General features: G+C 66.1%; 46 protein-coding genes (2 of these 46 only partly in view). 34 read left to right on the top strand and 12 right to left on the bottom strand.

The genetic code is table 11. The annotated features are described in order from the left end of the window. Both ASPHE3_RS13610 and ASPHE3_RS13605 read right to left on the bottom strand, forming a co-directional pair. A protein-coding gene (locus ASPHE3_RS13610) for a glycosyltransferase family 39 protein (protein WP_148258106.1) crosses the window boundary here: on the bottom strand, window positions 1-959 show its 5' portion. 754 nt of this gene lie to the left of the window's left edge; only the first 959 of its 1,713 coding nucleotides appear in the window; it begins with the start codon at window positions 957-959; its stop codon lies beyond the left edge, outside the window. Window positions 960-1,168: 209 nt separating this feature from the next. Next, window positions 1,169-2,407, bottom strand: coding sequence for a bifunctional glycosyltransferase family 2/GtrA family protein (locus ASPHE3_RS13605; RefSeq protein WP_013601786.1), 1,239 nt, complete (start codon window positions 2,405-2,407; stop codon window positions 1,169-1,171). Window positions 2,408-2,496: 89 nt separating this feature from the next. Here ASPHE3_RS13605 and ASPHE3_RS13600 point away from each other — a divergent pair, with 89 nt between their 5' ends. After that, complete coding sequence (locus ASPHE3_RS13600) at window positions 2,497-4,443, top strand: DUF6541 family protein (protein WP_013601785.1); 1,947 nt, start codon at window positions 2,497-2,499, stop codon at window positions 4,441-4,443. A gap of 63 nt (window positions 4,444-4,506) precedes the next feature. After that, a complete protein-coding gene (glmM, locus tag ASPHE3_RS13595) occupies window positions 4,507-5,868 on the top strand; it encodes a phosphoglucosamine mutase (RefSeq protein WP_041652202.1) in 1,362 nt (453 codons plus the stop codon). A gap of 66 nt (window positions 5,869-5,934) precedes the next feature. On the opposite strand, the gene mscL is transcribed toward glmM, so the two are convergent. From mscL to coaA, 3 genes are read right to left on the bottom strand one after another with little or no spacing between them, the layout of a single operon-like run. Next, window positions 5,935-6,339, bottom strand: coding sequence for a large conductance mechanosensitive channel protein MscL (mscL, locus tag ASPHE3_RS13590; protein ID WP_041652200.1), 405 nt, complete (start codon window positions 6,337-6,339; stop codon window positions 5,935-5,937). Window positions 6,340-6,362: 23 nt separating this feature from the next. Further along, complete coding sequence (locus ASPHE3_RS13585) at window positions 6,363-7,259, bottom strand: M15 family metallopeptidase (protein ID WP_013601782.1); 897 nt, start codon at window positions 7,257-7,259, stop codon at window positions 6,363-6,365. 5 nt (window positions 7,260-7,264) lie between these two features. Beyond that, window positions 7,265-8,260, bottom strand: coding sequence for a type I pantothenate kinase (coaA, locus tag ASPHE3_RS13580; RefSeq protein WP_174266599.1), 996 nt, complete (start codon window positions 8,258-8,260; stop codon window positions 7,265-7,267). 104 nt (window positions 8,261-8,364) lie between these two features. On the opposite strand from coaA, the gene glmS reads away from it, so the two are divergent. The 8 genes from glmS to ASPHE3_RS13540 all read left to right on the top strand — a co-directional run bounded on the left by glmS (window position 8,365) and on the right by ASPHE3_RS13540 (window position 21,213). Beyond that, window positions 8,365-10,251, top strand: coding sequence for a glutamine--fructose-6-phosphate transaminase (isomerizing) (gene glmS / locus ASPHE3_RS13575; protein ID WP_041652197.1), 1,887 nt, complete (start codon window positions 8,365-8,367; stop codon window positions 10,249-10,251). Window positions 10,252-10,456: 205 nt separating this feature from the next. Next, window positions 10,457-10,804 (top strand): holo-ACP synthase, encoded by a 348-nt coding sequence (locus ASPHE3_RS13570; RefSeq protein ID WP_013601780.1) that lies wholly within the window; start codon window positions 10,457-10,459, stop codon window positions 10,802-10,804. Window positions 10,805-10,827: 23 nt separating this feature from the next. Then, window positions 10,828-12,420, top strand: coding sequence for a bifunctional ADP-dependent NAD(P)H-hydrate dehydratase/NAD(P)H-hydrate epimerase (locus ASPHE3_RS13565; RefSeq protein WP_013601779.1), 1,593 nt, complete (start codon window positions 10,828-10,830; stop codon window positions 12,418-12,420). Between the two features lie 69 nt (window positions 12,421-12,489). Continuing rightward, window positions 12,490-14,730 carry a glycogen debranching protein GlgX gene (gene glgX, locus ASPHE3_RS13560; protein ID WP_013601778.1) on the top strand — a complete coding sequence of 747 codons (2,241 nt, stop codon included), beginning with the start codon at window positions 12,490-12,492 and terminating at the stop codon, window positions 14,728-14,730. Beyond that, window positions 14,727-17,054 (top strand): malto-oligosyltrehalose synthase, encoded by a 2,328-nt coding sequence (treY, locus tag ASPHE3_RS13555; protein WP_013601777.1) that lies wholly within the window; start codon window positions 14,727-14,729, stop codon window positions 17,052-17,054. The genes glgX and treY overlap by 4 nt, the downstream gene beginning before the upstream one ends. After that, window positions 17,051-18,820 (top strand): malto-oligosyltrehalose trehalohydrolase, encoded by a 1,770-nt coding sequence (treZ, locus tag ASPHE3_RS13550; RefSeq protein WP_013601776.1) that lies wholly within the window; start codon window positions 17,051-17,053, stop codon window positions 18,818-18,820. Before treY ends, treZ begins: the two co-directional genes overlap by 4 nt. Before the next feature lie 103 nt (window positions 18,821-18,923). After that, on the top strand, window positions 18,924-19,964 hold the full coding sequence (gene mgrA, locus ASPHE3_RS13545; protein WP_013601775.1) for an L-glyceraldehyde 3-phosphate reductase: 1,041 nt from the start codon (window positions 18,924-18,926) through the stop codon (window positions 19,962-19,964). A gap of 163 nt (window positions 19,965-20,127) precedes the next feature. Further along, complete coding sequence (locus ASPHE3_RS13540; RefSeq protein ID WP_013601774.1) at window positions 20,128-21,213, top strand: inositol-3-phosphate synthase; 1,086 nt, start codon at window positions 20,128-20,130, stop codon at window positions 21,211-21,213. 283 nt (window positions 21,214-21,496) lie between these two features. Here ASPHE3_RS13540 and ASPHE3_RS13535 read toward each other — a convergent pair whose 3' ends face one another. The 3 genes from ASPHE3_RS13535 to ASPHE3_RS13525 all read right to left on the bottom strand — a co-directional run bounded on the left by ASPHE3_RS13535 (window position 21,497) and on the right by ASPHE3_RS13525 (window position 25,971). Next, window positions 21,497-23,173 carry a formate--tetrahydrofolate ligase gene (locus tag ASPHE3_RS13535; RefSeq protein WP_013601773.1) on the bottom strand — a complete coding sequence of 559 codons (1,677 nt, stop codon included), beginning with the start codon at window positions 23,171-23,173 and terminating at the stop codon, window positions 21,497-21,499. Window positions 23,174-23,223: 50 nt separating this feature from the next. After that, a complete protein-coding gene (gene mshA / locus ASPHE3_RS13530; RefSeq protein WP_013601772.1) occupies window positions 23,224-24,489 on the bottom strand; it encodes a D-inositol-3-phosphate glycosyltransferase in 1,266 nt (421 codons plus the stop codon). A 75-nt stretch (window positions 24,490-24,564) separates the two neighbouring features. Beyond that, window positions 24,565-25,971, bottom strand: coding sequence for a family 4 glycosyl hydrolase (locus ASPHE3_RS13525; RefSeq protein ID WP_013601771.1), 1,407 nt, complete (start codon window positions 25,969-25,971; stop codon window positions 24,565-24,567). 69 nt (window positions 25,972-26,040) lie between these two features. Between ASPHE3_RS13525 and ASPHE3_RS13520 the strand changes: the two genes are divergently transcribed. The 6 genes from ASPHE3_RS13520 to tsaD are packed head-to-tail and all read left to right on the top strand — an operon-like array spanning window position 26,041 to window position 31,282. Then, window positions 26,041-27,132: a carbohydrate kinase family protein gene (locus tag ASPHE3_RS13520; protein ID WP_013601770.1), complete on the top strand. Its 1,092-nt coding sequence runs from the start codon at window positions 26,041-26,043 to the stop codon at window positions 27,130-27,132. 41 nt (window positions 27,133-27,173) lie between these two features. Continuing rightward, window positions 27,174-28,391, top strand: a complete 1,218-nt coding sequence (gene alr, locus ASPHE3_RS13515; RefSeq protein WP_013601769.1) for an alanine racemase — start codon at window positions 27,174-27,176, stop codon at window positions 28,389-28,391. Further along, window positions 28,388-28,966: a tRNA (adenosine(37)-N6)-threonylcarbamoyltransferase complex ATPase subunit type 1 TsaE gene (gene tsaE / locus ASPHE3_RS13510; RefSeq protein ID WP_013601768.1), complete on the top strand. Its 579-nt coding sequence runs from the start codon at window positions 28,388-28,390 to the stop codon at window positions 28,964-28,966. Before alr ends, tsaE begins: the two co-directional genes overlap by 4 nt. Next, window positions 28,966-29,637 carry a tRNA (adenosine(37)-N6)-threonylcarbamoyltransferase complex dimerization subunit type 1 TsaB gene (gene tsaB / locus ASPHE3_RS13505; protein WP_013601767.1) on the top strand — a complete coding sequence of 224 codons (672 nt, stop codon included), beginning with the start codon at window positions 28,966-28,968 and terminating at the stop codon, window positions 29,635-29,637. The genes tsaE and tsaB overlap by 1 nt, the downstream gene beginning before the upstream one ends. Before the next feature lie 44 nt (window positions 29,638-29,681). Then, window positions 29,682-30,182: a ribosomal protein S18-alanine N-acetyltransferase gene (gene rimI / locus ASPHE3_RS13500; RefSeq protein ID WP_049786138.1), complete on the top strand. Its 501-nt coding sequence runs from the start codon at window positions 29,682-29,684 to the stop codon at window positions 30,180-30,182. After that, complete coding sequence (gene tsaD, locus ASPHE3_RS13495; RefSeq protein ID WP_013601765.1) at window positions 30,179-31,282, top strand: tRNA (adenosine(37)-N6)-threonylcarbamoyltransferase complex transferase subunit TsaD; 1,104 nt, start codon at window positions 30,179-30,181, stop codon at window positions 31,280-31,282. Before rimI ends, tsaD begins: the two co-directional genes overlap by 4 nt. A gap of 109 nt (window positions 31,283-31,391) precedes the next feature. Here the strand turns inward: tsaD and ASPHE3_RS13490 are convergent, their stop codons facing one another. Beyond that, window positions 31,392-32,543, bottom strand: a complete 1,152-nt coding sequence (locus tag ASPHE3_RS13490; RefSeq protein ID WP_013601764.1) for a glutamate--cysteine ligase — start codon at window positions 32,541-32,543, stop codon at window positions 31,392-31,394. Window positions 32,544-32,920: 377 nt separating this feature from the next. Here ASPHE3_RS13490 and ASPHE3_RS13480 point away from each other — a divergent pair, with 377 nt between their 5' ends. Together ASPHE3_RS13480 and ASPHE3_RS13475 are read left to right on the top strand one after the other, a co-directional pair. Then, window positions 32,921-34,363, top strand: coding sequence for a glycoside hydrolase family 3 N-terminal domain-containing protein (locus tag ASPHE3_RS13480; protein WP_041652196.1), 1,443 nt, complete (start codon window positions 32,921-32,923; stop codon window positions 34,361-34,363). 79 nt (window positions 34,364-34,442) lie between these two features. Further along, a complete protein-coding gene (locus ASPHE3_RS13475) occupies window positions 34,443-35,261 on the top strand; it encodes a shikimate 5-dehydrogenase (RefSeq protein ID WP_281282162.1) in 819 nt (272 codons plus the stop codon). A gap of 6 nt (window positions 35,262-35,267) precedes the next feature. Here the strand turns inward: ASPHE3_RS13475 and ASPHE3_RS13470 are convergent, their stop codons facing one another. Continuing rightward, window positions 35,268-36,509, bottom strand: a complete 1,242-nt coding sequence (locus ASPHE3_RS13470) for a class I SAM-dependent methyltransferase (RefSeq protein WP_013601760.1) — start codon at window positions 36,507-36,509, stop codon at window positions 35,268-35,270. Window positions 36,510-36,563: 54 nt separating this feature from the next. Between ASPHE3_RS13470 and ASPHE3_RS13465 the strand changes: the two genes are divergently transcribed. After that, complete coding sequence (locus ASPHE3_RS13465) at window positions 36,564-36,941, top strand: hypothetical protein (RefSeq protein ID WP_013601759.1); 378 nt, start codon at window positions 36,564-36,566, stop codon at window positions 36,939-36,941. Here the strand turns inward: ASPHE3_RS13465 and ASPHE3_RS13460 are convergent. Next, window positions 36,869-37,801: a DMT family transporter gene (locus ASPHE3_RS13460; protein WP_013601758.1), complete on the bottom strand. Its 933-nt coding sequence runs from the start codon at window positions 37,799-37,801 to the stop codon at window positions 36,869-36,871. The genes ASPHE3_RS13465 and ASPHE3_RS13460 overlap by 73 nt on opposite strands. Before the next feature lie 225 nt (window positions 37,802-38,026). Here ASPHE3_RS13460 and groES point away from each other — a divergent pair, with 225 nt between their 5' ends. Then, window positions 38,027-38,320 carry a co-chaperone GroES gene (gene groES, locus ASPHE3_RS13455; protein ID WP_003805290.1) on the top strand — a complete coding sequence of 98 codons (294 nt, stop codon included), beginning with the start codon at window positions 38,027-38,029 and terminating at the stop codon, window positions 38,318-38,320. A gap of 77 nt (window positions 38,321-38,397) precedes the next feature. Beyond that, window positions 38,398-40,008 (top strand): chaperonin GroEL, encoded by a 1,611-nt coding sequence (groL, locus tag ASPHE3_RS13450; protein ID WP_013601757.1) that lies wholly within the window; start codon window positions 38,398-38,400, stop codon window positions 40,006-40,008. Between the two features lie 129 nt (window positions 40,009-40,137). Here the strand turns inward: groL and ASPHE3_RS13445 are convergent, their stop codons facing one another. Further along, entirely contained in the window at window positions 40,138-40,740 is a 603-nt protein-coding gene (locus tag ASPHE3_RS13445; protein ID WP_013601756.1) for a dihydrofolate reductase family protein, read from the bottom strand. Between the two features lie 63 nt (window positions 40,741-40,803). Between ASPHE3_RS13445 and ASPHE3_RS13440 the strand changes: the two genes are divergently transcribed. The 13 genes from ASPHE3_RS13440 to guaA all read left to right on the top strand — a co-directional run. Then, the gene (locus ASPHE3_RS13440) at window positions 40,804-42,327 is read left to right on the top strand and encodes an ATP-dependent DNA ligase (RefSeq protein ID WP_013601755.1); all 1,524 of its coding nucleotides are present in this window, start codon (window positions 40,804-40,806) and stop codon (window positions 42,325-42,327) included. 128 nt (window positions 42,328-42,455) lie between these two features. Beyond that, the gene (locus ASPHE3_RS13435; protein WP_013601754.1) at window positions 42,456-44,093 is read left to right on the top strand and encodes a helix-turn-helix transcriptional regulator; all 1,638 of its coding nucleotides are present in this window, start codon (window positions 42,456-42,458) and stop codon (window positions 44,091-44,093) included. Window positions 44,094-44,188: 95 nt separating this feature from the next. After that, window positions 44,189-44,518, top strand: a complete 330-nt coding sequence (locus ASPHE3_RS13430) for a hypothetical protein (RefSeq protein WP_013601753.1) — start codon at window positions 44,189-44,191, stop codon at window positions 44,516-44,518. Window positions 44,519-44,532: 14 nt separating this feature from the next. Further along, window positions 44,533-45,639, top strand: coding sequence for a flavin-containing monooxygenase (locus ASPHE3_RS13425; protein WP_013601752.1), 1,107 nt, complete (start codon window positions 44,533-44,535; stop codon window positions 45,637-45,639). Between the two features lie 9 nt (window positions 45,640-45,648). Next, window positions 45,649-47,727, top strand: coding sequence for an acyltransferase family protein (locus ASPHE3_RS13420; protein WP_041652192.1), 2,079 nt, complete (start codon window positions 45,649-45,651; stop codon window positions 47,725-47,727). A 224-nt stretch (window positions 47,728-47,951) separates the two neighbouring features. Beyond that, a complete protein-coding gene (guaB, locus tag ASPHE3_RS13415) occupies window positions 47,952-49,463 on the top strand; it encodes an IMP dehydrogenase (RefSeq protein ID WP_013601750.1) in 1,512 nt (503 codons plus the stop codon). Between the two features lie 82 nt (window positions 49,464-49,545). Further along, window positions 49,546-51,399 carry an ABC transporter ATP-binding protein gene (locus tag ASPHE3_RS13410; RefSeq protein WP_013601749.1) on the top strand — a complete coding sequence of 618 codons (1,854 nt, stop codon included), beginning with the start codon at window positions 49,546-49,548 and terminating at the stop codon, window positions 51,397-51,399. 49 nt (window positions 51,400-51,448) lie between these two features. Next, window positions 51,449-52,585 carry a GuaB3 family IMP dehydrogenase-related protein gene (locus ASPHE3_RS13405; protein WP_013601748.1) on the top strand — a complete coding sequence of 379 codons (1,137 nt, stop codon included), beginning with the start codon at window positions 51,449-51,451 and terminating at the stop codon, window positions 52,583-52,585. A 106-nt stretch (window positions 52,586-52,691) separates the two neighbouring features. Then, on the top strand, window positions 52,692-54,431 hold the full coding sequence (locus ASPHE3_RS13400) for a glycerol-3-phosphate dehydrogenase/oxidase (RefSeq protein WP_013601747.1): 1,740 nt from the start codon (window positions 52,692-52,694) through the stop codon (window positions 54,429-54,431). Between the two features lie 39 nt (window positions 54,432-54,470). Beyond that, window positions 54,471-54,959 carry a PTS sugar transporter subunit IIA gene (locus tag ASPHE3_RS13395; protein WP_013601746.1) on the top strand — a complete coding sequence of 163 codons (489 nt, stop codon included), beginning with the start codon at window positions 54,471-54,473 and terminating at the stop codon, window positions 54,957-54,959. An 89-nt stretch (window positions 54,960-55,048) separates the two neighbouring features. Further along, on the top strand, window positions 55,049-55,921 hold the full coding sequence (locus ASPHE3_RS13390) for an SURF1 family protein (RefSeq protein WP_013601745.1): 873 nt from the start codon (window positions 55,049-55,051) through the stop codon (window positions 55,919-55,921). Then, window positions 55,918-56,421, top strand: a complete 504-nt coding sequence (locus ASPHE3_RS13385) for a DUF3817 domain-containing protein (RefSeq protein ID WP_013601744.1) — start codon at window positions 55,918-55,920, stop codon at window positions 56,419-56,421. Before ASPHE3_RS13390 ends, ASPHE3_RS13385 begins: the two co-directional genes overlap by 4 nt. Window positions 56,422-56,530: 109 nt before the next feature. Next, on the top strand, window positions 56,531-57,671 hold the 5' portion of the coding sequence (gene guaA, locus ASPHE3_RS13380; protein WP_041652190.1) for a glutamine-hydrolyzing GMP synthase. Its footprint extends 449 nt past the window's final position; the window shows 1,141 of its 1,590 coding nt (coding positions 1-1,141); its start codon is at window positions 56,531-56,533; its stop codon lies beyond the right edge, outside the window.

The raw sequence follows: 57,671 nt of genomic DNA, 5'->3' as shown, positions 1-57,671 counted from the left end.
CAACTCAATGGAGGGACAAGGGTCAACGAATAGTAGGGGTGGACGATCCCGGACATGAACGCCAAGACCGTGGCCGAACAAAGAAACCAGACAGAGCAAAGAACCAGGAGTGCCCGGTATTGGGTGCTACCGCTGCGCCGCTTGATGTGCACTATTGCGAGGCACAGGCCAGCGATGGCTAGGGGCAGGAACCACCCGAATTGCCCGGAAAACTGAGGCTGAAGGAAACGCTGAAACCCCGGATCGAGTTTTTCCGCGAGGTTGACTGCAGCCGGGGACATAGTGCGGCTGGCGTCTTCACCGGTGAGCCGATCCAGGCCGTTGTACCCCAACGTCAGCTCAACGGCGCTGTTGAAACGGGACCCTCCTACAAAGGGCCGGCTGGAAGCGGGGGTCATCTGTACCAGCACGAACCACCAGCCGCCTGTGAGGCCGGCCGCCAAGAGGGCGACCACGAGGTGAAGCAAACGCTTTAGAAGCGGGGCATTGGCAAACAAAAGGTAGGTGATGGCAACAGCAGGCAGAATAAGTGCAACCTGAAGTTGCTTGGTTAGCAGAGCTGCTCCTGTGAGCGCCCCGGCCAAGATAAGCCACCACACACTGCTTCGCCGGATTGATTCAAAGGTGGCGTACGCGACTCCGATCATTAGCAAAGTAAGCAGTGCATCGGGGTTGTTGTAGCGGAACATAACCGTCGCTACGGGAGTCACGGCCAGGGCGGTGGCAGCAAGGAGGCCAGCACTTGCGCTGATATTTGTATAAAGCATGCGATAAAGCAGATAAACGCTTGCCACTCCCATTAGCGCCTGTGGAACCAAAATGCTCCACGGATTCAATCCGAACGCCCATACGGACGCCGACATCACCCAAAGACTGAGCGGAGGCTTGTCCACGCTGATGGCGTTGCCGGGATCCGACGAGGAAAAAAAGAACGCGGTCCAATCTTGCGAGCCTGCCATGGCGGCAGCCGAGTAGTACGAATTGGCCCAACCGTTGCGGTCCAACCCCCAGAGGTATAAGAGGCTTGTCAGCGCTAGGAGAACCCAGAGGGCCCAGCCCTCCCTCGCCCGAAGGCCGGCAGGGTGGAGCGACCGTGCCGTAGCCCTCAAGATAGAGAGTACTTTTCCTGAAACTTCAGATGCCCCAGTAGGGCTATCAGTCGTAGCCTTCAAGCGGCCGGTGCAACTTTGACGCTCGAAGAGATGGGCTGGGAAGCATCTTCCAGGCTGCGAACTCGGAATACCCAGATACGCAGCAGAACGAAGCGCATAAGAGTGGCAAGGACATTTGCTCCGGTCAGGGTCACGAGTTCCATCGTAGATGAAGCGTCCGGCGAAATGACATGCAGCGCCATCAGCGACGATGACGTTAAGGACCAGGCCAAAGAAAATACAACAAGTCCCTGAAACTGCTGTGTGAAGAGCTTTTCCGGGCCGTTGATACCAAAAGTAAATCGTCGGTTAGCCGCCGTGTTGCCTATCGCCGTCAGGAGGAGGGCCAGGAAATTGGCCTGCTGAGCCCCAAGCGGACCTTGAAACAGCAGAAATAACAGCGCGAAGGCAACAGTGGACACGCCTCCAACCATGCCGAATCGAATTACCTGGCCAAAGAAACTTGGTCGAGACTGAGGAACGATTGGGCGCCGCCCTAGCTCAGCGTAGATGGCTTGAACGGGAATCGAGCCCCTTACCAAGGATCCTGCAACACGAACAAGTCCGCGAATGTCGTCGATCGCCGTCTGTTTAATATCCACCCTGCTGTCTGGATCATCGACCCAATCAACGGGGATTTCGTGAATTCGCAAACCTGACCGTTCAGCAATGATCAGCAGCTCGGTGTCAAAGAACCAGCCATTGTCCTGAACGTGGGGGAGGAGAGCCTTGGCAACGTCAGCGCGGACGGCTTTGAAGCCGCACTGGGCATCCGAGAAACGCACCTGCATGGTGCGTTTCAGCAGCAGGTTATAGGAGCGTGAAATGAATTCCCGCTTAGGGCCACGGATGACACGGGAACTTTGACCGAGTCTTGTGCCTATGGAGATATCTGAATGTCCGGACAACAGGGGCGCCACCAGCGGCGGCAGGGCCGCCAGATCGGTGGAGAGGTCTACGTCCACATATGCCAAGACCTCGGCCGTGGACGCGCTCCATGCATCACGAAGGGCACGTCCGCGCCCCTTCGCGTCCAGACGCCGATAGACGACATTGGGCATAACCTCAGCCAAGCGATTGGCAATAAGTGGAGTGCGGTCCGTGCTGGCGTTGTCGGCAATGGTAATCTGCCAACTTACCGGCATCTCCACTTTCAGATAATTTGCAAGCTCGATGATGCTCTTTTCGAGTACTGATTCCTCATTGAAAACCGGTACAACAATTTCAAGCGCCAGGCCCCCGTGGCTATGTTTCATGCTGTGTATGCTATAGACGCCGGTGGGGGACCCGCTAGCGCAGAGTGGGGTCTTGGGCTTTAACTGATGGAAAACTTGGGGAATCCTTGATGGAGTGGGTTTTAGCTTTGCCGGGCCTTGCAGGAGCGGCCGCTGTGCTCTTATGTCCAGGTCTGCTTCTGGGTTGGGCACTGGGACTTCGGCATGTATGGATGATTTCACTTGCACCGGTCCTGACCGCATCACTTGTAGCGGTATCCACGCTCGCCGCTTGGTGGCTGCATATCGGATGGAATGTGGGCGTCTTCGCCGTTACCGCCGTGTTCTTCGCGGGAGCGGTCCTTGTCATGGTTCGTCTAATAAGCAAACGCTGGCCGGACAGCTTTGCTTGGTGGCCAGCTGGCGACACCGCTGGGGCTGCATACTGGATTGCTCTGTTGATAGGCGGCTTCTTCCTGGCGGTCCGCTACGTCCAGATTGTTGAGCGGCCTGGCAACATCAATCAAGGCATCGATACGCCGTTTCACCTGAATCTTGTACAGCAGATCCTTAATTCGGGGGATGGCTCGCCTTTCTCCGTACGGGCTTTGATGGGGGAGCCGGCCGGTTTTTATCCCCAAATTTGGCACGCTCTGGTGGCGTTGACGGCGCAGGTGACGCGGCTGCCAGTGGTTGAAGCCGCCAACGTCCTCAACTTCGCGATAGTCGCTGTCTCCTGGCCGCTTGGCGTGCTTCTTCTTGTCTACTTGGTTGTGGGGCCTAAAACTGTTGCCTTGGTGTGCGCTGGAGTTGCCACCGCGGGCTTCTTCGCTTTCCCGTTCACCGTGATGCAGAGCCAGAAGAGTGACTTTGGGCCGCTTTTTCCCTACATGCTTGCTGTGACTTTCCTGCCGCCGCTCATTGCGGTTTTGGCGACGGCATTGAAGTTCGGCAACAGAACGCCGATGCCGTGGCCATTGGCCGCAGCAACGCTCGCGCTAGGGCTTCCGGGGCTGGTCAACACGCACATGTCGGGCCTCGTAGCCCTCGTTGGGCTTTCAACAACCTTCGCGGTGGTGGCAGCTTTGAGGTCATTCCGCGAGCTCAAGCAACGGCGGTCGGATCTTTACGGTTATCTGAAGTGGACGGCGTTATGGATTACGGCGTTTTCCGCGGGCCTCATAGTATGGGCGGTCGTACGCCCTTGGACCACTACTTGGGATCCAATTGATACCTTCCCAGCCGCGGCCGGGAGCGTACTTCTCACCGCACCTACCCACGGCGATGTGGCCTGGGCCCTCGCGGCTCTGACTTTGATTGGAACCGCACAGCTAGTTCGGCAACCAACGGCGCGTTGGTTTCTGGCGTCGTACGGGGGCGCGGTGGCACTTTATTTGGTGGCGGCCGCTGTTCCGGCATCGGCCCCCCTGGTCCGGGAGCTTATCATCGGCGCGTGGTACGGAGACCCACCTCGCCTTGCTGCACTCCTTCCGATGTTCTGGGCCGTATTTGCCGGCGCAGCCGGTGCCTGGATCTTCGAAAGCTTGAAGCGATACAGGGTCCGATGGGTCGTTCCTGTTGGCATCGCAGCATTGTCCGTGTCCATCGTTATTTGGCCAACGAACTCCGAAACTGCTCCCGGCCGGGAGCGAACCTACGCTTTAGCTGACGCCTCTCCTTTGCTGAGTCCTAATGAACTTGAGTTGCTCAGCCGGTTAGGTACTCATGTACCAAGAGATGCCGTTATTGCGAATAACCCTTGGGACGGCAGCTCAACGGCTTACGCCATCGCAGATCGCCGAGTGCTCTTTGCGCACGCGTACGCAGGTTCCAATCCCGACCGCCTGCTAGCGGCGGAACGGCTTAACCGAGCCGATCCTGAATCTGACGTCTGCGAGGCCGTGAAAAGGGAGAACATTCAGTTCCTCTTGGATTTTGGTGGGCATTACGTCGATCCAAAACGCAAGGAAGTCAATGAGTTCCCGGGAATAGAGGTCCCGGATAATTCTTCGGCCTTCGTCAAGGTAGACCAGGAAGGGGACGCAGCCTTGTACAGGTTTGTAGGCTGCGAGTCCTAGCCGCCGTGCATGCACTGGACTGCCGTTTCAAGCCGAACCATCCCCATCCTCTACACTTGACCGGTGTCTAGATTATTTGGAACTGATGGTGTCCGGGGGCTCGCGAACGGTCTGTTGACTGCGGAGCTGGCCATGCAGCTGGCCCAGGCGGCCGCCGTCGTGCTCGGTCACGACCGCAACTCCAACGAGAGCAGGCCCCGTGCCGTGGTGGCCCGCGACCCGCGCGCGAGCGGCGAATTCATTGCGGCGGCGGTGGAGGCCGGGCTCTCCAGCTCCGGCGTCGACGTCTACGACGCCGGCGTCCTCCCCACCCCGGCGGCCGCCTACCTGGTCGCTGACCTGGACGCGGATTTCGGCGTCATGATCTCCGCCTCCCACAACCCCGCGCCGGACAACGGCATCAAGTTCTTCGCCCGGGGCGGCCAGAAGCTCCCTGACGACGTCGAGGACGCCATCGAGGCGCAGATGTCTAAGGAAGCCGTCCGGCCCACAGGTGCCGACGTCGGGCGCATCCAACGGTTCTCTGACGCCGAGGACCGTTACATTGTCCACCTCCTGCGCACCCTGCCCCACAACCTCGAGGGCCTCAAAGTGGTTCTGGACTGTGCCCACGGCGCCGCCAGCGGCTGCTCTCCGCAGGTTTTCAAGGACGCCGGCGCGGACGTCGTCGTCATCGGTGCTGACCCGGACGGGCACAACATCAACGACGGCGTGGGCTCCACGCATCTGGATTCCCTCAAGGAAGCGGTGGTCAAGTACCACGCTGACCTTGGCATCGCCCACGACGGAGACGCCGACCGCTGCCTCGCCGTGGACCACGAAGGCAACGAAGTGGACGGCGACCAGATCATGGCCATCCTTGCCGTCGCGCTGAAGAAGTCAGGCAAACTCAAGGACGACGTCCTGGTGGCAACGGTCATGAGTAACCTCGGCCTCAAGATCGCCCTGCGGGACGCCGGCATCACCATCCGAGAAACGGCGGTGGGGGACCGCTACGTCCTGGAGGAAATGCGCGACGGCGGCTTCAACCTGGGCGGCGAACAGTCCGGTCACGTCATCTTCTCCGATTACGCCACCACCGGCGACGGCGTCCTCACCGGGCTGCAGCTGGCCGCGCAGATCGCCCTGACCGGAAAACCGCTCAAGGACCTGGCCACCGTGATGACCAAGCTTCCCCAGGTCCTCATCAACGTCAAGGGAGTGGACCGTACCGGAGTCAAAAGCAACGAAGTCCTCGCTCAGGCCGTCGCAGCAGCGGAAGCCGCCCTGGGTGACACCGGCCGCGTCCTGCTCCGCCCGTCCGGCACCGAGCCTGTGGTGCGCGTGATGGTGGAAGCCGCGGACGAAGAGACTGCGCATTCCATCGCGGAGCACTTGGCCCAGGTGGTGCGGTCCGAACTGGCTCTCGAACTCGTCAGCGAGTAAGCACTCCTCTCAACGAGCAATGGCCCGCCTCCTGCAGGAGGCGGGCCATTCCCGTCGAATCAGCGGTTACTGGGAGCGTGTGGTCAACGCATCCCTGATCTCGGTCAGCAGCGCGATCTGGGGGTCCTCTGCCGACTCTTCCTTGACGTCCTGGCCAATGCCAAGCCTCCGGTTACGGCGTTCGATCATCAGATTCATCGGCATGACCACAACGAAGTAAATGGCCGCCGCGATCAGGAGGAAGTTGACGATCGCCGTCAGCAGGACACCAAATTCGATGAAGTTTCCGTTGAAATCGATCCGGGCAAAACTGTCGAAGTTGGGCGAGCCTGTCAGTCCGGCAATGAACGGCATGAGCACTTTGTTCACAAGCGCCGTGACTACCGCGCCGAAGGCAGTACCGATCACGACGGCCACGGCAAGGTCAACAACATTGCCCTTCATAATGAAGTTCTTGAATCCAGTCAGCATGGACACCAAACTAGTACATCGGCCTACGGATACCCCGGAGCCGGCTCGACGCCGAAGTACTCCTCGAGGGTGAAAATGCCCCGGTTCACCATGTCCGTGGCAGCCTCCACCCCGATATACCGCAAGTGCCACGGCTCGTAGTAGTACCCCGTGATCGGATGGAACATCCACGGATACCGCACCACGAACCCGAACCGGTGCCCGTTCGCCTTCGCCCACACGGCGGACGGCTGGTTCGCGAAGCACGGCTGGAAGCCGCAGGCTCCGTTGCCGTCGCTGATGTCGAACGCCCAGCCCGTCTGGTGTTCGGAGTACCCCGGCCGCGCACTGGCCGTGTCGGCGTCGGCCTGTCCCCGCGCGGCAACGTAGCTGTTGTACGTGGCCACCTGCGTTGTGTAGGAGCGGTACCCGCTGGCCAAAACCATCGCCACGCCGTCCCGCGCCGCGGCTGCGAACATCGCCTCGGCCGCCGCCGCCGTCGTCCTGTTCAGCAGGGCGGCCTCGCCTGAAGCGGTCATGGTGACCGCCGGCTGCACCAGGTCGGCGGGGACGTACGCTGCTGGCACCAGCGGCCGGTGCTTGTTCACCACCAGCCAGGGGCTGGCCGGGTCCGTGAGGGAGAACTGACGGGGCAGCGCCGAGGAGGGCGACGGCGTGGGGGACGGCGCCGCAGGTGCCGCAACTTCCGTGGTGGGCGCCGCCGTCGTGCCCTCAGCAGTAGGTTTTGGCGTAACGGACGTAGAAGGGGGAGCGGATGCGGAAGCCGACGACGGCGGCACCGCCTTTGGTGCCTCCGGCGTGCAGGCTGCCAGGACAGTCAGCCCGGCGCCCGCTGCGAGGAAGCGGGTAAAGCTTCGCCGGCTGGTTGGCGCCGCTGCTGCGGAGGGGTCGGCGGCGCGCGGGGAACAGTCGTAGCACACCTGTGCTACACCTTCCGGAGCAGCATGCGGCGGATCGAATGGTCCGCTTCCTTTGTCAGCACCAGCTGCGCACGCCCGCGCGTCGGAAGGACGTTCTCCTCCAGGTTGGGCTCGTTGATGCGCTTCCAGATGTCCCGTGCGGTGCTCTCGGCTTCCTCGTCGGACAAAGTGGCATAGCGGTGGAAGTAGGACTCCGGCTGGGCGAACGCGGTACTCCGCAGCTTGCGGAACCGGTCCACGTACCATTCCTCGATGTAGGAGGTCTTGGCGTCCACGTAGATGGAAAAGTCGAAGAAATCGCTCAGCGCCAGGCCCTGCCTGCCATCGTGCCGCGGCCGCGCCGGGGCCAGCACGTTCAGCCCCTCCACGATCAGGACATCGGGCCGGCGGACCACCACTTCCTTGCCCGGAACGATGTCGTACGTTACATGGGAGTACCACGGGGCACGGACTTCCTCGGCGCCGCTCTTGATTTCGCTCACAAACCGCAGCAGCGCACGCCGGTCGTAGGACTCCGGAAAGCCCTTGCGCTCCAGCAGCTGTCTGCGCTTGAGTTCGGCAAGCGGATACAGGAAACCGTCCGTGGTGATGAGTTCCACATTGGGGGTGCCCGGCCAGCGCCGCAGCATCTCGCGGAGCACACGGGCAATGGTGGACTTGCCCACGGCGACCGACCCCGCCACGCCGATCACGAACGGCGTGCGCTGGGTGTGCTCACCCAGGAACGTGGTGGTGGCGGCGTGCAGCTGTCCGGCGGCCTCAACATACAGGTGCAGCAGCCGCGAAAGGGGAAGGTAGACCTCCCGGACTTCCTTCAGGTCCAGCGGGTCTCCAAGGCCCCGGAGACGGAGAATGTCCTCTTCGTTCAGAGGCTGTTCCATCTCATCTGCGAGCCGGGACCAGGTCTGCCGGTCCAGCTCGACGAACGGGGAGACACCCTCCCCGTTCGCCTCATTGCGTTGCAAAGTCACGTTAGAGATTCTGCCCCTCGCCCGGCACATAGCGAAATGGACCCCCATTTTGAGCGCGCCGGGACGCGCAACAGTGCGCCTGCCGAGCAGGGGCAAGTTTAGAACTTCCCGCCCCTGCCGATAGTCTTAAGCCTATGTGTGGAATCGTGGGATATGTAGGCCGTTCTGTTAACGGTGGTAGTCACAGTGCGTTGGATGTGGTCCTTGAGGGGCTGCGCCGGCTGGAGTACCGGGGCTATGACTCGGCCGGGGTGGCTGTGGTGTCCCAGGGCGCGATCGAGTCGCGGAAGAAGTCCGGGAAGCTGAGCAACCTCATTGCGGAGCTGGAGGCCCGGCCGCTGCCGGAGACGGTGACCGGGATCGGGCACACCCGCTGGGCCACCCATGGCGGCCCGACGGACCGTAACGCGCACCCGCACCTGGCCGATGGCGGCAAGCTCGCCGTGATCCACAACGGCATCATCGAAAACTTTGCCGAGCTCAAGCTCGAGCTGCTGGACAAGGGTGTGGAGTTCCTGTCCGAGACGGACACGGAGGTGGCCGCCGCGCTGCTGGGGGACATTTTCCGGAACAAGCTGGGCGGGGACGCATCCAACGGCGGCCTGACCCGTGCCATGGAGCTGGCCTGCCAGCGCCTGGAGGGTGCGTTCACGCTGCTGGCGGTCCACGCGGACCAGCCTGACGTGGTGGTCGCTGCCCGCCGCAACTCGCCGCTGGTGGTGGGCCTGGGCGAGGGCGAGAACTTCCTGGGCTCGGACGTGTCCGGGTTCATCGACTACACCCGCCGCGCGGTGGAGCTGGGCCAGGACCAGATCGTCACGATCACCGCTGACACGGTGGAGATCACCGATTTCTTCGGCAACCCGGCAGCGGGCAAGGAATACCACGTGGACTGGGACCCGGCTTCCGCGGAGAAGGGCGGTTTCTCCTCGTTCATGGAGAAGGAAATCCATGACCAGCCCGACGCCGTGGCGCAGACCCTGCTGGGCCGCTCGGACCTGGACGGGAAGCTGACCCTGGACGAGATCCGGATTGACCCGGAGCTGCTCAAGCAGGTCAACAAGATCATCGTGCTCGCGTGCGGCACGGCAGCGTATGCCGGCACCGTGGCCAAGTACGCCATCGAGAACTGGTGCCGGATCCCCACCGAGGTGGAGCTCGCGCACGAGTTCCGCTACCGGGACCCGATCCTGGACGAGAACACCCTGGTGGTCTCCATCTCCCAGTCCGGCGAGACGATGGACACCCTGATGGCCGTGCGGTACGCCCGGGAACAGGGTGCGAAGACCATCTCGATCTGCAACACCAACGGCTCCACCATCCCGCGTGAGTCCGACGCCGTGCTGTACACGCACGCCGGCCCGGAAATCGCGGTGGCCTCCACGAAGGCGTTCCTGGCCCAGATCACCGCCGCGTACCTGCTGGGCATGTACCTGGCGCAGCTGCGCGGGAACATCTTCTCCGGCCAGATCAAGGACGTCCTCGCGGACCTGAACAAGATTCCCGCGAAGATCCAGACCATCCTGGACAACGCCGGGCCCTTGCGTGAACTGGCCCGGAGCATGGCCAACGAGAAGTCGGTCCTGTTCCTGGGCCGCCACGTGGGCTACCCGGTGGCGCTCGAGGGTGCTTTGAAGCTGAAGGAGATCGCGTACATCCATGCCGAGGGCTTCGCCGCCGGTGAGCTCAAGCACGGCCCGATCGCCCTGATCGATGAAGGCCAGCCGGTCTTCGTGATCGTCCCGTCCCCGCGCGGCCGCGAATCGCTGCACGCCAAGGTCATCAGCAACATCCAGGAAGTCCGTGCCCGCGGCGCCCGCACCCTGGTCATCGCCGAGGAAGGCGACGAAGCCGTGAAGGCCTACGCCGAGCACGTTTTCTACGTCCCCGAAACCCCCACCCTGCTCATGCCCCTGCTGACCACCGTCCCGCTGCAGATCTTCGCCGCGGAACTCGCAGCCGCCAAAGGTTACGACGTGGACCAGCCCCGCAACCTCGCCAAGAGCGTCACGGTCGAGTAACTGTTTGAACAACTGAAGCCCCGGGCCATGGATGTGGCCCGGGGTTTCCGCGTTTCCGGAGCCTGTTTGCGTGACTTTTGCCGGCCACCAGCTGCGGAGCGCCGATAATGCAGGGCCCTCCTTAAGCTGCGGGCCCAAAAATCGCGCATTCCTGTCCGGCCGGGCAGAGGCGGGAGCCAAGGGGCGTCCCCGTAGAATAAGCCGCATGATTGTTGGCATTGGCGTAGACGTTGTAGACATCGAGCGGTTCGGCCGCCAGCTTGAGCGCACCCCGGGCCTGCGGGACCGGCTGTTTGTTCCAGCCGAGCGTGAACTGAATACCCGGTCACTGGCTGCGCGGTTCGCCGCGAAGGAAGCCGTTGCCAAGGTCCTCGGTGCGCCGGCCGGCATGAACTGGCAGGACTGCTGGATCGGGCTGGACCACAACGGCCCCACCGTCCAGGTCAAGGGCACGGTGCTGGCGGTGGCCGAGGCCAAGGGTGTGAAGCGCTGGCACCTCTCCATCAGCCACGATGGCGGCATCGCCACGGCCACAGTCCTGGCCGAAGGCTGAGCACGCCTTTCAGGGCTGACGCCGTGATCAGCGCCTACACCGGAACCCAGATCCGGCAGGCAGAGGAACCGCTCCTCGCCTCCGGGCTGGGGGACGTCCTCATGCAACGCGCCGCCCACGGCCTGGCCAACGCCGTCATCGCCGAGCTCAGGAACCGGGGTCAACGCACCTACGGCGCCAGCCTTTCCGTGCTGGCGGGCAAGGGCAACAACGGCGGGGACGGCCTGTACGCCGCCTCGTTCCTCGCCGCCAGGGGGATGCGAACGACGGCGGTGCTCACCGGCGATGCGGCCCATGCCAAGGCGCTGGCTGCCTTCGAACGCGCAGGCGGGACGGTCCTGCGCACCTCCGCGGCGGCACCCGCCGAACTTGCCGCAGAAGCGGCGCGTGCCGACGTCGTGATTGATGCCGTGCTGGGGACGGGCGCGAAAGGCGGGCTACGCGGGAATGCCGCAGAGCTGGTCAGTGCCGTTCGCAAGGAACTGGGAGGCCGCGGAGGGAACTTTGTGGTTGCCTGCGACCTGCCCAGCGGCGTCGATGCCGATACCGGGGAAGCCTTCCAGCCGGTGCTCCCAGCCGACGTGACCGTTACTTTCGGTGCTGCCAAAGCCGGGCTGCTGGCGGACCCTGGGGCGGACTACGCCGGCCGGCTGCACGTAGTTCCGATCGGAATCGAAGAACACCTGCCGGAGCCCTCGCTGCAGAGGTTCAACAGTGAGGACCTCGCACGGCTGCTGCCACACCCTGCCCGCCGCGCCCACAAGTATTCCCGGGGAGTACTGGGGGTAGTGGCCGGCTCGTCGGACTACCCCGGTGCCGCGGTCCTGGCATGCCGCGGCGCCCTTGCCGCAGGAGTGGGGATGATCCGGTACCTCGGCCCACCCGACGTGGCCGACCTGGTGCGGCAATCCTGCCCCGAAGTCGTCTGCAGCACCGGCACCGTGGCAGGCAACCGCGTGCAGGCGTGGCTGGTGGGTTCAGGAATGGGACCTGAGGACCACGACCAGCTCCGGCACGCACGGGATGCCGTGGGCTCCGGCCTGCCCGTCGTGGCCGACGCCGGCGCCCTGCCGGCCCTTCCCGATACTCTGGCCCCGAACGTGGTCCTGACCCCGCATGCGGGAGAACTGGCTGCCCTGCTGACCCGGCTGGGAAGCCAGACGGACCGGGCCGGCGTGGAAGCCGGCACCCTGGCTGCGGTCCGCCTGGCTTCGGAGCGGACCGGAGCCACCGTGCTCCTCAAAGGCGCCACCACGCTCGTCGCATCACGCACCGGCCGCGTCTACAGCCAGGCAGACGGCACGCCCTGGCTGGCAACCGCCGGCAGCGGCGATGTCCTGGCGGGCGTCATCGGTGCGCTGCTCGCCCAGGCGGGTGACGACGTCGGACCCTTGCGTGAGCGTGGCGCCGCGGAGGAGGTGCGTTGGGCCGCAATTGCCGCGCTGGGAGCCGCCCTGCACGGCCGCGCCGGGAAGTCGGCGTCTGACCTCGCCGCTGGCGGGCCGATCGCCGCTGGCGGAATTGCCGACGCCCTACCTGAAACGTGGGGTAAAGTCAGCATGCTTAGTAACTATGGAGCACGGAAACGTAATAGTCACAGCCAACCATTACGGTAGGCATTAGTTCGCACCAGCAGTAGGGGCGTTCCGATGCCTTCTGCTGCTGACAAATATATGAGGAGCATGATGGAAGTCTGGCCTGGAAATGCTTACCCGCTGGGAGCTACCTTTGACGGCACCGGCACCAATTTCGCCTTGTTCAGCGAACTCGCCGAGCGGGTGGAACTCTGCCTCCTGGCTGATGACCTGACCGAGACGCGGATCGAGCTGACAGAGGTCGACGGCTACGTCTGGCACTGCTACCTCCCGCACATCCAGCCCGGACAGAAGTACGGTTACCGGGTCCACGGTCCGTACGATCCCGCAAGCGGAAACCGGTTCAACGCCAACAAACTGCTGATGGACCCGTATGCGAAGGCCATCCAGGGCCAGATCGACTGGGACCCTGCACTTTTCTCCTACGAGTTTGGCGACCCCGATTCACGCAACGACGCCGACTCCGCGCCGCACACGATGCACGGCGTGGTCATCAACCCGTTCTTCGAGTGGGACGGCGACCGCCAGCTGCGCATCCCGTACCACGAGTCCGTCATCTACGAAGCACACGTCAAGGGCCTGACCGAGCTGCACCCGGAGATTCCCGAGGAGCAGCGCGGCACGTACGCCGGCGTGGCGCACCCGGCCGTGATCGAGCACCTGCAAAAACTCGGCGTTACCGCGATCGAGCTCATGCCGGTCCACCAGTTCGTCAATGACGGCACCCTGGTGGAGAAGGGCCTCAACAACTACTGGGGCTACAACACCATCGGCTTCTTCGCCCCGCAGAACACCTACAGCTCCACAGGCGACGTGGGACATCAGGTCCAGGAGTTTAAAGCCATGGTGCGCGACCTGCACCGCGCCGGCATCGAAGTTATCCTCGACGTCGTCTACAACCACACCGCCGAAGGCAACCACCTCGGCCCCACGCTGTCCTTCAAGGGCATCGACAACCAGGCCTACTACCGCCTGGTGGACGGCGACCTCAAGCACTACATGGACTACACCGGCACCGGCAATTCACTCAACGTCCGGCACCCGCACTCACTGCAGCTGCTCATGGACTCCCTCCGGTACTGGGTTACGGAAATGCACGTGGACGGCTTCCGCTTCGACCTCGCCTCCACTCTGGCCCGCGAGTTCTACGACGTGGACAAGCTCTCCACCTTCTTCGAACTCATCCAGCAGGACCCGGTGGTTTCCCAGGTCAAGCTCATCGCGGAGCCGTGGGACGTGGGCCCCGGCGGCTACCAGGTGGGCAACTTCCCGCCGCAGTGGACGGAATGGAACGGCAAGTACCGCGACACCGTCCGCGACTTCTGGCGCGGCGAGCCCGCCACCCTCGGCGAGTTCGCGTCCCGCCTGACCGGCTCCGCCGACCTGTACGAAAGCTCGGCCCGCCGTCCCGTGGCCTCGATCAACTTCGTCACCGCCCACGACGGCTTCACCATGAGGGACCTGGTGTCCTACAACGAGAAGCACAACGAGGCCAACGGCGAGGGCAACAACGACGGCGAATCGCACAACCGTTCCTGGAACTGCGGCGTGGAAGGCGACACGGACGATGACAAGGTGCTGACCCTCCGGGCGCGCCAGCAGCGGAACTTCATTGCCACCCTGCTGCTTTCGCAGGGCGTGCCGATGCTGCTCCACGGCGACGAATTGGGCCGCACGCAGCAGGGCAACAACAACACGTACTGCCAGGACTCCGAGTTGAGCTGGATCCACTGGGACAACATGGACCAGCCGCTGGTGGAATTCACCGCCTTCGTCAACAAGCTCCGGAAGGACCATCCGACGTTCCGCCGCAGCCGGTTCTTCGACGGCCGCCCTGTGCGCCGTGGTGAAGGTGAGAAGCTGCCGGACATCGTGTGGCTGAAGACTGACGGCACGGAAATGCTGCCGGAGGACTGGGGGAGCGGCTTCGGCCGGACCATCGGCGTCTTCTACAACGGCCATGGGATCCAGGAACAGGATTCCCGGGGGCGGCGCATCACCGATGACAGCTTCCTGATGGCGTTCAATGCCCACGACGACGCCGTGGACTTCTGCCTTCCCTCCGAGGAGTACTCCCCGAACTGGGAAGTCCTGTTCGACACTGCCGCGCAGGCGGAGGACTACGAACCGCTCAAGGCGGGAGCCACGCTGACGCTCGACGCGAAGTCCATGGTGGTCCTGCGGGCCTACTCCGGACCCGAAGTGGAGGTTGATTACTCGGCAGCCGCGTCCCTGGCGTCCATGGCCGAGCAGGAGGAAGCCCAGGAAGAGATGGTGGAGGCGCAGACAAAGGCGGCGGAAGCGAGCGAGGCAAAGGCCACCAAAGCATGAGGACCCCCGTCTCCACCTACCGACTGCAGATCCGCAAGAGCTTCACCCTCTTTGATGCTGCCGAAAAGGTCCCCTACCTGAAGGACCTTGGCGTGGACTGGGTCTACCTCTCGCCAATCCTCACCGCGGAGCAGGGCTCGGACCACGGCTATGACGTGACCGACCCCTCCGCTGTGGACCCGGAGCGGGGCGGCCCCGAAGGTCTCCTGGCCCTGTCCAACGCAGCCCGCGAGCACGGCATGGGTGTCCTGGTGGACATCGTGCCCAACCACGTGGGCGTGGCCACCCCGGCGCAAAACCCGTGGTGGTGGTCCCTGCTGAAGGAAGGGCAGGCCTCGCCTTACGCCGAGGCGTTCGACGTCGACTGGGACCTCGCCGGGGGAAAGATCCGGCTGCCCATGCTGGGTTCGGATGAGGACCTGGACAAGCTTGAGGTCAAGGACGGCGAGCTCCGCTACTACGACCACCGCTTCCCCCTCGCCGAAGGCACCTACTCCGACGGCGATTCGCCCCAGGAGGTGCACAGCCGCCAGCACTATGAGCTGATGGACTGGCGCCGCGCTGACGCCGAGCTGAACTACCGGCGCTTCTTCGCGGTCACCACGCTTGCGGGCATCCGGGTGGAAACCCCGAAGGTCTTCGAGGAAGCCCATGCCGAAGTGGGCCGCTGGTTCAAGGAAGGCCTCGTGGACGGCCTGCGCGTGGACCACCCGGACGGCCTGGCCGATCCTGCCGGCTACCTGCGCTGGCTCAAGGACCTCACCGGCGGAGCCTACGTGCTGGTAGAGAAGATCCTGGAGCCCGGGGAAACCCTCCCGCAGGATTTCGCCACCGAGGGGACCACAGGGTATGACGCCCTGGCTGACGTGGACAGGATTTTCGTGGACCCTGCAGGTCAGAAAGCGCTTGATGAGCTGGATGCGAAGCTCCGGGATTCTGGCACGCCTGCGGATTACCACGAGATGATCCGGGGCACCAAGCGGATGATCGCGGACGGGATCCTGCGGTCCGAGGTGCTGCGCCTGGCGCGCCTGGTCCCGGAGTCCCACGGGCTGTCCGTGGAGCAGGCGGCGGACGCCATCGCTGAAATCATCGCTGCCTTCCCGGTCTACCGGACGTACCTGCCCACCGGCGCCGAGATCCTCAAGGAGGCCTGCGAATCGGCTGCCGCCCGCCGGCCCGAGCTGGAAGTGGCCGTCGGCACACTGCTGCCGCTGCTCCTTGATCCTGCGAACGCCATTGCGGTCCGGTTCCAGCAGACCTCGGGCATGGTCATGGCCAAAGGCGTGGAGGACACGGCGTTCTACCGCTACACCCGGCTGGGCACCCTGACGGAAGTGGGAGCCGAACCGACGGAATTTGCTGTTTCTCCGGAGGAGTTCCACCACCGGATGACCCGGCGTCAGCAGGAACTGCCCCTGTCCATGACCACCATGTCCACGCACGACACCAAGCGCAGTGAGGATGCCCGGGCACGGATTTCGGTGATCGCCGAACTGCCGCAGGAGTGGACGGAAACCCTGGACACCCTCCGCGAACTGGCTCCGATCCCGGACGGTCCGTACGAGAACCTGCTTTGGCAGGCCATCGTCGGCGCCTGGCCCGCGAGCCGGGAACGGCTCCAGGGCTACGCCGAAAAGGCTGCGCGGGAAGCCGGCAACTCCACCACGTGGACCGCTCCCAATGAGGAGTTTGAGTCCCACGTTAAGGCTGCCGTGGATGCAGTGTTCGACGACGGCCGGGTCACCAAGGTGGTGGAAGACTTCGTGGCACGGATTGATTCCTATGCCGCGTCCAACTCCGTCTCCGCCAAGCTGATCCAGCTGACCATGCCCGGCGTGCCGGACGTGTACCAGGGCAGCGAGTTCTGGGAACGGTCCCTGACGGACCCGGACAACCGGCGCCCAGTGGACTTCGCAGTCCGCCAGGAGGAGCTGGCAAAGCTCGACGCCGGGACCCTGCCTGCCGCGGGAACAGAGGCCAGCAAGCTGCTGGTCACCTCCCGGGCACTGCGGCTGCGGCGGGACCGGCCCGAGCTGTTCCAGGGCTACACCCCGGTGACCGCCACAGGGCCTGCGGCCGCTCACCTGCTCGCGTTCCATCGCGGCACCGAAACCGCTGCCGGCGCCTTGACCCTCGCCACCCGGCTGGCCGCCGGGCTGGCAGCCGGCGGCGGCTGGCGGGACACCGCCGTCGAACTTCCCGGTGCCATGCGCGATGAACTGACCGGTGCCGCTTACGGGCCGGGCGCCGTTTCGGTGGCCGACGTCCTGGGTACCTACCCGGTGGCGTTGCTCGTACCCGCGGACGGAGAACAGGCATGACCCTTGTGAACAGTGGCCCCGAGCGTTTCGACGTCTGGGCTCCGGAGGCCAGTTCCGTGATCCTGCTGGCGAATGGCCGGCAGTACCCCATGCTGCAGAAGGAGACCGTTCCCGGCTCCGAGGGGTGGTGGACGGCGCCGGACGCTCCGGCTGACGGCGAGGTGGACTACGGCTACCTGCTGGACGGCGACGGCCACCCGGTTCCCGATCCCCGCTCGCGCCGGCTGCCCGCCGGGGTCCATGAGCTCTCCCGGACCTTCGACCCCGCCGCCCACGCCTGGCAGGACGGCGGCTGGAGGGGCAGGGAGCTGCAGGGCTCCGTCATCTACGAACTCCACGTGGGCACCTTCACGCCGGAGGGAACCCTGGACGCTGCAGCCGGAAAGCTCGGCTACCTGGCGGACCTCGGCGTCGACTTCGTGGAACTGCTGCCCGTCAACGGCTTCAACGGAACCCACAACTGGGGTTACGACGGCGTGCAGTGGTACGCGGTCCAGGAAGGGTACGGCGGGCCCGCCGCCTACCAGCGCTTCGTGGACGCCGCCCATGCCGCCGGCCTCGGCGTAATCCAGGACGTGGTGTACAACCACCTTGGCCCCAGCGGCAACTACCTGCCCAAGTTCGGGCCGTACCTCAAACAGGGGGATGCGAACACCTGGGGCGACTCCGTCAACCTGGACGGTCCCGGCTCGGACGTGGTGCGCGAGTACATCCTGGACAACCTCGCACTGTGGCTCCGGGACTACCACGTGGACGGCCTGCGCCTCGACGCCGTGCACGCGCTGCGCGATGAGCGGGCAATCCACATTCTGGAGGAGTTCGGGGCACTGGGTGACGCCGTTGCGGCCGAAACCGGGCTGCCCAAGACCCTGATCGCCGAGTCGGACCTGAACAACCCGCGGCTGCTGTACCCGCGGGATGCCAACGGTTACGGGCTGGCCGGGCAGTGGAGCGACGACTTCCACCACGCCGTGCACGTGAGTGTCAGCGGCGAGACCACGGGCTATTACGAGGACTTCCAGTCGCTGGCGGTCCTGGCCAAGGTCCTGAAGGACGGGTTCCTGCACGACGGCAGCTACTCCAGCTTCCGCGGGCGGCACCACGGCCGGCCCATCAACGCTTCGCTGGTACACCCCGCGGCTCTGGTGGTCTGCAACCAGAACCATGACCAGATCGGCAACCGGGCCACGGGGGACCGGCTCTCGCAGTCGCTGTCCTACGGGCAGCTGGCCATGGCGGCGGTGCTCACCCTGACCTCGCCCTTTACGCCCATGCTGTTCATGGGCGAGGAGTTTGCCGCCAGCACGCCCTGGCAGTTCTTCACGTCGCACCCGGAACCCGAGCTGGGCAAGGCGACTGCGGAAGGGCGCATCAAGGAATTCGAGCGCATGGGGTGGGATCCCGCCGTCGTTCCCGATCCGCAGGACCCGGAAACCTTCATCCGCTCCAAGCTCAACTGGGACGAGGCCGCCGGCGGCGACCACGCGAAGCTCCTCGAGCTGTACCGCTCCCTCACGGCACTGCGCCGGGAGCACCGTGAGCTGGCCGGGCTGGGCTTCGGGGAAACGGACGTGACGTTCGACGACGACGCCGGCTGGCTGCGTTTCCGGCGCGGCAGCGTTGAGGTTCTCCTGAACCTGTCGGATGCAAAGGTCCGCCTGGACGGTGCCCGGGGCCCGGTCCTGCTGTCAACGGATGAAGGTACGTCCCTTGACGGCGACGCGCTCGCCCTGGCGCCCTGGAGTGCGGCGATCCTCAAGTCCTGAACCCAGGCAACAAAGCTACGCCGCGGGCTGGACCTGTCAGCCCGCGGCGTAACTTCTCCCACGTTGTAATGTAGCCCCGGTCACAACTGGCAGGATGGAACGTATGACTTATTCTCCGGCGGATAACCGCTACGAAACCATGCCCTACCGCCGCGTCGGCCGCAGCGGCCTTAAGCTCCCCGCCATCTCCCTCGGCCTCTGGCACAACTTCGGCGATGACAAGCGCTTTGACGAACAGCGGGCCATCCTCCGCCGCGCCTTCGACCTCGGCGTCAACCACTTCGACCTCGCCAACAACTACGGCCCGCCCGCCGGATCGGCCGAAACCAACTTTGGCCGGCACTTGCGTGACGACTTCAAGCCCTACCGCGACGAACTCGTCATCTCCACCAAGGCCGGCTACTACATGTGGCCCGGACCCTTCGGAGAATGGGGTTCCCGCAAGTACCTGATTTCCAGCCTGGACCAGTCGCTGCAGCGGATGGGCCTGGACTACGTGGATATCTTCTACAGCCACCGGCCGGATCCTGAGACGCCGCTGGAAGAAACCATGGGCGCCCTGGACTACGCTGTCCGTTCGGGCAAGGCACTCTACGCCGGCATCTCCTCCTACACCCCGGAGCAGACCCTCGAAGCTGCAAGGATCCTTAAGGACCTCGGCACGCCACTGCTGATCCACCAGCCCAGCTACTCCATGCTCAACCGGTGGACCGAGAACGGCACCCCCAACCTGTACGAGGCCCTGGACCAGGTGGGAGCCGGCTCCATCGCCTTCTCACCGCTGGCTCAAGGGATGCTCACCGACCGGTACCTCAACGGCATTCCCGCCGATTCCAGGGCCGCGCAGCACAAATCCCTGGACCAGGGCCTGATCACCGACGAGAAGCTGGACCGGATCCGCGGCCTCCACAGCATTGCGGAGGGCCGGGGTCAGTCCCTGGCCCAGATGGCCATCGCCTGGATCCTGCGGGACCAGCCCAAGGGCTCGCCGGTCACCTCGGCCCTCATTGGTGCCTCCAGCGTCAAACAGCTGGAGGATTCCCTGTCCGCCATCAACAACCTCGAGTTCACCGAGGACGAACTGAACGCAATCGATGAGTTCGCCGTGGAATCGGACATCAACCTCTGGAAGCAGACCGTCTGACTTCTTTACCGCCAGTCCAAGGAGTGGGACGCGGGAACAGCGCCCGCGCCCACTCTGTTGGGTAGTATGAAAAGGCGCCGCGTGGCGCCAAAGCCTGCCGGCCGCCGTCGTACTTCCCTCGAAGCCGAACCGGCCGGCTGACGTTTGTCCTCAAAGGAGTTCCGTGTCTTCACATCCGATTCGTGTTGCAATCGTTGGCGTAGGAAACTGCGCCGCTTCGCTGGTCCAGGGCGTCCATTACTACAAGGACGCAGACCCCAAGGCCACGATCCCGGGCCTGATGCACGTTGAGTTCGGCCAGTACCACGTAGGTGACGTCGAGTTCGTTGCCGCGTTCGACGTCGACGGCAAGAAGGTCGGCGTTGACCTTGCCGACGCCATCCTGGCGAGCGAAAACAACACCATCAAGATCGCTGACGTGCCGCCCACCGGCGTCACCGTCCAGCGCGGCCACACCCTCGACGGCCTCGGCAAGTACTACCTCGAGACCATCGAGCAGTCCACCGAAGAGCCGGTGGACGTTGTGCAGGCGCTCAAGGACGCCAACGTTGACGTCATGGTCTGCTACCTGCCCGTTGGCTCCCAGGAAGCAGCCGAGTTCTACGCCCAGTGCGCCATCGACGCCGGCGTGGCCTTCGTCAACGCCCTGCCCGTCTTCATCGCCGGCACCAAGGAATGGGCCGACAAGTTCACCGCCGCCGGCGTCCCGATCGTGGGCGACGACATCAAGAGCCAGATCGGCGCCACCATCACGCACCGCGTCATGGCAAAGCTGTTCGAGGACCGCGGGGTCACCCTGGACCGCACGTACCAGCTGAACGTCGGCGGCAACATGGACTTCAAGAACATGCTGGAGCGCGACCGCCTGGAATCCAAGAAGATCTCCAAGACCCAGGCCGTCACCTCCAACGTGGAAGCCGAGCTCGCTGCCAAAGACGTCCACATCGGCCCGTCCGACTACGTGCAGTGGCTCGATGACCGCAAGTGGGCGTTTGTCCGCCTCGAGGGCCGCAACTTTGGCGACGCCCCCGTATCGCTTGAGTACAAGCTGGAAGTCTGGGACTCCCCGAACTCCGCCGGCGTGATCATCGATGCCATCCGCGCCGCCAAGATCGGCCTGGACCGCGGCATTGGCGGCCCGCTGCTCTCCGCCTCGAGCTACTTCATGAAGTCCCCGCCGGAGCAGTTCAACGACGACCTCGCACGCGAAAAGGTGGAAGCCTTCATCCGCGGCGACCTCGAACGCTAAACGTAAGTCTGGCTGTCCCCTTGCGACCCTCTCTCAATTAACGTCGCTTTCTGGACAGATCCTCTCTCACTTAACGTGGGTTTTCACGCGGCGCTCCCTCACTTCGGTGGGGGAGCGCCTCGGCTTAAGCCCTCATCGCATCTAACCCCTCGTGGCGGCCGATACACGTTGAGTGAGAGAGCGTCTGTAAAAAGCGCACGTTGAGTGAGAGAGGGTCTGTAAAAAGCCCACGTTGAGTGAGAGAGCGTCTGTAAAAAGCCCACGTTGAGTGGGAGAGGGTTGCTTAGGCGAGGCCCACAGGGTTGCCTTCGGCGTCCACGTCCATCCGCATGGCGGCCGGGGCTGCGGGCAGGCCGGGCATCGTCATTACCGCTCCGGTCAGTGCCACGATGAAGCCGGCCCCGGTCTTGGGCAGGAGGTCCCGCACATGGATGGTGAAGCCCTTCGGTGCCCCGAGGCGTGAGGCGTCGTCCGTGAATGAGTACTGGGTCTTGGCCATGCATACCGGCAGCCCGCCCCACCCGTTCCGCTCGATGTCCGCCAGTCGCTTCAGGGCAGGAACTGAGAAGTCCACGCCGTCCGCTCCGTAGATCTCCTGCGCGATGGTCCGGATCTTGTCCTCCACCGGCAGTTCCAGCGGGTAGAGGTGCCGGAAGCTGTTCGGCTTGGCGGCCGCCTGCGCCACGAGGGCGGCGAGTTCATCCCCGCCGTCGCCACCGCCCCCGTGCCCCCAGACATCGGCGACGGCGGCCGGAACGCCCTCCGCGGCGCACCACGCCAGCAGCCAGTCGAGTTCCTCGGCTGAGTCGAAGGCGAACCTGTTGATGGCCACGACGGATGGCACCCCGAACTTCTCCACGTTCCGGACGTGCCTGCGCAGGTTGGCCACGCCGGCTTCGAGGGCGGCGAGGTTCGGCGCCGTGAGCTGGTCCTTGGCCACCCCGCCCTGCATTTTCAGTGCCCGCACTGTTGCCACCACCACCACCGCAGAGGGCGCCAGCGCCCCGACGCGTGCCTTGATGTCCATGAACTTTTCGGCGCCCAGGTCGGCGCCGAAGCCCGCCTCCGTGACCACGATGTTCGCCAGCCGCCGCGCCGTCTGTGTGGCGATCAACGAGTTGCAGCCGTGGGCGATATTGGCGAAGGGACCGCCGTGGACAAGGGCGGGGGTGCCGGCGATGGTCTGCACCAGGTTGGGCTTGATGGCCTCCTTCAGCAGGAGCGTCAGCGCGCCCTGCACGCCCAGGTCCGCAACCGTGACGGGGGAGCGGTCGAAGGTGTAGCCGAACGTGATGCGGCCCAGCCGGGAGCGGAGGTCGGCCAAATCAGTGGCCAGGCAGAACACCGCCATGATCTCGGACGCTACGGTAATGTCGAAACCGTCCTGGCGCGGAACTCCCTGGGTAGGCCCGCCAAGCCCGATAACCACTTCCCGCAGGGCCCTGTCGTTCATGTCCAGCACCCGCTTGAACGTCATCCGGCGGGGATCAATATTCAAAGCGTTGCCCTGGTAGATGTGGTTGTCCACCAGCGCCATCAGCGCATTGTTGGCTGACGTGATGGCGTGGAAGTCGCCGGTGAAGTGGAGGTTGATTTCGTCCATCGGCAGCACCTGAGAGTAACCGCCGCCGGTGGCGCCGCCCTTCATGCCCAGGACCGGGCCCAGTGAAGGCTCGCGCAGGGCGATCATTACCTTGTGGCCGGCCCGCGCCAGTGAATCCGCCAGCCCCACGGTGGTGGTGGACTTCCCCTCACCGGCGGGAGTGGGGGACATCGCAGAGACCAGCACCACCTTCCCGTGCGGGGCAGGAGCGTTAAGGCGTGCGGGGTCGATTTTCGCCTTGAACCGTCCGTACTGTTCCAGCGCATCAGCATTGATGCCCGCCGCCGCGGCGACTTCCTCGATGGGCCGGATCCGTGCCGTCCTGGCGATCTGCAGGTCACTTGGGGTGGAAGGCATCATTGTCCTTTGTTTGGGCGGGTCCGGTCAGCTTTCCGTGGAGGGGACAGTCATGAGGCCGGAAAGGCCTGCACCAGTCTGCTTCCCACGTAGTTGTCGACGGCGGCATGGTAGCTTTCCAGCGTAATGGCAGCAGTGCGGGCCCAACCTGAGTTCTGCGCCCGGATGGCGGCTGCGCGGCCCATGTCTTCCCGGGTGGCGGGGTCGTCGTACAGTGCCTCCAGGGCATCGGCCCAGTCGGAGGCGTGGTGCCCGTCCACTAGGAGCCCCGTCCTGCCGTGGAAGATCGCCCGGGACAAACCGCCCACCCGGGTGGCCACCACTGGCGTACCGCAAGCCTGCGCCTCAAGCGCCACCAGGCCAAAGGACTCGCTGAAGGAAGGCATCACTACCACGTCCGCAGCGCGGAACCAGGCCGCCAGCTCAGGTGCCTTGACCGGCGGAAGCTGCGTGACGACGTCGTCCATTCCCGCCTCGGCCACCAGGCGGCGGAGGTTGAATTCCTTGTTGCCGCTCAGGGAGCCCAGGATGGTGACGCGGAGGTCGATGTCCGGACGGCGCTTCCTCAACAGGGCGGCCGCCTTGACCAGGACCTGGGGCCCCTTCAGCCGCTGGATCCGGCCGGCGAAAACAAGGTGGAAGGTCCCGGCCCCGATACCCCGCTCACTCCTTGACCTGGCACGGAAGGCAGGCGTGAAGGTGCTCAGGTCCACGCCGGGCGGGGCGATGTCGATCCGGTCGTAGGTGGCGCCGTAATGCGAAACCAGTTCGGCAGCTTCGGCGCTGGTGTTGGCAATCAGCCGCGCGGCGCCGTCAACAATGCGGTGCTCGCCGAGTTCACGCCGCCGCGGCTCGGGCTGTTCCCCGGATTCCAGCAGCAGGTTCTTGACCTTGGCCATCGTGTGCATGGTGTGGACCAGCGGCACGCCCCAGAGTTCGGAGAGTTCCAGGCCGGCGATCCCGGAGACCCAGTAGTGCGAATGAATGATGTCGTAGCGCCCGTGCGGCTGCCGGCGGCGGATCTGCTCAATCTCCGCCACCATGCTGTGCAGCAGCCCCGGCAGCTCTTCCTTCGGGATCTTCTTCAGGGGCCCGGCCAGGACGTTGTGCACGCAGACGCCGGGGTCGGGATGTTCGACGGCGGGCTGGTTGGCTGAGGTGGACCGGGTGAAGATTTCCACTTCAACCCCTGCCTCGGCCAGTGCGGAGGCCAGCTCCCGGATATAGACGTTCATTCCGCCGGCGTCACCCGAGCCGGGCTGCTCCATGGGGGAGGTGTGGAGGGAGAGCAAAGCGACCCTGCGGATCAGTGCCACGGGACCTCCTTCCGGCCAACGGCGCGTCCTGGCAGCGCCGGTTCAGTGCGCATCCGATAAAACACTACTCCTCCCTCAACGCCCGCCACCGCCCCACAGGTCCCGCAGCGCGGGGAACTCCTGCTCGTACCCCGCCAGCAGCGCCACCGCCAGTTCATGGGAACCCACCAGCGGATGCCGGGCGAAGGCTTCCAGGGCCGCCTCCCGGTCCCCGTAAGTGGCTGCGCGGACCGTAAGGCGCTCCACCTCCTTCACCTGCCGGAGCAGTCCAAGCTGCGGCTCCGGCGGCAGTTCCTGGGCCAGCGGCAGGGCGCCGTCCGTGGTCACCACGCACGGAACTTCGACGACGGCGTCTGCCGGCAGACCGGGAATGGCGGCCTGTGGAGGGGCTGCTTCAGCTGCCGGTGCCTGGGTTGCCGCCGGCAGGGAGTTGCGGGTGTTCAGGATCAGCTCGGTGTCGCCGGCTCCGGACAGGGCCCGCATCGCGGCGAGGGCAACGCGTTCGTAGCCCCCGCCGGCAAGATCGTCCTGATCCCGCTGCTCATCCTTGCCCCGGGCTTCGGCCAGGTAGCCCTCCTCACGGGACCGGCGGGCCTCCTCCCAGAGCCGGTAGGCATCGGTGCCGGCGGCGGTGAGGCGGGGATACAGTTCCTGCTGCTGGTCGTGGATGGTTTCGCCGCGGGTCCGGGCCATCGCCCGCATTGCTTTCCGGGCAGCGTCTCCTCGGTAGTAGTAATAGAGGTATTCATTCGGCAGGGATCCCAGGCGGGCGAGGAACGGCTGGGGGAACAGCCGGCCCTCTTCGAATGATGCAAGCGCCCGCGGGTCTGAGAGCAACTCCGGCAGCACGTCCCGCCCGCCGGACTCCAGACGGTAGAGCCAGCCCAGGTGGTTGAGGCCGTAGTAGCCCACGCCGTCGAGCCTTCCCTCGGGCAACGCCGCGCCCGCGGCACGTGCGGCGCGCTGCACCAGGCCCCCCGCGGAGTCGCAGATGCCGATAACCCGCTTGCCCAGCACCGGGAGCAGCGCCTCCGTCACCATGCCCGCGGGATTGGTGAAGTTAACCAGCCAGGCATGCGGGCAGTGCTCCTTCATGAGGCGGGCAAGGTGGAGCATGGGCGGGATGGTCCTGAGGGCGTAGGAAATTCCACCCGCGCCCGTGGTTTCCTGCCCCAGTAAACCAAGCCGTTGCGCCACTTTTTCGTCCGCCACCCGTCCCGCCGTACCGCCCGGGCGGATCGCGGCGAACACCATTTCCGCCCCTGGCAATGCTTCTGGAAGGCTGGTGGCTGCACGGACGGGAACCCGGCCGCCGATCCCTTCCGGCATGCTGCGCAGCACGGCCATGATCGCGTCCAGGCGTGCGGGGTCAACGTCATGCAGCACCAGTTCCGTGACCACCCCGGCGTAGCGCCCGGAAGCCAGTGCCCGGTAGATCAGCGGCACCCGGAAACCGCCGCCGCCGGCAATCAGAAGCCGCATAATCAGCAGTCTAGGCCGGTCCCGCCTGAGCCCCTACCGCATGTGGGCGGCAGGGCGTAGTGTGCGGTCATGGACGCGATCCCAGCCCGCCCGTTCGATCCACTGGCGGCCGTCCGCTCGCCGGCGACCCCCGGTTTCGATGTTTTGCTGGCCGGCACCGTTTTTCAGGACATCATCTTTACCGGCCTCCCGCACGCACCGGAACCAGGCACCGAAATCTGGAGCGACGGCATGGGCAGCTGCCCCGGCGGGGTGGCCAACCAGGCCATCGCGGCGGCGCGGCTGGGGCTGCGGACAGGGCTGGCGGCCGCATTCGGCGACGACGGCTATGGGGACTTCAACTGGAAGATCCTGTCCGGGCAGGAGCATGTGGATCTCACCTTGTCCCGGCGCGTGCCGGGCTGGCATTCGCCCGTCACCGTCTCGCTCTGCGTGGAGAAGGACCGGTCCCTGGTGACCCACGGCGACGCCCCACCCATCACCTCCTCGGAGCTCATCGGAGATCCGCCGCCCGCGCTCGCGGGCATCGCGGAAGTGGGCATGGAGATCGAGCCGTGGGCCAAGGCCGCCCACCATGCAGGGGTCAAGCTGTTCGGTGATGTCGGCTGGGACCCCAGCGGCGAGTGGGCTCCCGTCCGGCTGGACAACCTGGAGTATTTCCACGCCTTCCTGCCCAACCAGCGCGAGGCCATGGCGTTCACGGGCAAGGATGATCCGTGGACCGCCCTGTACGCCCTGGCGGACCGGGTTCCCGTCGCGGTCGTGACCTTGGGGGCGCAGGGCGCCATGGCGGTGGACTCGGAAACGGGGGAGGAGGAGTGGGTGCCGTCGCTGCCGGTAAAGGCCTACGATCCCACCGGCGCAGGGGACTGTTTCGACGCCGCGTTCATCGTCGGCAGCCTTGCCGGCTGGCCGCTGGGGGACAGGCTGCGTTTCGCCAACCTCTGTGCCTCACTCGCGGTTCAGGAAGTGGGAGGATCACTGGCCGCCCCCGGCTGGGGGGACATTGCCGACTGGTGGAAGCGCGCGAACGCACGCCCCGAGCGGCAGATGAGCCAGTGGCTGCGGCGCTTCGGCTTCCTCGCCGACATCATCCAGGACGTCCCGCTGGCCGCCCAGCGCAGGGCTTCCGCCACCATCGCCCACCTCTCCGATGCCTGATCGATTATTCGGCCGGAAGCGCCAGCACTAGAATCACTAAGGTGACTTACCCCGCAACAACCGGCGAATTCAGTGCTGCCCCGGCCAACGGCCCCCGCTACGAACGGTCTGCCGTGATCGACCTTGACGCCATCCGGCACAACGTCCGCCGGCTGGCCGCTGCCGCCTCCCCGGCGAAAGTCATGGCCGTGGTCAAGGCCGATGCGTACGGGCACGGGGCGGTACCCGTGGCGCGCGCAGCCCTGGAGGCAGGGGCATCCTGGCTGGGTGTGGCCCACATTTCCGAAGCCCTGGCGCTCCGGGCCGCCGGGATCGACGCGCCGCTGCTCGCCTGGCTGCACACCCCGGACAGCAACTTCGGGGCAGCCGTCGCGGCCGGCGTCGATATTGGCTGCTCGGGCTGGGAACTGGACCGAATCGTGGCAGCCGCCCGGGAACAGGAGCGCCCCGCCCGCATCCACCTGAAAGTGGACACGGGGCTGGGACGCAACGGCGCCACCCTCGACACCTGGGACCACATCGTGGGCGAGGCGATGGAATACCAGGACCAGGGCCTGCTCCGCGTGGTGGGGATCTTCTCCCACCTTGCCGTCGCCGACGAACCCGAGCGCCCTGAAACGGACCAGCAGCTGGCCACCTTCCGTGAGGTCCTCGCCGTTGCGGAGGACGCCGGCGTGGACCCTGAGGTGCGGCACCTCGCCAATACCCCCGCAACCCTGTCCCGGCCCGATACCCACTTCGACCTGGTCCGGGTGGGACTGGGCATCTACGGGCTGTCCCCGTTCGCCGGGCAGAGTTCCGCTGAACTGGGACTCCGTCCGGCCATGACCCTGCGGACCCTCGTGTCGCAGTGCAAGGAGGTGCCGGACGGGCAGGGCGTCTCCTACGGCCTCCGCTACCATACGACCGGCGCCAGCACGCTGGGACTGATCCCGATGGGCTATGCGGACGGGGTGCCGCGGATCGCCACCGGCGGGCCGGTCAGGGTGGCCGGGAGGACCTACCCTGTGGTGGGCAGGATTGCGATGGACCAGATGGTCATCGACTTCGGCAGCACGGTCCAGGCGGGGAGCCTGCTGGGTGCCGAAGCGGAACTGTTCGGCGACGGCTCCGACGGCGGCCCCACCGCCGATGACTGGGCGCGGGCCGCCGGAACCATCAACTACGAAATCGTCACCAGGATCAGTCCCAGGGTGCCGCGCTGCTTCATCAATGAAGAGGACAAGAGCGCCGCATCCAGCCAGGAGGATGCCGCGTGAGTGCCAACGGCCAGGCTGGCCTTCCCAATTGGGAAAAGACTTTCACCGCGACGACGGCGGACCAGACCCAGGCGCTCGCCGTCCGCCTTGCGTCGGTGCTGGAGGCGGGGGACCTGCTGGTCCTCAGCGGTGAGCTGGGTGCCGGCAAGACCACCTTTACCCAAGGGCTCGGCGAAGGGCTGGGCGTCCGGGAGGGCATCATTTCCCCCACCTTCGTGCTGGTCCGCATCCACCCCAACCTGCCGGACGGGCCGCGGCCCGGCGGTCCGGACCTCGTCCACGTTGACGCCTACCGGCTCGAATCGGCGGCAGAGATCGACGACATCGACCTTGAGAACACCATGGACTCCTCGGTGACGGTGGTGGAGTGGGGACAGGACCGGGTGGAGCACCTCAGCGAGAGCAGGCTGGAGATCGACCTGCACCGCGCGATCGGGCTTGGCGCCATGCCCTCTGCCGGCCTGGACTTTGACACTGAAGACGCCGACGAGCCCCGCACCATTGTGATGCGCGGGTACGGCCCCCGGTGGGCTGACGCTCCGGAACTGGGCGCCGCCAGGGAAGGGGCGCGCTGATGCTGCTCCTTGCCATCGACACCTCGGCCGTGGCCAGCGCCGCCCTGGTCTCGGACGAAGCGCCGGACAGGGTCATCGCCGCCTTCTCCACCGAGGACACCCGCAGCCATGCGGAAGTGCTAGCCCCTGGAATCGAGGAGATGCTGGCCGCCGCCGGTATCTCCGGGCAGGACATCGACGCGCTGGTGGTGGGCGTGGGGCCAGGCCCGTTCACTGGACTACGGTCGGGAATCGCGACGGCGCGGACGCTTTCGTTTGTCTGGGGCAAGCCCCTGTACGGGCTGGTCAGCCTGGACGCCATCGCGCTGGAGGTGGCAGAATCCACCGCCGCCGTCCGGGAATTCCTGGTGGTCACGGATGCGCGCCGCAAGGAGGTTTACTGGGCGCGGTACACATCGGAGGATGGCAAGCTTCCCAGCCTGGAAGACGGCCCGCACGTCAGCTTCGCGGCCGACCTGCCGGAGCTGCCCGCCTTCGGCGCCGGCGCCGGCCTCTATGCCGATGCCCTGGACTGCCACCCGGAGTTTGCCCAGGAACAGCCGGACGCCCTGTACTTGGGGCAGTTCGCGCTGGCCCGGCTCGCCGCCGGGAACGGACTCTTGGACTCGACACCCCTGTACCTCCGCGAATCCGACGCGCAGGTGCCCGGACCGCGGAAGAGGGCACTGTGAACGCCCTACATGGCCGCGAGCCACTGGGGATCACCGTCCGGGACATGACGCTCGAGGACGTGCCCGCCGTGAGTGCGCTGGAACAACGGCTCTTCCCCGTGGACGCCTGGCCCCTGCAGATGTTCTTCGACGAGCTGTCCCAGCCGGAAACCCGCCGCTACCTCGTGGCGCTGGGCAGCAACGGCATCGTGGGCTACGCCGGGCTGATGTGCATCGAACCCATCGCGGACGTCCAGACGATCGCCGTCGTCCCCGAATATGAGGGACGGGGCATCGGCACCACGCTGCTCACCACCCTCATTGAGGAGGCCCGCCGCAGGCGGGCAGCGGACGTCCTGCTGGAAGTCCGGGCCGACAACCCGCGGGCGCAGCAGCTGTACCGGCGCTTCGGCTTCGAACAGATCCACGTCCGCCCCCGGTACTACCGGGACGGCGTGGACGCCCTGATCATGCGGCTCCAGCTCACCGGCATCCCCGGCGAAGGGGCCCACGAATCCGGTCCGGCAACCGGCGAAGGAACAACCACGGAGGCAGGCCAGCCATGAACCGATCCCAGCCACTGGTCCTGGGCATTGAATCGTCGTGCGACGAAACCGGCGTCGGCATTGTCCGCGGGACAACCCTGCTGACCAACACTGTGTCCTCCTCAATGGACGAACATGTGCGGTTCGGCGGGGTTATCCCGGAGATTGCGTCGCGGGCCCACCTTGATGCCTTTGTGCCCACCCTGGAACAGGCATTGGCCGGGGCCGGAGTGACGCTGGACGAGGTGGACGCCATTGCCGTTACCTCCGGACCGGGCCTGGCCGGAGCCCTCATGGTGGGAGTCTGCGCAGCCAAGGCCTTGGCCGTGGCCACCGGAAAGCCCCTGTACGCGATCAACCATTTGGTGGCCCACGTGGGCGTCGGTCTGCTGGACGGGAAGGACGGCGGCCGGGAACCCGGCACCGCCCCGCAGCTTCCGGACAACCTTGGCGCCCTGCTGGTGTCCGGAGGCCACACAGAAATCCTGAAAATCAACAGCATCACCGACGACGTGGTCCTGCTGGGCTCCACCATCGACGACGCCGCCGGGGAAGCCTATGACAAGGTGGCGCGGATCCTCGGCCTCGGTTACCCGGGCGGGCCTGCCATCGACAAGGTGGCCCGCACCGGCAACCCGAAATCCATTCGCTTCCCCCGCGGCCTGAGCCAGCCGAAGTACATGGGCACCGCCGAAGAGCCCGGCAAGCACCGCTACGACTGGTCCTTCAGCGGCCTCAAGACCGCGGTGGCCCGGTGCGTGGAGCAGTTCGAGGCGCGCGGCGAAGAGATTCCGGTGGCTGACATCGCCGCCGCCTTCCAGGAAGCCGTGGTGGACATCATCTCGTCCAAGGCTGTGCTGGCCTGCCGCGAGCACGGGATCAAGGACGTGCTGCTGGGCGGCGGCGTGGCCGCGAATTCCCGCCTCCGGGAGCTCACCGGGCAGCGCTGCGCGTCCGCCGGGATCCGGCTGCATGTGCCGCCGCTAAACCTGTGCACGGACAACGGCGCCATGGTGGCTGCCCTGGGTGCCCAGCTGGTGATGGCAGGAGTGGAGCCAAGCGGCATCCGTTTCGCGCCGGACTCGTCCATGCCGGTCACCTCGGTCTCACTCCCCGCCTAACCCGCCGCCCGGCGGACCGTCGCGGGGCACTTTGGGGGAGCCGCCGTTGTAAATCACGACGGCGGGCGGCGTGTCCGTGCCGAAGTGCCCCGTTTCGGGTGGGGGCTACTCAGGCGGTGGGGCCGTTCCGCATCTGTTTGACCAGGTCCAGCACTACGGCCTGGAGGTCCCCGCCGTGCTCGGCGGCCACCTTCCGCTGGCGCTGGTAGCCGGCGCCGCGGCGGATGATTTTCTCGACGTCGGCCAGCTCGTCCGGGCAGCCCAGCTTCTTCGCCACGGGCTCCAGCCGGTTCAGGGTCTCCAGCAGGTGCTCGGTAACCAGCTGCTCCTTACCGGAGGCGTCGAGGATGATGATCGCGTCCATGCCGTACCGGGCCGCGCGCCATTTGTTCTCCTGCACGTGCCAGGGCGGCATGGTGGGAATGGTCCCGCCGTTGTCCAGGGTGGTGGAGAATTCGTCCACGAGGCATTGGGTCAGGGCAGCAATCGCGCCCACTTCCTCCAGGGTGGCCAGACCGTCGCAGATCCGCATTTCAATGGTTCCAAGGTTCGGAACCGGGCGGATGTCCCAGCGGATTTCGGAGAGGGTGTCGATCACGCCCGTGGTGAACATGTCCTGGACGTAGGACTCGTACTCTTCCCAGGAGCGGAACTGGAAGGGCAGGCCCGCAGTGGGAAGCTGCTGGAACATCAGGGCCCGCTGCGAAGCGTAGCCGGTGTCCTCGCCGCCCCAGAACGGGCTGGACGCGGAGAGCGCCTGGAAGTGCGGGAAGTAGTTGACCAGGCCGTCCAGGACAGGAAGTGCCTTATCCCGGCTGTCCAGCCCCACGTGGACGTGCACGCCATAGATCACCATCTGGCGGCCCCACCACTGGGTGCGGTCGATCAGTTTGGCGTAGCGGGCCTTGTCCGTCACCGGCTGCAGCTGCGGCGGGCTGAACGGGTGGCTTCCGGCGCAGAACAGTTCCACGCCCATGGGATCAGTGATTTCGCGGACCGCGGCGAGGGAACGGCTGAGGTCCTCCTTGGCCTCGGCGGCTGTCTCACAGATGCCGGTGACCAGTTCAACGGTGTTCAGCAGCAGTTCCTGCTTGATGTGCGGATGCTCGTCGTCTTCGTTCAGTTCCGGGTGCCGCGATGCCACGCCCCGGAGTACCTCGTTGGCCACGGAGGCGAGCTCGCCGGTCCTGCCATCCACCAGCGCGAGCTCCCACTCAACACCAAGGGTTGACTGCCGTGATGAAGCGAAGTCGATCTTCACGCATTTCCTAACTGTCCTGTTTGCCGCTGGCTCTTGCCGTCACTGACAGGCTGCTGCCGGCAGGCGAACGGGTGGTTCAAGTCTAGTGCAGGGGTAGCATCGTATTGATGGCCTTGTTCCAACACGTCCGTGACAGTCTTCACAAAACCTTCCCCGCCCTTGCTGCCGCCTCGGCCGCAGTAGCCCTCGCCTCCTGTACGGCCGCGCCCGGGCCCGTTCCGTCGTCGTCGGCCCCTTCTGCTCCGGCCCCGCCCACCGCCACGGGTACGACGACGGCGCCCGCCACCTCCTCGCCGGCACCTGATCCGGGTGCCACGCCACTGGGCTGGGGTCCCCAACAGCGCGATGCGGACAAGGCCGCCGCGGCAGTGGCCGCAATGACCACCGAACAGAAAGCGGGGCAGGTCCTGCTTCCGTTCTTCAAGGGCAAAGACGTGGAAGCGCAGGCGGCCCTGATCGAACGGCTGCACCTGGCCGGGTCCATCATCATGGGCGACAACGTTCCGCTCGATGCGCAGGGCCGGATGGACGTGCAGGGCATGGCAGCCATCAACCAGCGGCTCGCCCAGGCCGCAGCCGCCGGCGGCAGGCCCTGGCCCGGGATCATTGCCGTGGACCAGGAAGGCGGCCAGGTTGCCCGGCTGGGGCCGCCGCTGACGGAATGGCCCACGCCCATGAGCTACGGCGCCGCCGGGAGCGCGCCCCTGGCGAAGGACGCGGGCCAGGGGCTGGCGGCGGAGCTGGTCCCTCTGGGCTTCAATGTGGATTTCGCTCCGGATACGGATGTCACCATCGGCCCGAGGGACCCCACCATCGGTGCCAGGTCCATGTCCTCGGACCCCGGGACTGCCGCTTCCCTTGGCGTCGCCTTTTCCCAGGGAATGCTCGCCGCGGGAGTGTTGCCTGCGGTCAAGCACTTCCCGGGGCACGGATCGGTGACCGTTGACTCGCACGTCAACCTCCCCGTGCAGCCCGCCCCTCTTGCAGAACTCAGCGTCCGCGACTGGAAGCCCTTCGAGGCCGCCATCGCTGCCGGCTCGCCGATGGTGATGACGGGGCACATTGCGGTCCCTGCGCTGGAACCCGGCGTCCCGGCGTCGCTCTCCGGCCCCACCTATGCCGCGCTGCGGGGGCTGGGCTTCAAAGGCGTGGCGGTGACGGACGCCCTGAATATGGGCGCCGTGGCCAAGCAGTACCCCGGCGGAACCGCCGCAGTGATGGCCCTCGCCGCCGGCGCCGACCTCCTGCTGATGCCGGCCGACGTGGGGCAGGCGCATGCCGGCATCGTCCAGGCGGTGGCGTCCGGCGCGCTGCCCGCCGAGCGGCTGGATGACGCAGCGCGGAGGGTGGCCACGATGATGGTGTGGAACAGCCGGACGGCAGCGAAAACCGGCGCCCCGGCCGGAAGCGGCGCAGCACTCTCAGCCCGGATCTCGGCGCAGGCCGTTACCGTCCTCACGGGTGCGTGCAGCGGCCCCCTGGTGCCCGGTGCTGTCCAGGTGGCCGGCGGCCAGCCGGCGGACAGGGCACGGTTCGAGGCTGCGGCAACCCGCGCCGGGCTGGCTCTCGGTTCGGGACCGGTGGTCAGCCTGATCGGCTTCGGCGGGCGGGGCGCGGGAGGGGACATCGCCGTCGCACTCGATGCTCCCTGGCCCCTGCAGGACTCAACCGCGCCGGTTAAGATGGCCCTTTACGGCCGGAGCGACGGCGCCTTTGACGCCCTCGCCGCGGTCCTCGCCGGGAAGGCGCCCGCCCCCGGGAAGCTGCCGGCCGCCGTCGGAGGATTCCCGGCAGGCACCGGCTGCCCCTCTCCCAACTAAGTAGCGCTAAGTGTCGTTTTGGAGCCTCAAAACGACACTTAGCGCTACCCAGTTGGGAGGGAGCGGGTTAAATGGGGAGGTGCCCATTCTGAATAAAGACATGACCCTCTGCATCTCGCTCTCGGCCCGGCCCAGCAACAACGGGACCCGTTTCCACAACCACCTGTATGAGCAGCTGGACCTCAACTGGATCTACAAGGCGTTCGCCCCCACCAACCTGGAGCAGGCCATCGCCGGCGTGCGCGGGCTGGGCATCCGCGGCTGTGCCATCTCCATGCCGTACAAGGAAGACGTGATCGCCCTCGTGGACGAGATGGATCCTTCCGCGAAGGCCATCGACTCAGTGAACACCATCGTGAACACGGACGGACACCTTAAGGCGTACAACACCGACTACACCGCGATCGAGCAGCTCCTGGCCGCCAATGACGTCCCCACCAGCTACTCTGTCCTGGTCCAGGGTGCGGGTGGAATGGCCAAAGCCACTGTTGCCGCGCTCCGGGACGCCGGCTTCTCCGATGTCACTGTGCTCGCCCGGAACGAGGCCACGGGCCGGGCGCTCGCCGAACAGTACGGCTTCCAGTGGCGTCCGGCGCTCGACGGCGGGACGGCTGACCTGATCATCAATGTCACCCCCATCGGAATGGCCGGAGGGGCGGAGGCTGAGTCGCTCGCCTTTCCGCAGGAAGCGATCGACGCCGCCCGCGTAGTGTTCGACGTGGTTGCCCTGCCCGCCGAAACGCCGCTGATCAAGGCGGCACGGGCAGCAGGGAAACCCGTGATCACCGGGGCGGAGGTGGCCACCATCCAGGCGCTGGAGCAGTTCGTGCTTTACACCGGCGTGCGGCCCACTGCTGAGCAGGTGCGCGCCGCCGAGGAGTTCATGCGCGCCCAGTAGCCTGCCTCAGGCCACCGGCTCCACCACGATGGCCACCCGGTCCTCCCCGATGCGGGTCAGGACCAGGGTGGCCGTTTTTCCGGCCTTCTTCGCCGTGTTCTTTCCGCCGGCATTCCTGCCGCCCAGCAGCTGCTTGCGGAGCTCCTCCGGCGTAACGGCGGTCCCGCGCTTCTTGATGTCCAGCACGCTGATGCCGTTGTCCTTCACCCAGGCCTTGAGGGCCTTGACGTTGCAGGGCATCACGTCCAGGACTTTGTAGGCACGCGCAAACGGCGTGTCCACGAGGAACGGTGCGCAAATGTAGGCGATGTGTTCATCCACCAGGTGCCCGCCGAGTTCCAGCGCGACGTCGGCCACCAGGCCGGCGCGGATCACCGCTCCGTCGGGCTCGTACAGGTAGCCCTCTACCGGGCCCACTGGAGCAGCGGGACCTGCCCCAAAGTCTTCACTGCTGGCCATCTCCGCCGCGCCTTGGGCGCCGAGCACCAGGGCAGCCCGGCGGACGCCCGGCCGGCGCACGGCGTTAAACCACAGGGCCACCTCGGTGACATCCCCAGCCACGGAGACCCACTGTGCTTCACACTCCGCAGGAACGGAATCATGGGGCATGCCGGGCCCCATCTTGACGCCCACAGCCAGCCCGGACGCCGCCAGCTTCTCCACGAAGGACAACGGCGGGGAAAATGCTTCCGGGTCCCAAATCCGCTTGGTCCCCGAACTGGAGGTGACCCGGCGTGCAGGATCCAGCCAGACCCCGTCGATCCCGTCCAGCGGGACCGAGGTGGCGTCGGCGTGCACCACAGTGGCGTTGGGGAAGGGGATGAGGTTGACGGTGGCGCAGGCGGCGGTGGTCTCGTCCATTTCCACTGCCGTCACGTTGATGTCCATGGACGCCAGCGCCAGGGAGTCGGCGGCCAGGCCGCAGCCCAGGTCCGCCACGTGGCGGCATCCGGCCTCGGCAAACCGCTGGGCGTGGCGGGCGGCAACGTTGAGCCGGGTGGCCTGCTCCAGGCCCGCCTGCGTGAACAGCATCTGGCGGGCGAATTCCCCGAACTTCGCGGCGGCTTTGGTGCGGAGCCGGGACTGGGTCAGCACGGCGGAGACCACTTCGGGGGAGTGCCCGGCCTTGCGGAGGGCCGCATTCAGGGCGAATGACTTCTCCTCCTGGTAAGGGTCCAGGGACGCCAGGAGATCCCAGCCTTCAGGGGTGAGAAGGGGTGCAATCTGGTCCTGGGGAGCTTGAGCCATGGGTTCCAGCCTAGTGGAGCAGCGGCCGGCGCGGATGCCGATAGTGTTGAAACCATGAAAGACAGCGCAGGTCCCCAGCAGTCCCGTCAGCACCAGCCAGGGGACGGGGGCCCGGCCAGGTTCGCCCGGCCCGCGCTGATTGCCAGCGCCGTGGTGGCCATTGTCTGCGTCGCGCTCCTGGTGATCATCTTCTTCCTGGACACTTTCAACGCCACCGTCTATTCGGTGGGCGGCAATGACATCCGGGACGAGACCCAGGAGGCGCAGGATATCCGTGGGCTCTATGACGGCGCCCGGGTTGGCAGCATCATCTTCCTCGTGGCCTCACTGCTGACGGCGATCGCAGCGGCTGCACTGCTCTACCGCGGCCGGAATTCCGCCGGCGAGGGCGACGGCGGCGAAGACGTCGACTTTGACGACCTGGGCCGCTGACGCTCCTTGCCGCCCGCGCTGGTCAGCAGGACACCGGAGATGACGAGTGCCCCGCCCAGGATCTGCGGAACTGTGATGGGCTGCCCCAGGACAACCGTGATGACGGCCGTGAACACGGCGATGAGGTTCAGGTAGTTGCCGGCGTTGGCCGCAGAGGTCCGCTTGAGGGCCAGGTTCCAGAGCAGGTAGGACCCCAGTGACGGGAAAACTGCGATAAAGGCCAGGGACCATCCTTCGGACGGGCTGCCGGGAAGGCCGGAACCAGTGGCCACGGCAAACGGAAGAAGGACGACGGCGGCCATCGCCACCTGCACGGCGGTGGAGGTGATTGCCGGGACGTCCAGCCGGCGGGCAATGATCGTATACAGGCCCCACACGGTGATGGCTCCCACGATCAGCAGCTCTCCAGTGTTGATGGAGAAGGTCAGGAGCCGCTCGAAGCTGCCCGCGGTAAGGACTATGAGGACGCCCAGCAGACCCAGCGCCACCCCAACCCAACTGAGCGGCCGTGGCCTGTCCCGGAGCAGGACGACTGCCATGACCAGGATCAGCGCCGGGTTCGCGGCAGTCACCAGCGAAGCATTAAGGGCGGAGGTGTGCTGCAGTGCGCTGTAGAGCAGCAGCGTGTAGCCGCTCATTCCCAGCCCACTCAGGAGCAGCAGGACAGGCCAACGGCGAAGGGCGGCGCGCCAGTCCGGCTTCTCCACCGCGTGCGCCAGGACCAGCAGCGGCACTGCGGCCAGGACCCAGCGCCAGAAAGTCAGCTGGAGCGGCTCCATGGTTTTCATGGCGGCCTGCCCCACGACGAAGTTTCCTGCCCAGAACAGGTTGGCAAGGATGAGGTAAACAGCTGCTCGCACCGGACAAATGTACACATGTACGGTTCGCGGATGACGAAACTCTGGCACTCGCCTTGACCGAGTGCTAACCCTTACATAGAGTCTTCATTAGCACTCTCCCTAGGAGGGTGCTAACACATGAAGAGCTGCCAGCCAGGCTGCTGCCGGCACCGCGACGACGGTTTGCCAGCCATGGCGGAAAGCTTTCCAGTCCACGAATTTGCTGACGAAGAAGGAGAGGTCCGAGTGTCGGTCTCTATTAAGCCTCTTGAGGATCGTATTGTTGTCCGCCCGCTCGAAGCAGAGCAGACCACGGCTTCCGGCCTGGTTATCCCGGACTCCGCGCAGGAGAAGCCCCAGGAAGGCGAAGTTGTTGCAGTAGGCCCCGGCCGCTTCGAGGACGGCAACCGCGTTCCCGTCGATGTAGCCGTCGGCGACGTCGTCATCTACTCCAAGTACGGCGGAACTGAAGTAAAGACCGGCGGCACCGAGTACCTCGTGCTGTCCGCCCGCGACGTCCTGGCGATCGTCGTAAAGTAACTCTCCGGATCCCCGCGCCGCTGGTCATGCATTCTGCTGCTCAGCGGCGCGGGGTTCTGTCTTGAAAGGACAAAACCATGGCAAAGCAGCTTGCGTTTAACGACGCTGCCCGCCGGTCTCTTGAAGCCGGCATCGATAAGCTCGCCAACACCGTCAAGGTGACGCTCGGCCCCCGCGGCCGCAACGTCGTCCTGGACAAGAAGTGGGGAGCTCCCACCATCACGAACGACGGCGTCACCATCGCCCGCGAAGTTGAGCTGGACGACCCGTACGAGAACCTTGGCGCGCAGCTGGCCAAGGAAGTAGCCACCAAGACCAACGATGTTGCCGGCGACGGCACCACCACCGCAACGGTCCTGGCCCAGGCGCTGGTCAAGGAAGGCCTGCGCAACGTTGCGGCAGGTGCTGCCCCCGGCCAGATCAAGCGCGGCATCGAGGTTTCCGTCGAAGCCGTCGCCGCCCGCCTGCTGGAGAACGCCCGCCCCGTTGAAGGCACCCAGGTTGCCAACGTGGCAGCCATCTCCGCCCAGAGCGATGAGGTTGGCGAGCTCCTTGCCGAGGCCTTCGGCAAGGTTGGCAAGGATGGTGTGATCACCATCGAGGAATCCTCCACCACGCAGACCGAGCTGGTCCTCACCGAGGGCATGCAGTTCGACAAGGGCTACCTGTCCCCGTACTTCATCACGGACGCGGACCGCCAGGAAGCCGTCCTCGAGGACGCCCTCATCCTGATCAACCAGGGCAAGATCTCCTCGCTGCAGGAGTTCCTGCCGCTGCTGGAGAAGGCGCTGCAGGCCGGCAAGCCGCTGTTCATCATCGCTGAAGACGTCGACGGCGAGGCCCTGTCCACGCTGATCGTCAACCGCATCCGCGGCACGCTGAACGTCGTGGCCGTCAAGGCTCCGGGCTTCGGCGACCGCCGCAAGGCCATGCTCCAGGACATCGCCACCCTTACCGGTGCACAGGTTGTGTCCCCGGAACTGGGCCTGAGCCTGGACACGGTGGGCCTCGAGGTGCTGGGTACGGCACGCCGCATCACGGTAACCAAGGACAACACCACCATCGTTGACGGCGCAGGTTCGGCCGAAGACGTGGCAGCACGCGTTGCGCAGCTGCGCGCCGAGCTGACCCGCACCGAGTCCGACTGGGACCGCGAAAAGCTCCAGGAGCGCCTGGCCAAGCTGGCCGGCGGCATCGGTGTCATCAAGGTCGGTGCTGCAACCGAGGTTGAGCTCAAGGAAAAGAAGCACCGCATCGAGGACGCCGTGTCCTCGACCCGTGCTGCCCTCGAAGAAGGCATCGTTGCCGGTGGCGGCTCAGCACTGATCCACGCCCTGAAGGCACTGGATGAGGACCCGGCCGTCAAGGCACTGGAAGGCGACGCCGCCGCTGCTGTGGGCATCGTCCGCCGTGCGCTGGTCCAGCCGCTGCGCTGGATTGCCCAGAACGCCGGTTTCGACGGCTACGTCATCACCTCCAAGGTGGCCGAGCTCGACACCAACAACGGCTTCAACGCCAAGTCGGGCGAGTACGAGGACCTGATCGCCGCCGGCGTGATCGACCCCGTCAAGGTCACCCGCGCAGCCCTCCGCAACGCAGCCTCCATCGCTGCCCTGGTTCTCACCACCGAGACCCTGGTCGCCGAGAAGCCTGCCGAGGAAGACGAGCACGCAGGCCACAGCCACTGATCTGTGGCTCCGCGCGGGCAACCGTGCATGCACAGAAAGCCGGTCCAGCATCCGCTGGGCCGGTTTTTTGTGGGCCCATGCCGTCAGGGTGCCCTTGCCGAACGAAGCGAGGCTAGGGGACGTGGGGGATCAAGTCCCCGGCATGTCCTGTGTCTGGACGTCGCCGGCGCGCTCGTACACCAGCGACACCGCTCCCTTCGGGAAGCTGCGGGCCGGTTCGGCGAGGCGGAAGGTGGCGGGGATGGTCCCGGCGTCGAAAAGGCGTTTGCCCTGCCCCAGCGTCACCGGATACAGCCAGAGGTGGAGGCGGTCCAGCACGTTCTCGGCGAGGAGTGAACGGATCAGGGCGCCGCTGCCGAACATGTGCACTTCATCAAACTCATCCCGGAGCCTGCCCGCCTCACCAGGGTCGGGCAGGACGCTGGTTCCCGCCCAGGCCGGATCCGAAAGCGTAGTGGACACAACGAACTTGGGAACCCGGTTGAGCGTCCCGCCTATGTCACCGGATTGGTGTGGCCAGTAGGCGGCGAAGATGTCATAGGTTTTCCGCCCGAGCAGCAGGGCATCGATCTTGTTGATCTCGGCCTCAATCGCTGCTTCTGACTCGTCATCGGACACCGGCGCCTGCCAGCCGCCGAAAGCGAAGCCGCCCTCGCTGTCCTCTTCGCGGCCGCCGGGCGCCTGGTAAACGCCGTCGAGGGTCAGGAACAGGTTCGCCACAATGATTCCCATGCGTCCAGTCTGGAAGGGCGCTCCGAGGCTGTCTAGAGGTGCGGTGGTGGCAGACTGGGTGCCATGCTGCTCGACGAGCTTGTGAATACAACCCAGGCCGTGGCCTCAACCCGCTCCCGGCTTGCGAAGGTTGATGCGCTGGCAGGACTGCTGAAAAGGCTGGAACCCGCGGAAATTGCGACGGCGGTTGGTTTGCTCATTGCCAGGCCCCGGCAGGGACGGGTAGGGGTTGGCTGGAGCGGGATGAAGGCGGCGATGGGGGAGCCGGCAGCTGAACCAAGCCTCACTGTGGCTGAGGTCGACGCTGCCTTGGACCGGCTGCTCGGCACGGCAGGAACGGGTTCGGCAGCGGAGCGGGCTGGGATCCTCCGGACCCTGACCGGGGCAGCCACGGAACGCGAACAGGCCTTCATCGCAGGCGTGCTCCTCGGGGAATTGCGGACTGGTGCCCTTGAAGGGGTCCTGACGGACGCGGTGGCCCGGGCTGCCGGCCGGCCGGCGGACGCCGTACGTCGAGCTGCCATGCTCTCCGGCGACCTCGGCGGGACCGCCCTGCTGGCACTGACGGGCACGGCGGAGCAGCTGGACGCGGTCGGGCTCGTCGTCGGCCGCCCGGTGCAGCCCATGCTTGCCGCCACCGCCTCCAGCGTGAGCGACGCCCTGGGCACCACGGGGGAGGCGTCTGTGGAATACAAGCTCGACGGAGCGCGCATCCAGGTGCACCGGGCAGGCGACGACGTCCGCGTTTACACCCGTACGCTGGCCGAGGTGACCCACCGGCTGCCCGAAGTGGTGGAGGTGGTGCGCGGACTGCCCGTGCGGGAGGTCATCCTGGACGGCGAGACCCTCGCCCTCGACGAGGACGGCGGCCCGCGCCCGTTCCAGGAGACCATGTCCCGGTTTGGGGCCGATGCCGCACGCGACACACTGCTTCACCCCTGGTTCTTCGACGTGCTGCACATCGACGGCCGCGACCTGCTTGATGAGCCGCTGGCCACGCGCATCGGCGTCCTCGAGAGTATTGCGCCCGGGCACCGGATCCCGGGGGAAGTCACCGCTGACGTGGCCGTTGCCGAGAAGGTGTCGCGCGAGGCGCTCGCCGCAGGCCATGAGGGCGTGGTGGTCAAGGCCATCGGGTCCGCCTATGCGGCGGGCCGGCGCGGCTCAAACTGGGTCAAGGTCAAGCCCGTGCTCACCTATGACCTGGTGGTACTGGCCTGCGAGTGGGGTTCGGGGCGGCGCACCGGACTGCTGTCCAACCTGCACCTCGGAGCACTGGACCCGCTGGGCGAGTTCGGCGCGCCGGGTGGCTACGTGATGGTGGGCAAGACTTTCAAGGGTCTCACCGACGCCCTGCTCAAGTGGCAGACGGCCCGGTTCCAGGAGCTCGAAGTGCGGCGCACTGCAGGAACGGTGTGGGTGGAGCCCGTGACCGTCGTCGAAATTGCCATCGACGGCGTGCAGCAATCCCCGCGCTACCCCGGCGGAATCGCCCTTCGGTTCGCCCGTGTCAAGCGCTACCGGGATGACAAGACAGCCGCGGAAGCGGACACGATCCAAACCCTGAGGGCGCTGCTGCGCCCCTAGGCCGAAGACCGTTGTCACCGCTGCGCCGCGGGCGTACCGTGGCGCTTAAGGAGGCCGGCGCCTGCGCGGATGAGCCACAGTACGACGGCGGCGGGCCGGCCCGGGCGGTATCCCACAGGAGGCCAGGGGTGACAGCAGAGACAGGCCTGGACCAGGGCCGGGGAGCTTTCCGGGAGCACCGGTGGACCGAGGCCTTCGAAAGTTTCCGGGAAGCCGACCGGCAGGGCGGACTTCCGGCAGCAGACCTTGAGCGGCTGGCCACGGCGGAGATCCTGACCGGCAACGCTGCGACGGGCCTTGAGTCCCTGACCCGTGCCCATGAGGAGTACCTGGTGGTCGGGGATATCGTGGGCGCTGCCAGGTGCGCCGCGTGGCTGGCGCTCCACTTGATGAACACGGGGGAGGGGGCGCGTGCCGGGGGCTGGCTGGCGCGGGGCCAGAGGCTGGTGGCGGAACTGGCCGAACCCTCGAGCGTAGAAGGTTTGCTGCTCATCCCGCTCAGCCTGGGCAAGTTGTATGGCGGCGACCCGGCGGGTGCGCTGGTGTCGTTTTCCCATGCTGCGGAGCTGGGTCAACGTTTCCAGGACAGGGACCTGTCCGCGCTCGCCCTCCTCGGCTCGGGCCAGGCCACCCTGGAGTTGGGCCGGGCCGAGGAGGGCCTGCGGATGTTCGACGAGGTCATGGTGGCCGTTACGGCAGGGGAACTGTCCGCAGTGCCGTCGGGGATTGCCTATTGCGCAGTGATTGGGAACTGCCAGGTGGCCTTTGACCTGCAACGGGCCCTTGAATGGACAGCGGCCCTGGACCGCTGGTGCCGCGCCCGCCCGGACATGGTTGCCTTCAGCGGCCAGTGCCAGGCCCACCGTGCCGAGCTCTTCCGGCTGCATGGCGCGTGGGCCGAAGCGCTCGCAGCGGCAGGGGAAGCCCAGGACCGGTCCGGCCGGGGTGACCCGCAGGCCCGGTACGGCGGCTACTACCAGCAGGGTGAGGTGCAGCGGCTCACGGGAAAGCTGGAAGCCGCAGAGGCCTCCTTTCTGGAGGCGGCCCGCAGCGGGTACGAGCCGCAACCGGGACTTGCCCTGCTGATGCTCGCACGTGGCGATGCCAAGCAGGCCCAGACCATGATCCGACGGGCTGCGGGGCTGGCGGACGTTGCTACCCGCCGGCATCTGCTGCCCGCGCTGGTGGACATCGAACTGGCCGTGCCCGATCCCGGGGCCGCAAGGCAGGGCGCGGAGGAACTGATCCGCTTTGCCCGTGAGTGCCCGCTGCCGTTGGTTCGGGCAGCCGCATACCAGGCGGACGGCGCGGTGCGGCTGGAGGAGCGTGATCCCGCCGGCGCTTCCCGTGCCTTGCGGCAGGCCTGGCGCCTCTGGCTGGAACTCGGCGTGCCCTACGAGGCTGCCCGCTGCCGGGTGCTGCTCGGCCGGGCCTGCCGGGACTTGGGCGATGAGGCTTCGGCGCGGATGGAATTCGAGGCTGCACACACCGAATTCCTTGAGCTGGGGGCGGCTCCGGCAGCCGCCTGGACTGCCTCGCTGATGCGGAAGGGCGACGACGGCGGCGAACCTGGCCCGCTGACAGCAAGGGAAGCGGAGGTGCTTCGCCTCGTCGCGTCGGGGCAGGGAAACCGGGCCATCGCGGCCCAACTCTTCCTCAGTGAGAAGACGGTGGCCCGGCACATCAGCAACATCTTCCTGAAGCTTGGCCTCTCCTCAAGGGCGGCAGCCACCAGGTACGCCTTCGAGCACGGCCTCGCAGGCTGACCCGGGACTGCACAGAATTACCCATCCCGCACCGTCCGGACAGTTGCATAATCCGCCCGAAGCAGGGCGGGGGACCCCGGTCATAGCCTCAAAGCATGAACCTTCCAGTCCTTGCCGGCACGCTTTCCACAGTGCTGTTCGCCGTGGGAATGCTGCCAATGCTGGTGAAAGCCGCACGCACCAGGGACCTCGCTTCCTACAGCCTGGGGAACCTGGTCCTGAGCAACGTGGCCAACGCCATCCACTGCATCTATGTGTTCAACCTTCCGGCGGGACCCATCTGGGCCCTCCACCTCGCCTACGTCCTTGCCTCGGCGCTGATGCTGGCCTGGTGGCTCCGTTACAGGAATGCGGACAGCAGGAGCAGGGGCGCACGGCCGGCAGGACACCAGGAGGGCTCACAAGCAGGCATCCATGCCACATAAACAGGAGCACAGCCATGGACAACAACAACGTGACCGGCATGCTGGACACGATCATTATCGGCGGCGGCCAGGCCGGCCTCACCCTGGGCTACCACCTGAAGCAGCAACAAAGGAACTTCCTGATCCTGGACGCAAACCAGCGCACAGGCGACGCCTGGCGCCAGCGCTGGGACTCCCTCCGGGTCTTCACCCCCGCCAAGTACGACGGCCTGCCCGGCACGCCGTTTCCGGCCGGCCCGCTGTCCTTCCCCACCAAGGACGAGGTGGCCGGGTACCTGGAAGGCTACGCCGAACTGAACGCCCTGCCCGTGCTCCACGGGACACGGGTGGAGCGGCTGTGGCGGGAAGGCAGCCACTTTGTGGCAACCGCCGACGGCCGCCGCTGGGAGGCGCGGAACGCCGTCGTCGCCACTGGCGTCAGCCAGGCACCCAAGGTTCCCGCCTTCGCCGCGGAGCTGGCACCTTCAACGGTCCAGCTCCATTCGGCTGCCTACCGGAACCCCGGCCAACTGCAGGACGGCCCCGTCCTGGTGGTGGGGCTGGGAAATTCGGGCGCGGAGATCGCCCTTGAAGTGAGCCGGACGCATCCCACCACCGTGGCCGGGAAGCCCAGCGGTGAACTGCCGGTGAAGCATGGTCCCGCCGCCGCACGCTTTGTCCTCCCTGCCGTACGCTTCCTCGGGCTGCACGTCCTTACCCTGGACACTCCGGCGGGACGGAAAGCGGCGCCCACCTTCAAGGCGCATGCAGCGCCGTTGATCAGGACCAAGACCAAGGACCTCGTGGCGGCCGGAGTGCGGCTTGTGCCGCGGGTCACCGGCGTGGAAGACGGCCGGCCCGTTGTGGCGGATGGAGGCCGGCTGGATGTGGCGAACGTCATCTGGTGCACGGGTTTCCGTGACGATTTCAGCTGGATCGATCCGGACCTGCTCGACGGCGGTGCGCTGCCCAACCAGCACCGCGGCGTGGCACTTGATACGCCGGGACTGTTCTTCCTGGGACAGGAATTCCTGCACTCCGCGGTGTCCGCCACCCTGCCCGGTGCGGGCCACGACGCGCGGTACCTGGCAGGGAAAATACCCCGGTTGGGTAGGATTGATGTTTTGCCTATGCCCCAGTGAGGTCCATTTGTGTCGCTAGCGAGAACAGAGGCTGCAGCCAATCCGCCGTCCGGAGCCGGTGCCAAGGGCCGGAAACCAACGTTCCGGCCCGAAGTGCAGGGCCTCCGCGCACTTGCCGTACTGATGGTGGTTGCCTACCACGTGTGGCTGGGCCGGGTGTCAGGGGGAGTGGACATCTTCCTGCTGGTTTCCGCCTTCCTGCTCACGCTGTCGTTCGTCCGGAAAGCCGAAGCTGGACATCCGTTCGGACTCCTGGCGCACTGGCTGCACCTGTTCAAGCGGCTGCTGCCGGCCGCCGTCGTGGTGATCCTCGGCGTGCTGGCCGGGACGTGGCTGATCCTGCCGCAAAGCCGCTGGCCGCAGGTGCTGGACCAGGCGTGGGCGTCGCTGCTGTACAACCAGAACTGGCTGCTGGCAGACACTGCCGTTGATTACTATGCACAGGACCACGCCGGCGCCAGCCCCCTCCAGCACTTCTGGTCACTGTCCATCCAAGGCCAGGTATTCATCCTGTGGCCGCTGGTTTTCGCCGGCGCTGCGGGACTGCTGGCGCTGCTGCGGCGGATTCCGGGGTGCGCGGGCCTGACGTACCGCGGGCTGCTGGGAGTGCTCTTCGGAGCCGTTTTTGTCTTTTCCCTCGCCTACTCCGTGGAGCAGACGGCCACCAACCAGGCGTACGCCTACTTCGATACCCGGGCCAGGCTGTGGGAGTTCGCCCTGGGGTCCCTGCTCGCCCTGGCGCTGCCCCACCTCAAACCCCGGCGGGTGCTGCGGGTGGCGCTCGGCTGGGCGGGACTCGCGGCCATGGTCTCCTGCGGCCTCCTGCTGACCGTGGACCGTTCCTTCCCGGGATACATCGCACTCTGGCCAACGCTTGCCGGCGCAGCCATCATCACCGCCGGGCAGACCGGCAGCCGTTTCGGTGTGGACAGGTTCCTCAGCAGCAGGCCCCTGGTGGCGCTGGGCGACAACTCCTATGCCCTGTACCTGTGGCACTGGCCCGTCCTGGTGCTGGCGCTCGCGGCCACCGGCGTCGAGGCACCCAACCTGGTCCAGGGGCTCGGCATCGTGGCCGCGTCCATCGTGCTCGCCATCCTCACCACACGCTTCGTGGAGAAGCCGCTGCGCGAGTGGCACTGGCCCAAACGGCGTGCCTGGCGCACCGCCGTCGTCATCGTTGCCTGCGGTGCCCTGCTGGCGGGACCTGTTGCCATCTGGCAAACCACGCTCACCGCGGAGGAAAGCGCGACGGCGGCACAACCCCGCGAGCTCACGCCCGGGGCCGCGGCGCTCAGCCCGGAGAACGCCCCCGTGCCGGTTCCCGATGCCCGGATCATTCCCGGCCCCTCCGCCCTGGACAACGACTGGGCCGGAATCCATGCCCCCTGCACCGGCGAAAACGCCACGAGCGATCCCATCCTCGAAGGTTGCCGCCAGGACGTTCCGGACGGCGGGGCCACCAAGCGCATCGTGGTCCTGGGCGACTCCCACTCCCAGCAGTACCTGGGTGCCCTGGCCCCCATCGCCGCCGAGCGCGGCTGGGAACTGGTGACCTTGCTGATGCCGGCGTGCCGCTTTGGTGCCGAATCTGAAACCAGGAACGCGGAGTGCAACGCCTACAACCGGGCCAGCACCGCCTACGTCCTGGAACACCGTCCTGACGCCGTCTTTACCGTGGCCTCGCTGACGCACGAGGAAGCACCGTTCGAAACAGAGGTGCCCGGCTACCTGGACGGCGTCCGGCCATTCGCCGAGGCAGGGATCGAGATCGTGGGAATCAGGGACAATCCGCGCTTCACCTTCAACATGCCCGAATGCGTCCAGCGGAACGGCCCGGAGGCTCCGGAGTGCAACGTTCCCCTGGCGGAGTCACTGGTGGACCCGTCGCCGCTGGAGAGCTACCGGGACCGTCTGCCCGGGCTCCACCTGATGGATCTCAGCGACTTCATCTGTGCACGCGGTGTCTGCCCGGCCGTGGTGGGAAACATTTACGTCTACAAGGACGACAACCACCTCACCAGGACGTATGTGGAGAGCATGATTCCCATGTTTGAACAGCGTCTCCTTGCCGCCACGGGCTGGCGCTGAAACGCCGGATACACGGTCCGGAAGGTGCGGTTGCTCACATTGGGCGCATGGAATAGGGGGATCGGCGCCGAGGTTCTAATATTTACTCAACACTTTCCTGACCCCGGACCGCCGCCCTCCAGTGGTGTTCCTGCACCATCTTCTGCACAGGCCAGTCCCGTAATGACGGGCTGGTCATCGGCTGCAACCCCTACCCGCACGCAACCAAGGTAAGAGGCGCATTCATGACCGAGCCCGAACACAACCCCTTTGGCTTCATCGGCCTGACCTATGACGACGTCCTGCTCCTGCCCGGCCATACCGAGGTCATTCCGTCAGAAGCGGACACGTCCTCCCGGATCTCCAAGCGGATCACCGTGCAGACGCCGCTGCTGTCCGCCGCCATGGACACCGTGACGGAGTCACGGATGGCCATCGCCATGGCCCGCCAGGGCGGCCTGGGCGTGGTGCACCGCAACCTCTCCATCGCCGACCAGGCGGACCAGGTTGACCGGGTGAAGCGCAGCGAATCGGGCATGATCACCAACCCGCTGACCATCCGGCCCGAGGCCACCCTCCGCGAACTGGACAACCTGTGTGCCCAGTACCGTGTTTCCGGCCTTCCGGTAGTGGATGAGGACAACCGCCTCCTGGGCATCGTCACCAACCGCGACACCCGCTTTGTGCCCGAGTCCGACTTCCCGCTGCGGCTGGTCAGCGACGTCATGACCAAGATGCCGCTGGTGACCGGGCACGTGGGCATCAGCCGCGAGGAAGCGTCGCACAAGCTGGCCACCAACAAGATCGAGAAGCTCCCCCTGGTGGATGAGCAGGGCCGGCTCAAGGGCTTGATCACCACGAAGGACTTCACCAAGGCGGAGCAGTACCCCCTGGCCACCAAGGACGACGAAGGCCGGCTCCGCGTGGGCGCAGCCATCGGTTTCTTCGGGGACGGCTGGGAGCGCGCCATGGCACTCGTGGACGCCGGCGTCGACGCGCTGTTCGTGGACACCGCGAACGGCCACTCGCAGGGCGTGCTGGACATGATCCGCCGCCTGAAGTCCGATCCGGTGGCAGCCCACGTGGACGTCATCGGCGGCCAGGCAGCCACGCGTGAAGGCGCGCAGGCCCTGATCGACGCCGGAGCCGACGGCATCAAGGTGGGCGTGGGTCCCGGCTCCATCTGCACCACCCGCGTGGTGGCAGGCGTGGGCGTCCCGCAGATCACGGCCATCTACGAGTCCGCCAAGGCGGCAATCCCGGCCGGCGTGCCGCTGATTGCCGACGGCGGCCTGCAGTACTCGGGCGACATCGGCAAGGCCCTCGTTGCCGGCGCCGACACCGTGATGCTCGGCTCGCTCCTGGCCGGCTGCGATGAGTCCCCGGGTGAACTGATCTTCGTCAACGGCAAGCAGTTCAAGTCCTACCGGGGCATGGGCTCCCTTGGCGCCATGCAGTCGCGCGGCAAGAACACGTCCTACTCCAAGGACCGCTACTTCCAGGCCGACGTTTCCGGCGACGACAAGCTGATTCCCGAGGGCATCGAGGGACGCGTGGCCTACCGCGGCCCGCTGTCCTCCGTGGCGTACCAGCTGGTGGGCGGCCTGCGCCAGACCATGTTCTACACGGGCGCACCCACCGTTGCCGAGCTGAAGGCCCGGGGCAAGTTCGTCCGGATCACCCCGGCCGGGCTCAAGGAATCGCACCCGCACGACATCCAGATGACGGTGGAGGCGCCGAACTACGGTTCGCGCTGACCACTGGTTGGCACCGTCCGGCAGGCCATGGAGTTTCTTGCTCCATGGCCTGCCGGCGTCTGCAGCGAACTAGGCTGAGTGCATGCCCCCACCAGGCCATCCGGCGGAACTGACCCCCAAACGCGATCCCCAACGCAGGCTGGCGTTGCGGCCCTACGCCCGGGCCGTAGCCCAGGTCTTGCGGGTCAGCTTCCGGGCCTCCCCGGGGGCGGTGATCATGAAGGTCCTCGGCTCGCTCATCTCGGCAGTGCTGCCGCTGGTCACCACCTACTTCGCCGCGCTCACCACCACGGCGCTGGCCGCAGCCTACTCCGGTGACGCCGGCGCCGGGCAGCTGGCGATCGTCTACGTCATCATCACCGCTGCCCTGGGGCTGTTCTGGGGCGCCTTCATCAGCGTGGACCGGTATATCCAGCAGCTGATGAGCTTCAAGGTGGGCGCGATCGTGGGGGACCAGATGTACGAGCGGTTCCTTGCCCTGGAGTTCTGGCGCTACGACGACAAAGAAACCGTTGACCTGTACGACCGCGCCAAGAGGTTCTCGGACTCCTACGCGCGCGTCCTGGACCGCATCGCGGCGATCTTCACCCAGCTGGTGTCCGTTATCCTCGCCATTGGGGCCCTGCTGCTGGTCAGCTGGTGGATCGCAGTGATTGTCCTGGTTGCCATCGTCCCCAGCGTCTACCTGCAGTTCAAGCTGTCACGGGAACAGATTGCGCACTGGAACACGCAGGTGGATTCGCGGCGCCAGCGCCGGATGATCGAACAAAACCTGCTCCGCCCCCAGCACATCGCGGAGATGCGCCTGTACGGCATCGTCGGCTTCCTGATGGACCTCCGCTCCCGCCTGCGGGACGCGGACGAGCGCCGCCGCCTTGATTACCAGCGCCGGTACATCCCCAAGCAGCTTGCCGCGGACGCACTCCAGTACGGTGCGGAGGTGGTGTCCCTGATCTGGGTGGTGGGCCAGATCATCGCCCGCGCCCAGCCCGTGGGCCAGTTCCTCTACGTGCAGCAGATCGTCAGCCGCGCCCTGTCCACCGCGAACAACCTGGTGTCCTCCCTGAGCTCCATCGATGAGGACCTGGCCAACCTGAAGGACTACGAGCTGTTCATGGCCCTGCCCGTCCATTCGGAGCATGCGCCCCCGCTGCTGCAGTCCCCGAAGACAGTGGAGCTGAAGGACATCCGGTTCACCTATACGGGCAGCGACATCGAAGTCATCAGGGGCATCAGCATGACCATCCGGGAGGGCCAGCACATCGCGATAGTAGGGGAGAACGGAGCCGGAAAGTCCACGCTGATCAGGATCCTGGCCGGGCTGTACCGCCCTGATTCAGGGCAGGTAATGCTCGACGGCGTGGACCTCGCCGCCGTCGACGTCACCTCCTGGCACCGGCACCTGGCCGTGTTGAGCCAGGAGTTCCTCAAGTACGAGTTCGCCACGGCCGCGGAGAACATCTACTTCGGCGACGTCGACTCGCCCCGCGACGACGGCCGCATCCGCAAGGCCGCCGCGAACGCCGAGGCCTTGGAATTCATCAACAAACTCCCCAACGGCCTGGACAACCACGTCAGCAACTGGATGGAGGACCCGCGCGGCCGGAAGGGCAGCGGCCTCTCCGGCGGCCAGTGGCAGCGGCTCGCGATGGCCCGGAACTTCTACCGGGACGCCTCGTTCATGGTGATGGACGAGCCTACCTCCGCCATCGATGCCCTCGCCGAGCACCGGATCTTCACCCGCCTCTTCGCCGACCGCAGCAGCACGATCATCGCCATCAGCCACCGCCTGGCCACCATCGAAAAGGCGGACATCGTGTACATGCTGGAGGACGGCCGGATCGTCGAGCAAGGCACGCACAAGGAACTGGTGGCGCTGCGCGGACGCTACTTCCGGATGTTCGAATCCCAGCTCAGCGTCCCCACCAGGCCCTGAACTTCCACGCCAGCCAGGGACACCGCGGCGGCTGGGATAACCTAGAGCAGTGACTTACGAGATCGAGATCGGCCGTGGCAAGCGTGGGCGTCGAGCCTACTCCCTGGATGACATAGCAATCGTCCCCAACCGTCGCACCCGCGACCCCAAGGACGTCTCCGTCTCCTGGCAGATTGACGCCTACCAGTTCAGCATGCCGGTGATCGCGGCCCCCATGGATTCCGCCATGTCCCCGCAGACGGCAATCGCCCTGGGCCGCCTCGGCGGACTGGGCGTGCTGGACCTTGAAGGCCTCTGGACCCGGTACGAGGATCCGCAGCCCGTCCTGGACGAGATCGGGGCGCTGCAGGACGAGACCAACAGCCCGGCCGTGACCGGACGGATGCAGGAGCTGTACCAGGCGCCCATCCAGCCCGAGCTCATCACGTCCCGGCTGGCAGAGATCCGGGAGGCCGGCGTAACGGTGGCGGGATCCCTGACCCCGCAGCGCACGCAGGAACACTACAAGACCGTCCTGGCCGCCGGCGTCGACATCTTCGTCATCCGCGGCACCACCGTATCCGCCGAGCATGTTTCGAAGGACCACGAGCCGCTGAACCTCAAGCAGTTCATTTACGAACTGGACGTCCCGGTGATCGTAGGCGGCGCAGCCGGGTACACTCCCGCGCTGCACCTCATGCGCACCGGAGCGGCCGGCGTGCTGGTGGGCTTCGGCGGCGGAGCCACCACCACCACCCGCCGCGCGCTGGGCATCCACTCGCCCATGGCCTCGGCGATCTCCGACGTCGCTGCCGCCCGCCGCGACTACATGGACGAATCCGGCGGCCGGTACGTCCATGTGATTGCCGACGGCGGAATGGGCACCTCGGGCGACATCGTCAAGGCCATCGCGATGGGCGCCGACGCCGTCATGCTCGGCAGCGCACTGGCCCGGGCAGAGGAAGCGCCAGGCAAGGGATGGCACTGGGGCCAGGAGGCGCACCACCTCGAACTGCCCCGCGGCGACCGCGCCAACGTGGGCACCGTGGGCCCGCTGGAAGAGGTCCTGTTCGGGCCGGGGCACCACACCAACGGCACCTCAAACCTCATTGGCGCGCTGCGCCGCTCCATGGCGACCACCGGCTACTCGGACCTGAAGGAATTCCAGCGGGTCGACGTCGTGGTTTCACCGTACTCCGGCAACTGATGCCGGGGGGTGCAGCGGCGGTATCCGCCGCTGCACTCCTGCCCAAGCGTGCCGCAAGCAAGTAGGGTGGTTTTACTACCGGCACTAGAGGCACTGGAGGCTTTCAATGAAGAGTGTTCCTGAAAACAGCGGGGCCCTTGGCCCGGAAGCCAGGGAAGCATCCATCCAGCGGCTGCGCGCCACGGCGGACCCCGGCCAGGAGCTTGACATCCTCATCGTCGGCGGCGGCATCGTGGGTGCCGGGGCAGCCCTTGACGCGGTCACCCGGGGACTGGACGTGGGCATCGTCGAGGCCAGCGACTGGGCGGCAGGCACCTCCTCACGGTCCTCCAAGCTCATCCACGGCGGCCTGCGCTACCTGGAGATGCTCGACTTCGCGCTGGTCAAGGAAGCCCTGCAGGAGCGCGGTTTGCTGCTCTCCGAGCTGGCACCCCACCTGGCCCGGCCGGTTCCCTTCCTGTACCCGCTGACCAAGCCCTTCATCGAACGCCCCTATGTTGGCGCAGGCATCGCCCTGTATGACGCCATGTCCGTTTCCAGCGGGCACAGCAGGGGAGTGCCGTTCCACAAGCACCTCACCCGCCGCGGTACCCTGCGGGCCGCCCCCAGCCTGAAGAACGACGCCTTCGTGGGCTCCATCCGCTACTACGACGGCCAGGTGGATGACGCCAAGTATGTGGCCAACCTGGTCCGGACTGCCGCCTACTACGGCGCCCACGCCGTCAACCAGATGAAGGTGGTGGATTTCCTCCGCGAGGGTGAGCGGGTGGTCGGCGCAAAGGTGGTCAACCACGAGGACGGGACTGAATTCAACATCCGCGCCAAGCAGGTCATCAACGCCACCGGCGTGTGGACGGACGAGACCCAGGCCATGGTCACCGAGCGCGGCCAGCTGAAGGTCCGTGCGTCCAAGGGCATCCACCTGGTGGTGCCGAGGGACCGCTTCCAGTCCACCGTGGGACTGATCCTGCGCACCGAGAAGTCGGTGCTGTTCGTGATTCCCTGGGGCCGGCACTGGATCATCGGCACAACGGACACCGACTGGCACCTGGACAAGGCGCACCCCGCGGCCTCCAGCAAGGACATCGACTACATCCTGGAACACGTCAACAAAGTCCTCAAGCGGCCGCTGACCCGCGAGGACGTGGAGGGTGTCTACGCCGGTTTGCGGCCACTGCTCGCCGGGGAAAATGACTCCACGGCCAAGCTGTCCCGCGAACATGTGGTGGCCCATCCTGTCCCCGGCCTGGTGGTGGTGGCCGGCGGGAAATGGACCACCTACCGGGTGATGGCCAAAGACGCGGTGGATGAGGCAACCCGCACCATGGATGAGCGCGTCCCGCCCAGCTGCACGGAGACCATCCCGCTGCTGGGCGCAAACGGGTACCGGGCTGCCTGGAACCGCCGCGCCCGGACTGCGGAGGAAGCCGGCGTGCACGTCGCCAGGGTGGAGCACCTCCTCAACCGGTATGGCTCCATGACCTCCGAGGTGCTTGCACTCATCCAGGAGAATCCGGAGCTGGCCGAGCCGCTGCCCGGCGCGGACGACTACCTCCAGGCCGAGGCCGTCTACGCCGCCACGCATGAAGGCGCCCGGCATGTCCATGACGTCCTGACCCGCAGGACACGCATTTCCATCGAGGCCTGGGACCGCGGCGTGTCCGCCGTCCCGGTTGTCGCTAAACTAATGGGTGACGTTCTTGGCTGGAGTGACGCCCAGCGTGAAAACGAGGTCCGGCACTACATTGCCAGGGTGGAGGCGGAACGCCTCAGCCAACAACAGCCGGACGACGAATCCGCAGACGCCGCCCGCCTGGGTGTGGAGGACATCGTGCCCTTGCGCTGAGGGTTCACGGCACAGCACTGCTGACTGAAGGGACACGCCTTGGCGGAACCACTTGACCGGTACGATGCCGAGCTCACCACACCCGAAATGGTGATCCTGGAGCTGGAGGCAACGGACAAGGCCGACGCCGCCACGCAACTGGCCAAACGGATGTACGCCGCCGGGCGCATCTCTGACCTGGACGGGTTCCTCAAGCATGTGAATGCCCGGGAGCACCAGCTGGCCACGGGACTCCCCGGCGGTATCGGCCTGCCCCACGCGCGCAGCGAGTTCGTCTCCCAGACCTCCATCGCCGTAGGTATCGCCAAATACGGGCATGCCCTGGATTTCGGCGCCACCGACGGCCCCGCCACCGTGATCCTGCTGATCGCCACCCCGGCCAGTTCCTTCTCCGACCACCTTGAGGTCCTGGCCACCCTGGCCCGGTCCCTGTCCAAGGAGTCCTTCAGGGAGTCACTGCGCCGGGCCTATGATCCGGAGGTCATCGCGGAACTCATCAACTCCAGCCTGGTGTTCTTCGATCACTGAGCCCGCAGGAGCCGGGGCCAGGGCACAGATGCAGTCCCTGCCATCCTGGCGTTTAGTTGTTCTACAGCGGCACGAAGTACGGTTAAGACGTGTGGAAAACAGCCCTTAAGCCCCGATGGATCGCCGGGTTTATCTTCGCGATCGCCATTTCCGGGGTCTTCGTGCTGTTGAGCCAGTGGCAGTTCGGGCGGTCAACGCAGCCGGAAGTGCCGGACAACCCTGCCACCGAGCAGATCCAGCCGTTGGTTGACACCCTCCAGCCGGGCGAGTTCTTCCATGGGACCGACGCGGACCAAATGGTTTCCGCGCAGGGATACTACGACCCCGCCAAGCAGGTGATGGTTCCCGGCCGCCTGCACGACGGCAAGCCAGGCTACTGGGTCGTCACCGCCTTCGCCGTCAACGGAGCGCCGGCCCTCACCGGGGCCGCCGCCTCACCGCAGACCTGGATCCCGGTGGCCCGCGGCTGGGTGGAGGACCGCGCAGATGCTCCCGTGCCGCCGTCGGGCGACCTTGAACTGACGGGGCGGCTGCTGCCGTCCGAGGCACCCGTGCCCGGGACGGCCCCGGAACCCGGAGAGGCAACCGCCGTCTCCGTCGCTGAACTCATCAACTACTGGGAAGTCAGCAGCTACCCCGGTTTCGTGGCCGCCACCGCGGAAGTGGCCAACGGGGTGGACGTCAGCCCGGCAGCGGTGCGGGGAGAACTCCTTCCCCTTAACATCGGCCCCCAGCCGCCGGCCCAGCAGATCAACTGGCTCAACCTCTTCTATTCCCTTGAATGGGTGGTCTTTGCCGGGTTCGCGCTCTTCATCTGGTGGCGGCTCGTCAAGGACGACTACCACCGCGACCTCGAGGACGCCCTCGAGGAAGACGATGAAGGCAGCCCGCACGGGGAACGCGACCAAATCCCGGTGCACCACCAGCATCCTGAACCGAACCAGCAAAAGGTACAGCCATGATTGACCCTAAACCGGCCACCCCCGCCCAGCCAGCCGGCAAGACCGCCGGAAAAAAGCGCCGCTTCGGCGGAACCGAAGCCCAAATACGCTCAGCACTGAAGTTCTACAAGGTACTGGCCTACCTGACCGGCGCCATGCTGCTGCTGCTGTGCGCCGAGCTGGTGGCCCGGTACGGATTCGGGCATTACCTCTTCGCTGGCGGCACCAACGCCGTCACCGGCCAGCCCTTCGGTTTCGGCTTCGCTGATGCCGAGCCGCCGGGCGTGCTGGGCGGAGTCAACCTGTCCGTGACTGTCCTGATCGTGCACGGCTGGATGTATGTGGTGTACCTGATTTCCAACTTCCGGCTCTGGTCCCTCATGCGCTGGCCGTTCCTGAAGCTGATCCTCCTCGCACTGGGCGGCGTGGTTCCGTTCCTGTCCTTCATCGTGGAGAAGAAGTTCCACGCCGAGGTGGAGGCCGAACTTGCGGCCAACCCCCAGGCACCGCAGCGGTACTGACGCTTTGGCCGGGGCCGGCGGTTGCCTTCCCGGCCGGACAGGAGTCTGCTCCGTCACAGCCCGGCTGCTCAAGGTGCGCCGGCGCAACGGCGCCCAGTAGGCTAGTACGGTGACTACTCCCACTGCATCCCAGACTTCCCAGAAGCCGGTGCTGGTTGTTGACTACGGTGCCCAGTACGCGCAGCTGATTGCCCGCCGCGTCCGGGAAGCAAATGTGTATTCGGAAGTGGTTCCGCATACTTACACCACCGAGCAGCTCCTGGCCAAGAATCCTGCCGCCATCATCCTTTCCGGGGGCCCCTCGAGCGTCTATGCCGACGGCGCCCCCAGCGTGGGTGCCGACCTCTTCGAGGCCGGTGTTCCCGTCTTCGGCATCTGCTACGGCTTCCAGGCCATGGCCAACGCCTTGGGCGGCAAGGTGGACAAGACCGGGCTGCGGGAGTACGGCTCCACCCAGACCACCATTATTGGCGAGGGCCGCTCGGTCCTGGAGGGCATGCCCCAGCACCAGAACACGTGGATGAGCCACGGCGACTCCGTGCACGAGGCGCCGGACGGCTTCGAAGTGCTGGCGACGACGGCGGGTGCTGAAGTAGCTGCCTTCGCCAACGAGGAAAAGGGCCTTTTTGGTGTGCAGTGGCACCCCGAGGTCAAGCACTCCGCCTATGGGCAGCAGGTGCTGGAGAACTTCCTCTTCAAGGGTGCCCGGATCGAACCGAACTGGACCACCGGCAACATCCTTGAAGAGCAGGTGGAGCGGATCCGGAAGCAGATCGGCGATGCCCGGGTTATCTGCGGGCTTTCCGGTGGCGTGGACTCCGCCGTCGCAGCTGCGCTGGTGCAGCGTGCCGTGGGTGACCAGCTGACGTGTGTGTTCGTGGACCACGGCCTGTTGCGTGAAGGCGAAGCCGAGCAGGTGGAGCGCGACTTCGTTGCCGCCACTGGTGTGAAGCTGTACGTCGCGAACGAGCAGGAGCGCTTCCTGTCCGCCCTTGCCGGCGTCAGCGATCCTGAAACCAAGCGCAAAATCATCGGCCGCGAGTTCATCCGCGCCTTCGAGGAAGCCGAACTGGCCATCATCGCCGAGGCCGCCGCACACGGCGAGAAGATCAAGTTCCTGGTTCAGGGCACCCTGTACCCGGACGTCGTCGAGTCAGGCGGCGGTGAAGGCGCAGCGAACATCAAGAGCCACCACAATGTGGGCGGCCTGCCCGAGGACCTGCAGTTCGAACTCGTCGAGCCGCTGCGCG

Source organism: Pseudarthrobacter phenanthrenivorans Sphe3, from assembly GCF_000189535.1.
Classification (GTDB): Bacteria; Actinomycetota; Actinomycetes; order Actinomycetales; family Micrococcaceae; genus Arthrobacter; species Arthrobacter phenanthrenivorans.
This window is presented reverse-complemented; position numbering and strand designations above follow the sequence as displayed.

Bases quoted from the DNA above. Each gene is read 5' to 3' on its own strand.
- ASPHE3_RS13445 (WP_013601756.1), bottom strand. From the start codon at position 40,740: ATGGGAATCATTGTGGCGAACCTGTTCCTGACCCTCGACGGCGTTTAC.
- ASPHE3_RS13410 (WP_013601749.1), top strand. From the start codon at position 49,546: ATGCCCCCACCAGGCCATCCGGCGGAACTGACCCCCAAACGCGATCCC.
- coaA (WP_174266599.1), bottom strand. From the start codon at position 8,260: ATGTGCCGGGCGAGGGGCAGAATCTCTAACGTGACTTTGCAACGCAAT.
- ASPHE3_RS13605 (WP_013601786.1), bottom strand. From the start codon at position 2,407: ATGAAACATAGCCACGGGGGCCTGGCGCTTGAAATTGTTGTACCGGTT.
- tsaB (WP_013601767.1), top strand. From the start codon at position 28,966: ATGCTGCTCCTTGCCATCGACACCTCGGCCGTGGCCAGCGCCGCCCTG.
- mscL (WP_041652200.1), bottom strand. From the start codon at position 6,339: ATGCTGACTGGATTCAAGAACTTCATTATGAAGGGCAATGTTGTTGAC.
- ASPHE3_RS13465 (WP_013601759.1), top strand. From the start codon at position 36,564: ATGAAAGACAGCGCAGGTCCCCAGCAGTCCCGTCAGCACCAGCCAGGG.
- ASPHE3_RS13570 (WP_013601780.1), top strand. From the start codon at position 10,457: ATGATTGTTGGCATTGGCGTAGACGTTGTAGACATCGAGCGGTTCGGC.
- ASPHE3_RS13440 (WP_013601755.1), top strand. From the start codon at position 40,804: ATGCTGCTCGACGAGCTTGTGAATACAACCCAGGCCGTGGCCTCAACC.
- tsaD (WP_013601765.1), top strand. From the start codon at position 30,179: ATGAACCGATCCCAGCCACTGGTCCTGGGCATTGAATCGTCGTGCGAC.
- mgrA (WP_013601775.1), top strand. From the start codon at position 18,924: ATGACTTATTCTCCGGCGGATAACCGCTACGAAACCATGCCCTACCGC.
- ASPHE3_RS13470 (WP_013601760.1), bottom strand. From the start codon at position 36,509: ATGGCTCAAGCTCCCCAGGACCAGATTGCACCCCTTCTCACCCCTGAA.
- rimI (WP_049786138.1), top strand. From the start codon at position 29,682: ATGACGCTCGAGGACGTGCCCGCCGTGAGTGCGCTGGAACAACGGCTC.
- ASPHE3_RS13400 (WP_013601747.1), top strand. From the start codon at position 52,692: ATGAAGAGTGTTCCTGAAAACAGCGGGGCCCTTGGCCCGGAAGCCAGG.
- guaB (WP_013601750.1), top strand. From the start codon at position 47,952: ATGACCGAGCCCGAACACAACCCCTTTGGCTTCATCGGCCTGACCTAT.
- ASPHE3_RS13480 (WP_041652196.1), top strand. From the start codon at position 32,921: ATGACCACCGAACAGAAAGCGGGGCAGGTCCTGCTTCCGTTCTTCAAG.
- glmS (WP_041652197.1), top strand. From the start codon at position 8,365: ATGTGTGGAATCGTGGGATATGTAGGCCGTTCTGTTAACGGTGGTAGT.
- ASPHE3_RS13385 (WP_013601744.1), top strand. From the start codon at position 55,918: ATGATTGACCCTAAACCGGCCACCCCCGCCCAGCCAGCCGGCAAGACC.
- ASPHE3_RS13430 (WP_013601753.1), top strand. From the start codon at position 44,189: ATGAACCTTCCAGTCCTTGCCGGCACGCTTTCCACAGTGCTGTTCGCC.
- treY (WP_013601777.1), top strand. From the start codon at position 14,727: ATGAGGACCCCCGTCTCCACCTACCGACTGCAGATCCGCAAGAGCTTC.
- glgX (WP_013601778.1), top strand. From the start codon at position 12,490: ATGGAAGTCTGGCCTGGAAATGCTTACCCGCTGGGAGCTACCTTTGAC.
- treZ (WP_013601776.1), top strand. From the start codon at position 17,051: ATGACCCTTGTGAACAGTGGCCCCGAGCGTTTCGACGTCTGGGCTCCG.
- ASPHE3_RS13425 (WP_013601752.1), top strand. From the start codon at position 44,533: ATGGACAACAACAACGTGACCGGCATGCTGGACACGATCATTATCGGC.
- ASPHE3_RS13600 (WP_013601785.1), top strand. From the start codon at position 2,497: ATGGAGTGGGTTTTAGCTTTGCCGGGCCTTGCAGGAGCGGCCGCTGTG.
- groL (WP_013601757.1), top strand. From the start codon at position 38,398: ATGGCAAAGCAGCTTGCGTTTAACGACGCTGCCCGCCGGTCTCTTGAA.
- ASPHE3_RS13525 (WP_013601771.1), bottom strand. From the start codon at position 25,971: ATGCGGCTTCTGATTGCCGGCGGCGGCGGTTTCCGGGTGCCGCTGATC.
- ASPHE3_RS13520 (WP_013601770.1), top strand. From the start codon at position 26,041: ATGGACGCGATCCCAGCCCGCCCGTTCGATCCACTGGCGGCCGTCCGC.
- ASPHE3_RS13535 (WP_013601773.1), bottom strand. From the start codon at position 23,173: ATGCCTTCCACCCCAAGTGACCTGCAGATCGCCAGGACGGCACGGATC.